Genomic DNA, 57671 nt, shown 5'->3' with positions numbered 1-57671 from the left:
CCAGCGCGGGCAGGGCGACGGCGAGCACCAGGTCGGCGTCCGTCTCGCGCGGGTCGTGCCCGGGCCGGGAGGTCACCACCACGTCGGCGCTCCGCTCGACGGCGCCGGGCAGGACCACCCGGGCGCCCGTGGTCCAGGACCCGAGCGCCCACACCAGCGCCCGCCAGTGCACCGGCAGGTCGAGCACCACCGTGGTGCCCGGCTCGGCGTCGGCCTCCTCGGCGAGGAGGTTGGCCGCCTTCGTCACCCAGTTGCCCAGCACCCGCCCCGAGAGCTCGGTGCGCTCGCCGTCGGTGCCGTACCAGGTCAGGCGCGGCGCGGCGCCGTCCTGGAGGAAGCCGTCGAGCAGCCGTCCGGCGAGCGTTCGAGGTGCAGTCATGAGGGCGAGCCTACGGCGCGGCACCGACGGGGCTCGCCGGGTTACCGTGGCACCGCTCGGCGCCGAGCAGGCACCGGGCCTTGTCCCACGAACTCGGCCGACACGCCGCACGACACGCCGAGAAGCACACAAGTTCGGGAACTTCGAGCCGAGCCATAGCACTTCTGGGCTTGACGCCAGGGGATGACACGCGTGTAATTTACGAGATCAAGAACCGCTAGCGAGGAGGGGGAAGAGCCGTGTGGAACATTCTCGGTGAAGGTCCGCTGACCTCGGGCATGGTGGCTGACGAGCAGGTGGACACCGATGTCCTGCACCTGCTGGGCAGCGATGAGGGTGACGACGGTGCCCTGGCATGGCAGGACCGCGCCCTGTGCGCGCAGACCGATCCCGAGGCGTTCTTCCCCGAGAAGGGCGGCTCGACCCGTGAGGCGAAGCGTGTGTGCGGCTCGTGCGAGGTGCGCGCCGAGTGCCTGGAGTACGCGCTCGCCCACGACGAGCGCTTCGGCATCTGGGGCGGTCTCTCCGAGCGCGAGCGTCGCAAGCTCAAGCGCCGCGCCGTCTGACCCGGCCGCCTGATTGATGGCGGCCGCGTCCCCTCAGCCTGTCCGACCGTCCACGCTCGCCGTGGTGGTCAGCGCCGGTGTGTCGACCTACCTGCCCCGCACCCTTGCCGCGGTCGCGGGGCAGAGCCATGTGCCCGACGTCGTCCTGGTGGTCGACGTCGGTGCGCCCGGTCGAGACCTCGGTACCGGGATCCCCGTGCACGAGGCCGTCGCCGACGCCGGCCTCGAGGACGTCACCCGGGTACGGGTGGTCCGGGCGTCTGAGGCGACGACGTTCGGCGAGGCGGTCAAGCAGGGCCTCGACGAGTACGCGGCGCTCGTCGAGCGGGCCGTGCGCCGCGCCCGCAAACGAGGCGACGGCGGCACATCGGGCTCGTTCGGCGGTTCCCTGAGCGGCTCGTGGTCCGGGGTGACCGGCGAGCTCAGCCCGGTGACCAGCGGCGAGATCCGCGCCGTCGGTGTCGGCGGGGCGGCGCCCGACCACGCGTCCCGGCCCGAGTGGCTCTGGCTCCTGCACGACGACTCCGCCCCGGCGCCCGAGGCCCTGGACCGGCTGCTGCACGCCGCCGAGTCGGGCCGCTCCGTGGCGATCGCGGGGGCGAAGCAGCGCGACTGGACGGTGCCCGACCGGCTGCTCGAGGTCGGCGTCCGTGCCACCCGCACCGCGCGGCGGGTGGCGGACATCGAGCCCGGCGAGATCGACCAGGGCCAGCACGACCACCGTGAGGACGTGCTCGCCGTCGGGACCGCCGGTGCCCTCGTGCGCCTGGAGATCTGGAACGAGCTCGCCGGCACCGACCCCGCGCTGGGTCCCTACGGCGACGGGCTGGACCTCTCCCGCCGCGCCCGGCTCGCCGGCCACAGGGTCGTCGTGGTCCCGACAGCAGTCGTCCACCACGCCCGCGCCTCCTTCCTCGGGCTCCGCGACGACGGTCGCACGCCGCCGGGGGCGACCCGGGACGCCGCCGCGGACCCGCGCCGGTCCTACCTCGCCCGACGGCGGGCCCAGCTCCACAACTCCCTCGTCGCCGCGCCCGCCGCGCTGGTCCCGCTGCTCCTGGTCGGGCAGGTGCTGCTCGCGCCGCTGCGTGCCCTGTGGCGCTTCGCGACCAAGGAGCTCGCTCTCGCCGGCGCCGAGATCGCCGCCGTGCTCGCTGTCCTCGCCCAGCCGGGCGCTCTGTGGCGCGCCCGCCGGAACGCCTCGCGCACCCGGCGCATCCCGGCGCGGTCCCTCGCCCCGCTGCAGGCGACCGGTTCGGACATCCGGGCGGCCAAGCGGGACGTGCGCCGGCAGGCCTCGGCCGCCCGGCGCGCCGCGGTGGCGCCGAGCGAGCTGGAGATCGCCGAGCGCGCGGCCCTGGCGCGACGCCGGCGGACCACGGCGACTGTCGTCCTGCTGGCGCTGACCGCCGTCGCCCTCGTGGCCTATCTGCCGCTGGCCCTCGCCGGGCCGCTGACCGGCGGGGCGCTGCTCCCGGCGGACGCCGGACTGGCCGACCTGTGGGGTGCGGCCCGCTCCGGCTGGATCGCCGAGGGGGCGGGGCACCGTGGGCCCGCGGACCCGCTCCTGCAGGCGCTGGCCGTACCGATGCTCCTCCTCGCCCCGTTCGGGGCGGCCACCGGCACGCTGATCAGCATCCTGGTCGTCCTCGCCGTGCCGCTGGCCGGCGTGGGCGGGTGGTTCGCGGCCGGCGCCGCCAGCCGGTCGACGGCGCTGCGGGCCTGGGCCGCAGTCGTGTGGGCGCTCGCTCCCGCCCTGCTGCTCGCCACCGGTCAGGGCCGGCTGGGCGCGCTCCTGGCCCACGTCCTGCTTCCGTGGGTCGCGCTCGGCATCGCCCGGCTGGTGGGGGTCGACCGGCGCGACGTCATCCTGTCCGGCCTCGTCGGCGCCCGCCGCACCGCCCGGGCACGGGCCGCCGACGAGGAGCGAGCAGCGGAGAAGGCAGGGGCGACCACGCCGGTCCGGGCAGCTGCTCCTGCCGCTGGCGCGGGCGCTCGGACCAGCACCGGCACCGGCGCTGGCATTGGCGATGGCGCCGGCGCCGGCGCTGGCGCTGGCACTGGCACTGGCGCTGGCACCGGGACTGCCACCGGCACTAAGACTGCCACCGGCACTAGGACTATCGCCGCCACCGGCGCCGCGCCGTCCGGGGACGTCGGCGCCCTCCGTGCCGGTCGGAGCCGTGCCGGCTCCATCGCCGCCGGCGCGGGTGCTGCCCTGGCGCTGGCCGGCGCCGCAGCCGGGGCGCCCGTCCTCCTGCCGGCCGCGATCGTGACCGTGCTGCTGCTCACCGTCGTCGTGCCGCGACGCCGCCTTATGCTGCTGGCCGTCCCCGTGCCGGCCCTGGTCGTCCTCGGCCCGCTCGTCGTCGCGGCCGTCAGCGACCTCGGGGGTGGCAGCTGGCGACTGCTGCTGACCGACCCCGGCGTCGCCTACGCGGCGGACGCGGGACCGTCCTGGCTCAGCGTGCTCGGCTGGCCCGCCGAGCCCCCCGCGTTCCCGGGGCTCGACCCCGCGGACGGGACCGTCGGCGAGGCGTTCGCCCAGTGGGGGATGCTTCTCGGCGGCGGGACGCTCCTGCTGGCCGCCCTCGCCGCCCTTCTGCGCGGCGGCGGCCGACTGTGGGCCGTGCGGGCGGGGTGGCTGAGCGCCGTCGTCGGCATCGTCACGGCGCTGGTCTCCGCACGTACGGACGTCGCCGTGGGTACCTCTCTCGACGGCGGCGCCGAGGTCGTCCGAGGTTGGGCGGGTCCCGGCACCTCCCTGGTCGTGCTTGGCCTCCTGATGGCCGCGGTGAGCGCCGGCGACGGGCTGCGGGGCTCGCTCGGTGAGCGCAGCTTCGGCCTCCGCCAGGTCGGCGTCGGGCTCCTGGCCCTCGTCGTCGTCCTCGGCCCGCTGGCGACCGCCGCGGGATGGCTGGTGGCCGTGCGTGCCGGCCACGACCGCCCGACCCAGCTGCTGGCGGTGCACGGTCGTGCCGGGCAGCCCGTGCCGGCGGTTGCGGCCGAGATGCAGAGCTCGGGCACCCGGGCGCGCGTGCTTGCGCTGATCCCCGAGGGGGAGACCGTGCGCGCTGAGGTGTGGCGCGACGCGGGGCCGCAGCTCACCACCGCAGCGGCGATCGTGTCCTCGCGAGCGCTGACCGCGACGGAGGCCGACCCGGCCGAGACCGAGCTTGCCGCCGTCGTCGCCGCGCTCGCCGTCGGCGCGGGGGAGGATCACGGCGCGGTCCTGGGCCGGCACGCCGTCGGGATCGTGGTCGTCCCGCCGGAGGAGACGTACGTCCCCGAGGGCACCGAGCCCACGACGGCGGAGCGCGCTGACCTGATCGCGCAGCTGGACGCGACGGCCGGGCTGGAACGGGTGACGGAGAACGAGTCCGGGGTGATCTGGCGGGTCTCGCGCAGCGAGGACCAGGTCGGGTCGGCCGTGTCGGTCGCCCGGGCGCGGGTGGTCGACGCCGAGGGTGCCTGGCTGGAGGACGTCGACGCCGGCGTCGTCGACATGCGCGCCGAGCTGCCCTCCGGTCCGCAGGGCCGCACGCTGGTGCTCGCCGAGCGGGCGGACACGGGCTGGCGTGCCTACTACGACGGCCGCCCGCTGCGCGCGACGACCGACGGGTGGCGGCAGGCGTTCGAGCTGCCGGCCCACACCGGGACGCTGACCGTGACCTACGAGGAGCCGCTGGGCACCGCGTGGGCCTGGGTGCAGGGGATCGTGATCGGGCTGACGGTGCTGCTCGCCCTGCCGGTCCGCCGCCGACGGACGGAGCTGGTCTGATGCGTGAGCAGGAAGGGTCTGCGGTGCCCGAGGACAACGCCCCGAGCGAGGAGCGGGCGCACCTCGAGGGCGGGTCCGCCGCGACAGCGCCGGCGCCCGAGGCCGGCACTCGCCCCGAGCCCGAGGCTGCGCGGGAGCCCGACGTGGAAGGGGCGGAGTCCGGGGTAGTGGCTGGTCCGGCCCCGGCGACGGGGCGCGAGCCGAGCGCTGACGCCGGCCCGCAAGGGGACGAGCCTGGAGCCGGAGCCGAGCCGGGGCCAGCGAAGACGCACGAGCCCGCGGCGGTGGCAGATACCGGGGCGGACGCAGAGACCGGCGCCGAGCCCGAGGAAGGCGTTGCGGCCCGCAAGCAGCCCAGGGGCCGCGCAGCCGTGCGCCGTCTCGGCGCCACCGTCTCAGCGCTGGTGATTCTCGCCGCGACGGCTGGAGCCGTGCTTGCGGGCGAGCAGTGGTCGGCACCTGTCGCGGCCGCCACACCCGCCGGCGCCGTCGACGTGCCGGCCGGCCCGGTGACCGCCGTCTGTGCGGGGCCCCCCACCCTGACCACCGGCGAGGGCATGTCCGTCGACCCCGAGATCGACCCGGCCGACGTCGTCCCCAGCACCCTCACCCGGCTGCTCACGGTGCCCCGTCCGGACGCCGCTGCTGCCGAGGCGAGCTACACCCTGCTGGAGGGCGCGACCGAGGAGCTGACGCGCTCCGGCTCGGTCCGCGAGCTCACACTCACCGACCCGGACGGTGCCGGGGTGCTCGAGGCGCAGCCGGTCGACGGCGTCAGCGCCCTGGCAGGCGGGGCGACACTGACCCGCACGAACGCCGGTGACCTGCGCGGGCTGAGCGCCACCGGCTGCCTGGCCCCGTCGACCACCACGTGGCTCGTCGGCGGAGCCACCGAGCTCGGGGAGAGCGCACAGCTCGTGCTGACCAACGCTGGGGACACCACGACGACAGTCACCGCGACGATGTGGACCTCGCTGGGTCTCGCCGACGCGGCCCGGCTCAGCGAGATCGTCGTCGCCCCGCACAGCCAGACCGCGATCCTGCTCGAGGGGGTCGCCACCGGGGACCCCGCGCTCGCGCTGCGGGTCGACGCCGCGGGCGGCGAGGTCACCGCGACCGTGCAGGACCTGCAGCTGAACGGGCTGGTCAGCGCCGGCCTGGACACGGTGAGCCCGGCTGCCGCCCCGGCGCTCAACGTCACGATCCCGGGCGTCGTGCTCGGGGAGTCGACCCCGGAGGACACCGCCACCTCAGCGGTCCGCCTCGTCAACCCGGGCGAGGAGATCGCCACGGCCGAGGTCACGCTCCTCGGCGCGGACGGCGAGACGGAGATACCCGGGGCGCGCGAGGTCGTCCTCGATCCTGGAGCCGTCCTCGACCTCAGCCTCGCCGGCCTCGAGCCGGGCGCCTACGCCGTCGAGGTCGACGCCGACCAGCCCGTCACCGGCGGCGTCGTCCTGGCTCGCACGGGTCTCGCGGGCGAGCTGGACCCCGACGCCGCTCCGGTCGACCGGGCGTGGACCGCGGCCGCGGAGCCCGCGCCGAGGGGGCTGCTCCAGACGCCGGGGCTCGGCGACCTCGTCGACGCCGGAGCCCTCGTGCTGACCAACCCGGCCGAGGAAGACGTGACGGTCGAGCTCGTCCCCGTGACGGCCGGCGGGACGATCGGCGACCCGGTCCCCGTGACGATCCCGGCCCGCAGCACCGTGAGCACCGACGCCGGCGACCTCGCGGAGGATCTGGCCTCCGTCGTCGTGCGTCCGGCCGAGGACGGGGACGACGGCACCGGGGTGCTGGGCGCGGCCGTGCTGACCGCCACGGCCGACGACGGCGAGCTCATCACCGTGCTGCCGCTGAGCGCGGACCCGCAGGCGGCGCGGTCGGTGCTCGTGGACATCGACCAATAGCGAACCCGCTGCCCGCGGCCGCGCTCCGCCCTTCCCGCCCGACCGCGCTACTCCGCCGGACCCGCTGCCCGCCCGACCGTGCTGCTCCGCCGGACCCGCTTCCCGTCCGACCGCGCTACTCCGCCGGACCCGCTTCCCGTCCGACCGTGCTGCTCCGCCGGACCCGCTTCCCGCCGGACCTCGCTACTCCGCCGGACCCGCTTCCCGTCCGACCGTGCTGCTCCGCCGGACCCGCTTCCCGCCGGACCTCGCTACTCCGCCGGGTAGCCCGGGTCGATGTCCTCCGGGGCGCGGCCGAGCATGCTCGCGACCTGCTCCACGAGCACGACCCGCACCAGCATGTCCACGTCCTCGGCGTCCTCGCAGCGAGCCAGCAGCGGTCGGCGGTAGATCACGATCCGGTGGGTCAGCCCGGCGGCCGGGTCGGCCGGGAAGTAGCGTCCGAGCGCCACGGTCCGGTGCTCCCAGGGAGCCGGGTCCGACGGCGGGACCTCCTCGACGGCGAACTCCACGCCCTTGAGCTGCTTGGACCACTGACGGTCGAGCCGCCGCACCCGACGCAGGACGACGTCGTCGAACTTGTCCGCCCTCGTCCGCCAGGCGGGCAGCGTCGGAGGGACGAGCGGGCCGCGCAGCCCACGACCGCGCCGGTCCCGGCGCTTGGCGCCGCGGCGCACCGGCACCGCGGGGACTGGCAGGTCGGACTCGCTCACGACACGAGCGTAACGGGGCTCACGGCGTGGAAACTCCGCGCAAGGCGTCGCAGGAGGTAGCGTCAGCGGTTGTGAGAGCCGTCCGCCAGTGCACCAGGTCCGCCTGCGACCGATCAGCCGTGGCCACCCTCACCTATGTCTACGCCGACTCCACCGCCGTCCTGGGCCCGCTGTCCACCAGCGCCGAGCCGCACAGCTACGACCTGTGCGACGTGCACGCCGAGCGTCTGACGGTGCCGCGCGGGTGGGACGTGGTGCGTCTGGCCACGGACTTCGTGCCGGCTGCCCCGTCGGACGACGACCTCGTGGCGCTGGCCAACGCGGTCCGTGAGGCCTCGCGCTCCACGCCGCAGGCGACCGTGCCGGCCAAGCGCCCCGGCTCGGCCGCACCGGCACCCGTCACGCACCGGCTGCCGGAGCCTGCTGCCGACGGCGAGATCGGCCGCCGCGGCCATCTGCGTGTCCTGCGGGGCGAGGGGGAGTAGCTCCTCGGGGAGGTGCCTGCGCGTGACGGGTCGAGCGGGCTGTTCGCGAGCGATCGCCACGTCGATCGTGGTGGCAGGTTCCGCCGGTAGGCTGGCGGGCAGATCAAGACTCAGGAGGCCTCACGTGAGCCAGTCCCGCCCGGACGCCGGCCGTTCCCTGCTCGGCATCGACCCGTGGGTGCGGCACATCCTGCGCTGCCCGGTGACCGGTGCCGACCTCGTGGACGGAACCGGACCGGACGGTGAGCCAGAGCTCGTCTCGACCAGTGAGGTCAACCCGCTCGCGTACCCGGTGCGCGACGGTGTGCCGATCCTTCTCGAGTCCGAGGCCCGGCACGTCGGCGTCTGACGGTCAGACCTGCCGGGGCTGACCTACGTGGGCTCATCTCGTTGGGCTCATCTGCCTGGGCTGACCCGACTGCCTGCGCTGACCCCGTTGGGCTGACCTGTCCGCCCGAATCGACCTCTCTGGCTGCGCAGACCCACCTGGGCGCGCGTCACAGGCAGCAGCTGCCGCTGCGGCGATGGTGTGCGACCGTTCCGGTCGGCCGGACGTGCGCCCGGGTGTCGGGCCACCACGACGAGTCGGCAGCTGACCGCACGACCGGCGCCCCTGTGCCTGATCGCATAGCCTGTGCGCGGACCTTGAGTCCGACGGATCGAACGTTGGGAAACGACCTATGGCATCGGGCGGCACCAAGGCAGTCATCACCGCACTGTTTGCGAACCTGGGCATCGCCATCGCGAAGTTCGTCGGCTACCTGCTGACCGGATCGAGCTCGATGCTGGCGGAGTCCGTGCACTCGGTGGCCGACACGTCGAACCAGGCGCTGCTCCTCATCGGTGGCAGGCGTGCCCGACGCAAGGCGTCCAGCGAGCACCAGTTCGGCTACGGGCGCGTGCGCTACGTCTACGCCTTCATCGTCTCGATCGTCCTGTTCAGCCTCGGTGGGCTCTTCGCGCTGTACGAGGCGTGGCACAAGTTCTCCGACCCGCACCCGATCGACTCCTGGCAGTGGGTGCCGATCACCGTGCTGCTGCTGGCGATGGTGATGGAGGGCTTCGCCCTGCGCACAGCCGTGATCGAGGCGAACCATGTACGCGGGAAGATGACGCTCTTCCAGTTCGTGAAGGCCTCGCGAGCACCCGAGATCCCGACGATCCTCCTCGAGGACACCGGAGCGCTGCTCGGGCTCGTGTTCGGCCTGTTCGGCGTGGGGATGACGCTCGCCACCGGCGACGGGCGCTGGGACGCCGTCGGCTCGGCCGCGATCGGCGTGCTCCTCGTGGTGATAGCGGTGTTCCTGGCCCGCGAGATGATGTCGATGCTGGTGGGGGAGTCGGCGCTGCCGCACCACCAGCACGCGCTCAGGAACGCCCTGCCGGGTCAGGGGGTGGACCGCGTCATCTACATGCGGACCATGCATCTCGGTCCGGACGACGTGCTCGTGGCCGCGAAGGTCTCCGTGCCGCGCAGCTCGAGCGCCGAGCAGATCGCGGACGCCATCGACGCGGCCGAGGTGCGGCTGCGCGAGGCGGTGCCGCTCAAGCTGCACATCTACCTCGAGCCCGACCTCTACAGCCAGGCGGAGGCGGCCGCCGGCCCGGACCTCGACGCCCCCGCGGGCCCGGACCCCGACGCCCCCGCCGGCCCGGATGCCGACGCCCCCGTGGTCCGGGACGCAGACGCGCCCGTCGGCCGCTCGTCCGACACGGAACCCCACCAGCCGTAGGCAAACCGTCCGCTGGCGGTCGGTGATCTGGCTGGTCCCATCCCGTCGGCCCCGCGGAGGCCGAAGAGTTTGTACCGGATATCGGTACAGATCGTTCGGGCAAATGGCTGGGACTGTCGGCGGACTGGTGAGCGCCAGCTGCGACTGCCGCCTCATTCGGCGGGCGCCAGCTACGACTGTCGGCTCATTCGGCTGGTGCCAGCTGCGACCGCCGGCTCATTCGGCGGGTCACAGGTGCGGCTGCCGCCCGACTCGGCGTCAGCGGCGGCTGCCGGCAGGCGGGTCGGCGAGATCCCCCACCGCGCACCCGGGCGAGCAACGGCGTGGTCGTCCTGTCCATCCACGCGCTATGAGAGCCAGTGCCACCTGTCGCGCCACCTCGCAGGGCGTCACCACAAGGTGGTGCCAGCGGTACCGCAGCGTGATCTCAACGGCGCCGATCAGTGCGGCGTTGTCGCGCCACACGTCGGCATCGGTCCGGCCGTTCGGGTGTGCAAGCTGTCCGTCGAGCTCCACGCGGACGCCGAGCTTGAGGTATCGGCAGTCGGCCCGCAGCCACAGCTCGTCCAGGACCTCGCGGACCTGCAGGGTGGATCGAGGCAGACCGTGCGAGTGCTCCACACGGTGGTACCGGTACTCGAGGGGCGACTCCACGCCGAGCTTTACCGCCGTGACGAGGTCCTTTAGTAGGGCGCGATGTCGCACCCGCTTGCGTGCACGCAGCTCCTTCATGAGTGCACTCAGCGGGATCGATCGCCGGGCGAGGGCGCAGACGAGTCCCACGACGTCGTCCTCGTGGACGGACGGGTCATCAGCGAGGTCCAGGACTGTGGAGACCGGCGATATCGCCCTGAGCCGCCCCCAAGCCGGGGGCATGGCGTCGCGCAGATGGATGACCAGACCGCGCTGGGGTGCCGGGCGACGGTTCGACGGCACGCTGACGTGGATGACGCGGCCCGGCCGGTCGCGAAGGCCGTGATGAAAGGCGGCACTGATGTGGCTCAGTGCCGCTCCCTCGCCCAGGTAGAGCAGGGCGGCACGCGCCCGTGTGCGCCATTGCAGTGGGCCGGTGTGGATGACGTAGACCCCGCGGAAGACTCGTTGCCAGCGCCGGTTACGGACCTGGCGACTGATCCAGTTCGGTGTTGCTCCGTGCTCGAGGAGCTGCTGGCGGGTGATTGCCTGATCCTGGCCGCCCGCGATCCGCTCGATGCCGGGAAGGTTCGCCGTCGCCATGGGTGGTCATCATGCTGATCCCTCCGGCGCCGCCGACGGTTCGCTGTGGACACAGCGGGTCAGGGAGACGTGTGGACTCCGCACCGGCCCGTGATCTGTGTGCACCACCGACTCGATGGCCCCAGCGCGACGCGAGCCACCTCGGCACGGGCAGGCGGGATGGACGGACGCCGCATGACAGACCGAAGGGTTCGTACCGACTATCGGTACGAACCCTTCGGTCTGTTCCTCTCCGGAGGCAGAGGAGTGCGGGTGCCTGGTCAGGCCGCGCCGATGATGCCCTCGACGAAGTCGGGGTTCGTCTCGACCCACTGGTCGATGGCGGCCTCGTGGTCCTCGCCCTCGAACTCGTTGAACATCACGTTCTCGAGCTCGGCGAGCTGGTCCTGGCTCATCGTGAAGTTGCCGATCCACTCGGCGACCTGCGGGTACTCCTCGGAGAAGCCCGCGTGGCCGTAGGTGTGGACGTTGTCGGCCTCGGGGAAGGTGCCCTCCGGGTCCTCGAGGTCCTTGATCGGGTAGGCGTCGTAGGCCCAGTGCGGGGCCCACAGCGTCACCACGATGTTCTCGCCGGCCTCGGTGGCGGCCTGCAGCTCGGCGAGCATGGCCGGCGTCGAGGACGTCACGAACTCCATGCCCTCGAGCCCGTAGCCCGGGATGATCGACTCGTTCGTCATCGCCGTCAGGGCGGCGCCGGCCTCGATGCCCACGATGCGGTTGCCGAACAGGTCGGCGTTCTCGGCGAGCTCGGCCAGGGAGTCGATCGGAGCGTCCTCGTTGACGGCGATGGCCGCCGGGGTCGCTCCCTCCATCCACATGCCGAGGTCCTCCATGTCGTCGCCGAACTCGCCGACATAGTCGGCGTGCATCGCCGGCATCCAGGTATCAAAGTTGACGTCGTACTCGCCCGAGGCGGTGCCGGCGAAGACGACGGCCGGGTCGGCGGTCTCGATGCTCACCTCGTAGCCGGCCTCGGTGAGGATGTGCTCCCAGAGGTAGGAGGCGGCGATTGCCTCGTCCCAGTTGAACATGCCGATGGTGATGGGCTCGGCGTCCTCGGGTGCGGCGCCTTCGGCGGCAGTCTCCGCGCTGTCGGTGCTGTCTCCGGTCGAGTCCCCGCCGCCGGTGCCGCAGGCGGCCAGGGTGAGCGCGAGGGCGGTGGTGGTCGCGATGATCGCTCCGCGACGTGTGCTGCTCTGCATTCGGTGATCCTTCCGGGACGGCCCTCGGGTCTTTCCCGACAGCCAGGCCGAGCCGTGCGAGGTCGTTCTCGTCCGTGGCCCGGCTCGGCCGTGAGCGGCCTGGTGGACGCCTCGCCGTGCTTGGTGACGGCGAGGATCGTGCAGCGGTCAGTTGGTGCGCCGGTGGTCAACGGCCAGGCGCAGCCCGGTGTGTGGTGCGTGCTGTGGACGGCCACACGGCTCGGCGCGGGCGGTCCCGTCGACGGGGGCAGCCCGCACCACACCCGTGGGCGGCAGGCCCAGCCGGGTTGCTCGTGAGCGGCAGACCGAGCCACGTCGCCGATGGGCGGGAGACCGAGCCTGGTTGCCGGTGGGCGGGAGGCCGAGCCTGGTTGCCGGTGGGCGGCAGGCCGAGCCAGGTTGCCCGTGGGCGGGAGGCCGCGCCACACCTGTGGGCGGCAGCCCGGGCCAGGTCAGGTCGCCCGTTGGCGGCAGGCCGCGCCAGGTCCGGGGCCACGCCGGCGCACGTGGCGCCGGCGTGGCACGCCGAGGCGGTCGGATCAGGCGGCGCCGGTGATGCCCTCGACGAACTCGGGGTTCGCCTCGACCCACTGGTCGATGGCGGCCTCGTGGTCCTCGCCCTCGAACTCGTTGAACATGACGTTCTCGAGCTCGGCGATGGTCTCGTGCGTCATCGTGAAGTTGCCGATCCACTCGGCGACCTGCGGGTACTCCTCGGAGAAGCCGGCGGTGCCGTAGGCGTAGATGTCGTCGGCCTCACCCATGGCGCCCTCGGGGTCCTCGAGGTCCTTGATGGGGAACTCGTCGTAGGCCCAGTGCGGACGCCACAGCGTCACGGCGATGTTCTCGCCCGACTCGACGGCGGAGCGCAGCTCGGCGAGCATCGCCGGCGTCGAGGAGGTCACGAAGTCCATGTCCTCCAGCCCGTACGTCGGGATGGCCGAGTCGTTCATCTGGCCCGTCAGGCCGGCGCCCGCCTCGATGCCGACGATGCGGTTGCCGAACTCGTCGGCGTTCTCGGCGAGCTCGGCCAGGGAGTCGATCGGGGCGTCCTCGTTGACCGCGACGGTCAGCGGGGCGTCCTCGAGCCACAGGCCGAGCTCTTCCATGTCGTCGCCGAACTGCTCCTTGTAGTCGCCGTGGGTCAGCGGCAGCCAGGTGTCGAAGTTGACGTCGTACTCACCCGAGGCGGTGCCGGCGAAGACGACGGCCGGGTCGGCGGTCTCGATGCTCACCTCGTAGCCGGCCTCGGTGAGGATGTGCTCCCACAGGTAGGAGGCGGCGATGGCCTCCTCCCAGTTGAACATGCCGATCGTGATGGGCTCGGCGTCCTCGGGTGCGGTGCCGGCAGCGGCCGTCTCCTCCGCGCCCGAGGTCTCTTCCGGCGTCTCCTCCGCGCTCGAGCCGCAGGCGGCGAGCGTGAGGGCGAGCGCGGAGGTGGTCGCGAGGATTGCTCCGCGACGCTTGATGTTCTGCATTCCGTTGTCCTTCCGTGAGCGCGTGGGCGCTCTGGTTGTTAGCCGGTGTGGCAGGTTCTGTGGTGTGGTCGGCTCAGTCGTCGGCCGAGCGGGTCTGCAGCGCCCGCGAGACGGCGGAGCGGTTGCCCAGGGCGGCGGTGACGCGGTCGAGGAACATCGCCAGGATGACGACGGACAGTCCGGCCTCGACGCCCAGCCCGATGTTGAGGCTGGACAGCGCCGAGACGACGTCCTGGCCGAGCCCGGGAGCGCCGACCATGCCGGCGATGACGACCATCGAGAGCGACAGCATGATCACCTGGTTGAGCCCGGCCATGATGGTCGGCATGGCCAGCGGCAGCTGGATCTGGCGCAGGATGCGCCTGGGGGCGGCGCCGAACGCGGCACCGGCCTCGACGACCTCCTGGTCCACCTGGCGGATGCCGAGCTGGGTCATGCGCACGCCGGGCGCCACCGCGAAGACGATGGTCGCGACGATCCCTGGCTCGACGCCGACGCCGATGATGAGCACGGCGGGGATGAGGTAGACGAAGGCGGGCATCGTCTGGAGGAAGTCGAGGATGGGGCGGACGATCGCCGCCACGGTGGAGTTGCGGGCGGCCCAGATCCCCAGCGGCACGCCGACGACGGTCGCGATCACGCTGGCCACGAGGACGAGCGCGAGCGTGGCCATCGCGTTGTCCCACTGGTCCACGCCCACGATCACCGCGAGCCCGACGAGGCTGCCGACCGCCAGCTTCCAGCCCTTCGCCCAGAAGGCCAGGCCGGCCAGGACGATCCCGACGAGCCAGAAGGGCGGTGCGCTGAGGACGAGGTTGACGGCGTCGTAGCTGGACTCGAGGACGGCGCGCAGGACGTCGAAGAAGCCGGCGAAGCTGTCCGTCAGCCAGTCGACGAAGCTCTCGGACCAGTCACCGACGGGGATACGGAAGGTGTCCTCGTTCATCGCGCGCCTCCTTCGGTGGTGGTCGGGGCAGGCGGCTCGGCGGCCGCCGTCGTCTCGTTCTTCGGTTGCGCGGCGGCGACGTGCTCAGCCGTCGGCTCGCTGCCGTGCGGGGTCGCGCGACCGGCGGAGACAGCCACCTCCGGGCTCGCGGCGCTGTCGGCGGTGGAGGTCGGCGCCATGGCCTCGAGCAGCGCGACGCGCGGCACGACGCCGAGGAGGCGGCGCTCGTCGTCGACCACCGCCAGCGGCAGGCGGGCCTCCGCGGCCGGGGCGAACATCTCCGCGAGGGAGGTGTCCGGGCCGACGGCGGAGGTGTCCGGGTGGATCAGCCCGTCGAGCGTCTCGGCGCCCTGACGGTGGGCGGTGAGGAGCTCGTCGTCGTAGACCGACCCGTGCAGCACGCGGCGCTTGTCCACCACGTACGCCGCCGACACCTGCGCCTGGCGAAGCTCGCGCAGCGCGACCTGCGGGCCGCCGGTCTTCGGGATCGTCACGACCGGGCGGCTCATGAACGAGCCGGCGGTCAGCACCCGGGACCGGTCGACGTCGGCGATGAACTTCGCGACGTACTCGTCGGCGGGGTGCGAGAGGATCTTCTCGGCGGTGTCGATCTGCACGATGCGGCCGTCACGCATGACGGCGATCCGGTCGCCGAGGTACATGGCCTCGTTGAGGTCGTGCGTGATGAACACGATGGTCTTGCCGAGGGTGGCCTGGAGCTCGACGAGCTGGTCCTGCATCTCGCGGCGGATCAGCGGGTCGAGGGCGGAGAACGCCTCGTCCATGAGCAGGATGTCGGTGTCCGCGGCCAGTGCCCGGGCCAGGCCCACGCGCTGGCGCATCCCGCCGGAGAGCTGGGACGGCAGGTGGTCCTCCCAGCCGGCCAGGCCGGTCATGCCCAGCGACTCGGCGGCGCGCTTGCGACGCTCCGCCTTGTCCACGCCCTGGATCTCCAGGGGGTAGGCGGCGTTGTCGAGCACCGTGCGGTGGGGGAGCAGCGCGAAGTGCTGGAAGACCATGGAGACCTTCCGACGGCGGATCTCGCGCAGCTGCGCGGCCGAGACGTCGGAGATGTCGGCGCCGTCGACGGCGATGCGGCCGGCGGTGGGCGGCAGCAGCCCGTTGAGCATGCGGATCAGGGTGGACTTGCCCGAGCCGGACAGCCCCATGACGACGAACGTCTCGCCCGGCTGGACCTCGAAGGAGGCGTCGATGACGGCGGCCGTGCCCAGGGGCTTGACCTCGTCGCGGCTCTTGCCGGCCTGGAGCCGGCGGACCGCCTCTTGTGATCTTCTGCCGAAGACCTTGTACACGTTCTGGGCGCTGATGGCGCTCACATTCACCTCGCGGTTCGCGTCGGGTGCGAAGCAGGGCAGCGCCTTCTCGGGCGCGCCGCTCACCTCGCGTGACCGCCGGGGCACGCCTGTGGAGGCCGCCCCGTCAGGCGCAGTCCCGGCTCCCCTCGGAAACTCTGCAGAGGTCTCCGGCCTCGGTCTGCGCATGAAGTCATGGAAAAGTGGACATCCCACCATGGCATCGAAACGAGATGGATGCACGGGGCTCGTCGGCGGTCGCCGACGTCCCGAAGGAGACCGAAACGTTGCGGCGGCGCGGATTCTCGGACATGTCGGACGGTTCCGGATCGTTATGGGGTTGTGACAATTCTTGACCATCGCTTGTCGAAATCGAGAGGCAGGTCACGTTCTCACGCCAGTGAGGGTGCGTATCGGCTCACGGTGAGACGTCCGGCTCGCACGGTGAGGCGGGACTGACCACGGACTTTCGTCCTGGTCAGGCCCCGGTCCAATAAGTACGGTATTGCATGTGAATAAACTTGGTCCGCGTCCTGCTCGCGCCGACGCCCGCAGCCAGCTGTCCGCGCCCCGACGCGCGGTGCTGGACCTGCTCGTCGAGCAGCAGGAACCGATGACCGTGTCGCAGGTCGCGACCACGCTGGCACAGCATCCGAACACCGTCCGCGAGCATCTCGAGGCGCTGGCCCGCGCCGGCCTCGCCCGCCGCGACCAGCTCGCCCCGGTCGGGCGCGGCCGGCCGGCCTCGGTGTACACCTACGCGCCCGAGGCCTCCTTCACCAGCCCCGAGTACGCCGTGCTGGCCAAGGTGATCGTCTCCTACCTCGCCCACACGCTGCCCGACGGCCCGCTGCTGCGCCACCACGCGCGCGAGGCCGGGCGGCACTGGGGCCGGACCATCCTCGAGCGGGCCGAGCCCGCCGGCGGGCGTACCGGCGGCCGCGGGGCGGGTGCCGCCGTCGCCGGTCTGCGCCGGATGCTCGAGAAGGTGGGGTTCGCGCCGGAGACCACGAAGGACCACGGCACGTACACGTTGCGCCTGCCGCGCTGCCCCGTGCTCGAGCTCGCGGCCGAGCGCCCCGACGTCGTGTGCAACGCCCACCTCGGGATGGCCCGGGAGATCCTCGCCGCCGGTGACGTCGATCCCGGGCACGTCACGCTCGAGGCCTTCGCCGAGCCCGGCGGCTGCCTCCTCCACGTGGCCGCCCGGCGCGACGCCGCGACAGTCGGTGACGACGAGGGGCTGCGGATCGGCCCGCGCCCCGGTCTCGGTGCGGGCGCCCCGGCGGGGGGGCCCGTGGACGCCGTCGCACCGGTGACCGCACCTGCTGACGTGGCCGCGCGTCAGGTCGGTGCGGAGGTCGCGTCCAGGGGCGGTGCGCGCGCGGACACCGCGGCGTCGGCCGCCGCGCCCGCGCTGGAACGGCCATGACCTCGCCGGCACCGACCACCGGGACCGGCACGCCGCGGCCGTCGCGCCCGTCGCGCCCGTCAGCGCCCGCCTCGCCGGTGCGCGTGGGCGGCACGCGCGGCGCCACAGGAGCCGCGGGGCTGCCAGGCGCCCGGCCGCTGCGCACCCGCACCGGCTTCCGGCTGGCCTTCCTCCTGCCCGGCGCGATCGCCATGATCCTCGGCCTCGACGCCGCTCTCGGCCTGCTCGGCCTGCCGCAGCTCCTCGGACCGGCGCTCGGCCTCGTCCGGCTGCCCGACGTGCACGGCCCGCTGATGGTGCTCGGCTTCGTCGGCACCGTTATCTCCCTCGAGCGCTCGGTGGCGCTGGGCCTGCCGTGGGGCTACGCGGCTCCGGCAGCATCTGGTCTGGGGGCGCTCGCGCTGGTCTCGCCGCTGCCGATCGCGCTCGGCCAGGGCCTGCTCGTGGTCGCCCAGGTCCTCGCCCTGCTGGTCTACCGCCAGCTCCTCGCGCGCCAGCCGGCCGCCGCCGTGACGATCCAGGTGCTCGGCGCCGTCATGTCGCTCGGCGCAGCCGTGCTGTGGGCCGGCGGGGTGCCGGTGCCCTACCTGACCCCGTGGCTCGCCGGGTACCTGGTGCTGACCATCTTCGGCGAGCGGCTCGAGCTCGCCCGCACGGAGGTCCTCTCGCCCGCGGCCTCGCGCGCCGCCCTCGGCGTGGCGCTGGCGCTGCTCGGCTCCGCCGTCGTCGCGCTCCTCGCCCCGGAGGTCGGGTTCACCCTGACCGGGCTGAGCCTGCTCGCCGTCGCCGGCTGGCTCGCCGCCAAGGACGTCGCCCGCCGCACGGTCCGGGCGACCGGGCTGCCGCGCTTCATCGCCGTCTGCCTCCTGGCCGGTTACGCCTGGCTCGCCGTCGCCGGCGCGATCTGGACGCTGGGCGGCGCGGTGACCGAGGGCCGCGGCTACGACGCCGTGCTGCACGCCGTCATGCTCGGCTTCGTCATCTCGATGATCATGGCGCACGCCCCGGTGATCTTCCCTGCCGTGCTGCGCCGCCCGCTGCCGTACCGGCCCGTCATGTACGTCCCGGCGGCTCTGCTGCACGGCTCGCTGCTGCTGCGCCTCGCGGTCGGCGACGCCCGCGACCTCGAGGCGGTCGTCCAGGTCGCCGGGGTCCTCAACATCATCTCGGTGCTGGCGTTCGTCGCCGTCGCCGCCTGGTCGGTGCTGAGCGCACCGCGTCCCGCTGGAGCCCGCCCGTGACCCTTGGCCCCTCGATCACCACCCGCCCCGACGACGGAGCCGCCCCGACCCGCCCGGCGCCCCCCGGCCGGCCCGGACTCGACCGGCGCACCTGGCACGTGCGCGCCAACGCCGTCGTGGTGGCCTGGTTCCTCGCCGCCTTCGTCGTCGCGATCATCCACCGCTGGCTGCCGGAGTCCACCTGGCTGCTCACCCACCTCATGCTGCTCGGCGCGGTGACCTCGGCGATCCTCATCTGGTCCAGCCACTTCGCCGACACCCTGCTCGGGCGCCCGGCACCGGGTGGGCAGCCGTTCATGGTGGTGCGCCTGGCCGTGCACAACGTCGGTGCGATCGGCGTCATCGCCGGCATCTACACCGCGAACGACGTCGTCACGGCGCTCGGCGGGGGGCTCGTCGCCGCGGTGGCGCTCACCCACGCCGGGGTCGTGCTGCGCCAGCGCCGCGGCGCGATCATGGCCCGGTTCGGCAAGCTCTCCCTCTTCTACGTCGCCGCCGGCCTGGCCCTCGCCGCCGGGGCCGGGTTCGGCGTCCTGCTGGCGCGCCGGACGACCGACGCCGCCGCCCAGGCCGGGCTCTACGTCGGCCACGTGGGCACCATGCTCATGGGCTTCGTCGGCCTGACCGTGCTCGGCACCCTGGTGGTGCTGTGGCCGACCATGCTGCGCACCAAGATGGTGCCCGGCGCCCCGCTCGCCGCCGGCCGGGCGCTGTGGGTGCTCGTGGGCGGCGTCGTGGTCGTCGGCGCCGGCGCGCTCGCCCAGGTCCCGGCCGTGGTCCTGCTCGGCACGCTCGTCTACCTGGTGGGCATAGCCATGCTCGTGCGGCCGATGGTCACCATCGCCCGCGCCAAGCCGCCGCGGTCCTTCGCCACCTTCTCCGCGACCTGCGCGGTCGCCTGGTTCGCCCTGTGCGTGCTGGCCCTCGGCATCGTCGTCGCCACCGCCCCGGACTGGCCGGCCGCCGTCGAGGACCTCGGCATCCTGCGCGCCCCGTTCGCCGCCGGGTTCGCCGGGCAGGTGCTCGTCGGCGCGCTGAGCTACCTCGCCCCGGTGATGCTCGGCGGCGGGCCCTCCGTGGTGCGGGCCGTGAACGAGGAGATGGACCGCGCAGCCCTCGCGCGCGTCGTCACGCTCAACCTGTGCCTCGTCCTCTTCGTCCTCCCGCTGCCCTCGCTGGTGCGGGTCACGACGTCGATGCTCGGCCTCGCCGCACTCGCGTCGTTCATCGTGCTGCTGGCCCGGGCGGTCCTCGCCCGCCGTCGGCTCGTGCGTCGCCGCGACGACGACGTCCTCGCCACCGGCATCCCGACCGGAGCGCCGCCGGTGCGCCGTCGTCTCGGCGCCGCCTGGGGCGTGGGTGCCGTCGCCGTGGCCGTGGTGCTCGGCGTCGCCGGCGACCCGGCCGCCGCCGGTCTCGGCGCCGGGTCCGCCGCTGCGGACGTCGCCGGCACGGGGGAGACGACCACCGTCGAGGTGAGCGTCGAGGGGATGCGCTTCACGCCGTCGGTCATCGAGGTTCCCGCCGGCAACGAGCTCGTCATCGAGCTGACCAACACCGGCACGGACGTGCACGACCTCGTCCTCGAGACCGGGGCCACCACCGGCCGCCTCAGCGTGGGGGAGACCCGCACGCTCGACGCCGGCGTCATCGGCCGCGACGTCGAGGGCTGGTGCTCGGTGGCCGGGCACCGGCAGATGGGTATGACGCTCGACATCGTCGCGGTCGGCGCGACGGGCGCCGCGGCCGGCGTCGACGGGACGGACGGCTCCGACAGCTCCGCCGGCTCCGACGGTTCTGCCGTCGAGGGCGACGGCGGCACGCACGCCGGTCATGACACGTCGGACGGCGCGGGTGCGGCGGGCCCGGACGACGCCGGAGCGGCGGGTCTGCTGGACCTCCAGGCCGAGCCGGGCGAGGACTTCACCGCGCACGACGCGGTCCTGCCGCCCGCGGACGGCGCGGAGGTCCACGAGGTGACGCTGACTGTCAGCGAGGTCGAGGCCGAGGTGGCCCCGGGCGTCGTCCAGGAGCGGTGGACCTTCAACGGCTCGGCGCCCGGGCCGACGCTGCGGGGCACGGTCGGCGACGTCTTCGAGATCACTCTGGTCAACGACGGCACGATCGGGCACTCGATCGACTTCCACGCCGGCGCGCTCGCACCGGACCGGCCGATGCGCACGATCGCGCCGGGGGAGCAGCTGACCTACCGGTTTACCGCCACCCGCAGCGGGATCTGGATGTACCACTGCTCGACCATGCCGATGTCCATGCACATCGCCAACGGCATGTTTGGCGCCGTCATCATCGACCCGCCGAACCTGGAGCCGGTGGACCGCGAGTACGTGCTCGTGCAGTCCGAGGTCTACCTCGGCGACGTCGCCGGGCCGGCCGACGCGGACAAGATCGCCGCGGAGGAGCCCGACCTGGTGGTCTTCAACGGCTACGCCAACCAGTACGACCACGAGAAGCTCGTCGCCCGGGTCGGCGAGCAGGTGCGGGTGTGGGTGCTCGACGCAGGCCCCAGCCGCGGCAGCTCCTTCCACGTGATCGGCGGCCAGTTCGACACGGTCTACTCCGAGGGGGCCTACCTCCTCGGCGGGCCCGAGGACGCCGGCGGCGATCCCACCGGCGGCGCGCAGGTGCTCCCGCTGGTCGCGGCGCAGGGCGGGTTCGTCGAGCTGACGTTCCCCGAGGCGGGCAACTACCCGTTCACCTCGCACGCCATGGTCGACGGCGAGCGCGGCGCGCACGGCATCTTCGCTGTGACGGACTAGCGCTCGCAGCGCGCTCGGCCGCGATCGTCTCCGCCCGGCGTCGCGGCGTGGCCCTCCCGTCGGCGGAGCGGCCGTGCTGGTCGCGGCCCGTCCGCGGAACGGTTCGCGGCTCTCAGACTGAACGGTTTGTACCGATATCCGGTACAAACCCTTCGGCTCGTGAGATGGGCGTCGCGGTAGCGGCGCAGATGCGATGAGGCGGCCTCCGTCGGCGCGGTGAGTTAGGTGCTGTCGTCGTGGTTGCGGCGGGGGCCCTGGGTGACCTGTGGCGCGCGGCGGCGCATAAACTTGCCCGGCCATGCACTGCTCCTACTTCGACGCCGGCCGCTGCCGCTCGTGCACTCTGATGGGCCAGCCGTACGCCGTGCAGCTGACCGCCAAGGACCGCCGCTGCCGCGAGCTGCTCGCCGACCACGACGGCCTGCGGTGGCTGCCGCCGGTGAGCGGGCCGGAGTCCGGCTTCCGCAACAAGGCCAAGATGGTGGTCGCCGGCACGGTGGAGCAGCCGACGCTCGGCATCCTCGACGAGGCCGGTGCGGGTGTCGACCTCCGCGGGTGCGGTCTGTACCCGCTGGACCTGCAGGCCGTCCTCCCGGTCCTGGCGTCGTTCGTCACCCGCGCCGGCCTGACGCCGTACGACGTGTCCCGGCGTCGTGGCGAGCTGAAGCACCTCATCGTCACCCAGTCGCCCGACGGCGAGCTGATGGTGCGCTTCGTGCTGCGCACCGACGAGCCGGTGGTCCGTATCCGCAAGCACCTGCCCGCGCTCAGGCACGAGCTGCCCGCCCTGGCGGTCGCCTCCGTCAACCTCCTCCCCGAGCACAAGGCCGTCCTCGAGGGCGACCGGGAGATCTTGCTCACCGAGGCCAGCGCGCTGCGCATGCACGTCAACGACGTCGACCTGCACCTGCGCCCGCAGGGGTTCTTCCAGACGAACACCGCCGTCGCCGCCGCGCTGTACCGGCAGGGGCGGGCGTGGGTGGACGACGCCGGACCGCGGTCGGTGTGGGACCTGTACTGCGGCGTCGGCGGCTTCGCGCTGCACTGCGCCGCACCCGACCGGGATGTGGTCGGCATCGAGACGAGCGAGCAAGCGGTCGAGGCGGCGAGGCTCAGTGCCGCCGAGGCCCGGCTCGACGGGGTGAGCTTTAGGGCAGGCGACGCCACGGCATTCGCGGTCGGGGCCGGCGCGGCGCCCGACCTGGTGATCGTCAATCCGCCCCGGCGCGGCATCGGTGCAGAACTGGCCGGGTGGCTGGAGTCCTCCGACGTCGCCCACGTGCTCTACTCCAGCTGCAACGCCGAGTCCCTCGCCCGCGACCTCGCGGCCATGCCGTCGCTCGTCCCGCGCCGGGCGCAGCTCTTCGACATGTTCCCGCAGACCGCGCACCACGAGGTGCTGGTCCAGCTCGAGCGCGCGTAAGCGGTCGAGTTGAGCACGCGCAGCCGGTCGGCTGGGCGCGCGGGGTCGGGTGCCCGCGCGACGGCCTCGCCCACGTGCGCGAGCCGCGTCAGTGCCTCGTCGCGACACTTGGTGCCACTGCGTCGTCGCGATGCTTGAGGTCAGTGCGTCGTCGCGACGCTTGATCAGGTCGACACCCAGGCCTGCCCGCTACTGGACCTGCGGCCCCCGCGGGTATGCCGGGCCCGGGTACGCGCCCATGCCCCAGTAGGGCGTCACGCCCCACCAGCCGTAGACGTCGCCGTAGTAACTGCCGACGTCGTCGGTGAGGTCGGGGTCGTACGTGGGCACCTCACGCAGAGCCGTGCGCCCGCGGTCGACGCGGACACGTTCGGCCTCGGTGGCTGTGATCGCCTCGACGGGAACGAGGAAGTGCTGCTCTCCGATACCGAGGAACCCACCGGCCCCGACGCGCAAGAAGCGCACCTGATCGGTCTCGTCGACGAAGAGGTCGTCGACCGTGCCGATCTCCTCGCCGTCGGCGTCGAAGACCTTTCGTCCGCGCACGTCCTCCGTGGGGTCGGCAACCGTCTTGCCGGTGTCGCTGAGCATCTCCAAGCGTCCCGGATCCTGTGCCATGGCGTTCCTCCATCCTCCCGCGGCCAGATGCCGTCGGGGTCGGGGTCTCCACTACCAGGCTCACCCGCCCACGGCGCCCGTGCATCTCGGGTGGCCAAGGATCCGGCCGGCGGTCCTGCGGCAGTCTCCCCGACTGTCGGGCCCCGACCCGGCAGCCTCCCCGACTGTCAGGCCCCGACCTGGCAGCCTCCCCGACTGTCAGGTCCCGACCGGCAGCCCAGGCGATTCCCTCGTAGGTGCCGTCGTCGTCCGGCAGTCTCCTCGGCGGTCAGGTCCCGACCCGGCCGGTGTCGGCGGCCACCACCGGTTCGGCGATCCCGTGCCGGTCGAGGAACTCATACACCTCCGTGTCGTCCACGCCCGGGAACGTCCCGGGCGGGATCGCCGCGAGCAGGTGCGAGTGCGCCCGGGCGCTGGGCCACGCCTGGGTGGACCACCGCGCGGCCAGCTCAGCCGGCGGCCGGCGGCAGCAGGACGGGTCCGGGCAGGACGAGCGCGCCCGCACCGGCGTCTCGCGGCCCTGGAACCACTTGACGTGCGCGAACGGCACCCCGACGTCGATCGCGAAGTCGCCGTCGCCGGTGCGCTCGACGTGGGTGGTGCACCAGTAGGTGCCGCGCCCCATGTCCGTGTACTGGTAGTGCGTCGCGTACCGGTCGGCATTGCCGAACACCGCGCGCGAGGCCCAGTACCGGCACACGATCTGCCCCTCGATGGCCCCGGTGACGTCGGTGGGGAAGGTGACGGCGTCGTTCTCGTACGCCTTGTAGATCACCCCGTCCTCGCCGACCCGCAGGAAGTGCACGGGCAGGTCGAGGTGCTCGGTCGCGAGGTTGGTGAACCGGTGCGCCGCCGTCTCGTAGGACACGGCGAAGACGTCGCGAAGGTCGTCGATCGCCAGCGAACGGGCCGCCTTGGCCTCGGCGAGGAACGCCACGGCCGGCTTCTCCGGCATGAGCAGCGCCGCGGCGAAGTAGTTCGACTCCACGCGCTGGCGCAGGAAGTCGGCGTAGCCGGTGGGGTCGGAGTGCTCCAGCGCGAAGTGCCCGAGGGTCTGCAGCACGATCGTGCGGGGGTCGTGCCCGCCGCGTCCGGCCACCGGCAGGTAGATCCGCCTGTTGCGCAGGTCCGAGACGGACCGGGTGGCCCGGGGCAGGTCCGGCACGCGGTGCAGGGTGAAGCCGAGGTGCGCCGTCACCGCCCCGACCCCGCGCTCGGTCAGCGGCCCGCCCCGGTGGCCGATCGCCGTCGAGATCCGTGCGGCGAGCGCCTCGATCTCGGCGAAGTAGTTGTTGCGGGCGCGCATCTTGCCGCGCAGCTCCGCGTTCGCGCGCCGCGCCTCCTCCGGGGTCGCCGCCCGGATCGTCGCCCGCCGGGCCAGCTCCTCGTGCAGGCCGACCAGGGACTCCAGCACCTCGGTGGGGAGGCGTGCGCCGGGACGCACCGTGGGCAGGCCGAGGGTCGTGTACTGCTGACTCGACTGGGCCTGCTCGAGGGCGATCTCCAGCGCCGCGCGGTGCGAGGGCGGCTCGTCCTTCATCAGCTCCGCCACGCTGACACCGAGCTCCCGCGCCATCGCGCTGAGCAGCGCCAGCCGCGGCTCGCGGCGCCCGTTCTCGATCTGCGAGAGCAGCGACGGCGCCCGCTCCACCCGGGAGGCGAGCTCGGCGAGCGTGAGCCCGCGAGCCTGCCGGGCGTGCCGGATACGCCGACCGAGGGTGGCGAGGTCGACCGCGGGCTCTGTCGATGTCACTTCTTCTCCTGGTGTGAAGATCGCAAGAACTTCACACAGGTTAGCAGTAGATGTGAGGCGGACCACGTCGCCAGTGTTGCGGTACACGGAAAGTTCACCGGGCGGCCGACCGCCCCGACCGAGGAGAGAGCGACATGACCGCGACGATCGAGAACCGCACGACGACCCCCACCGGCGTGGCCGAGCGCATCCGCGCCGAGGCCGCCGAGCTCGAGCGCGAGTGGGCCACCGACCCGCGCTGGGCCGGCGTCGAGCGCACCTACTCCGCGGAGGACGTCGTCCGGCTGCGCGGCACCGTCCGCGAAGAGCACACGCTCGCCCGCCGCGGCGCGGAGCGGCTCTGGGACCTGCTCCACGGCAGCGACTACGTCCACGCCCTCGGCGCCATCACCGGCGGCCAGGCGGTGCAGATGGTCCGCGCGGGGCTCAAGGCGATCTACCTCTCCGGGTGGCAGGTGGCCGCCGACGGCAACACCTCCGGCAACACCTACCCGGACCAGAGCCTGTACCCGGTCAACTCCGTCCCCACTGTGGTGCGCCGCATCAACAACGCCCTGCTCCGCGCGGACGAGATCACCTTCTCCGAGGGCGTCGACCCCGGCGTCGACTGGCTCGCCCCGATCGTGGCCGACGCCGAGGCTGGCTTCGGCGGCCCGCTCAACGCCTTCGAGCTGGCGAAGTCGCTCATCGCCGCCGGCGCCGCGGGCGTGCACTACGAGGACCAGCTGGCGTCGGAGAAGAAGTGCGGCCACCTCGGCGGCAAGGTCCTCGTCCCCACCCAGCAGCACGTGCGCACCCTCAACGCCGCCCGCCTCGCCGCCGACGTCATGGGCACCCCGACGATCATCGTCGCCCGCACCGACGCCCTCGGCGCCAACCTCATCACCTCCGACGTCGACCCGCGCGACAGGGAGTTCACCACCGGTGAGCGCACCCCCGAGGGCTTCTACCGCACCGAGCCCGGGCCGGAGCCCGTGATCGCCCGCGCCCTGGCCTACGCCCCCTACGCCGACCTGATCTGGGTCGAGACCTCGACGCCGGACATCGGGCTGGCCCGCCGGGTCGCGGAGGCCGTCCACGAGCAGTTCCCGGACAAGATGCTCGCCTACAACTGCTCGCCGTCGTTCAACTGGAAGAAGCACCTCACCGACGACGAGATCGCCCGGTTCCAGCGCGAGCTCGGCGAGCTGGGCTACACCTTCCAGTTCATCACCCTCGCCGGGTTCCACCAGCTGAACCACGGCATGTTCTCCCTCGCCCGCGGCTACGCCGAGCGCGGGATGAGCGCCTACGTCGAGCTCCAGGAGAAGGAGTTCGCCGACGAGATCCACGGCTACACCGCCACCCGGCACCAGCGCGAGGTCGGCACCGGCTACTTCGACCTGGTCTCCACGGCGCTCAACCCCGAGTCCGACACCCTCGCCCTGCGCGGGTCCACCGAGGAGCAGCAGTTCTAGGCACGACCACTGCAGAAGGGACGATCGTCATGACCAGCAACGCCAGCCCGTTCGTCGTCGCACCGCCCCGCCGCAGCGTCGGCGCCGCCCTCCGCGTGCTCGCGCCCAGCGCCCCCAGCGCGGGCAGCCCGGGCGGCGTCGGGGCGGACGCCCCAGCCGGTACGGGCGCCGTCGCCCCGGCCAGTTTGGGCGCCGTCGTCGCCTCGGCCGGTACCGCTGCCGTCGCCCCGGCCGGTACCGGTGCCGACACCTCGGCGCGTACCGCCGTCGCCCCGGCCGGCCCCAGCGACGCCATCCCGGGCGCCGGCAACGGCGAGGCCGGCACGACGGCGGAGGTGGTCACGCCCGCCGGCACGGCCGAGATCCGGGTCACCGGTCCGGCCGTGCCGCGGGCCGCGGAGATCCTCAGCCCCGATGCGCTCGCGTTCCTCGCCGACCTGCACCACCACTTCGCCCCGCGCCGGGCCGAGCTGCTCGCAGAGCGTCAGGAGCGTCGTCGTCGGATCGCCAACGGCGAGCACCCCGACTTCCTGGCCGAGACCGCGCACATCCGCGCCGACCGCACGTGGCGCGTCGCCCCCGCGGCGCCGGGACTGGTCGACCGGCGGGTGGAGATCACCGGCCCGACCGACAAGAAGATGACCATCAACGCGCTCAACTCCGGGGCGAAGGTCTGGCTCGCCGACCTCGAGGACGCCAACACCCCGCACCTGCACAACGTCGTCGACGGTCAGGTGAACCTCCGCGACGCCATCCGGCGCGAGATCGACTTCACCACCGCCGAGGGTCGGCGCTACGAGCTCGGCCCAGAGACCGCCACCATCGTGGTCCGCCCGCGTGGCTGGCACCTGCTGGAGAAGCACGTCCGCGTCGACGGCGAGCCGATGGTCGGTGCGCTGGTCGACTTCGGGCTGTACCTGTTCCACAACGCCCACGAGCTCCTCGCCCGCGGGACCGGCCCGTACTTCTACCTGCCCAAGCTCGAGAACCACCACGAGGCGCGGCTGTGGCACGACGTCTTCGCCCGGGCCGAGGAGCTGCTCGGCCTGGGCCACGGCACCATCCGCGCCACCGTCCTCATCGAGACCGTCACCGCGGCCTTCGAGATGGAGGAGATCCTCTACGAGCTGCGCGACTACTCGGCCGGCCTGAACGCCGGCCGGTGGGACTACATCTTCAGCATCGTCAAGAACTTCCGGGCCTCCGGGAAGGCGTTCGTGCTGCCCGACCGGGCCGCGGTCACGATGACCGTGCCGTTCATGCGCGCGTACACCGAGCTGCTCGTGCGCACGTGCCACAAGCGCGGCGCCCACGCCATCGGCGGCATGTCCGCCTTCATCCCCGCCCGGGACGAGGCGCGCAACCGCGAGGTCGAGGCGATCGTGCGCCAGGACAAGCAGCGTGAGGCCGACGACGGCTTCGACGGGTCCTGGGTCGCGCACCCCGGCATGGTCGGCTACGTCAAGGAGGTGTTCGACGGCGTCCTCGGCCCTCGCCCGAACCAGGTCTGGCGCACCCGCGAGGACGTCCACGTCACCGCTGCGGACCTCCTCGACGTCGCCTCGGCCGGCGGCCGGGTCACGGCGGCGGGCCTGCGCACCAACGTCGCGGTGGCCGTGCGCTACCTCGAGGCATGGCTCGGCGGGCGGGGCGCCGTCGCGATCTTCGGCCTGATGGAGGACGCGGCGACGGCGGAGATCTCCCGCTCGCAGGTGTGGCAGTGGATCCACAACGCCACGGTCCTCGACGACGGCCGTACCGTGACCGTCGAGCTCGTGGGCGAGATCCTCGACGACGAGCGGGCCGCGCTGACCCGGGAGGCAGCCGACGACCCGGCACGGCAGGCGCGCATCACCGCCGCGGCGGAGCTGTTCGCCGAGGTCGCGCTCGGCGAGAGCTACCCCACGTTCCTGACCGTCCCGGCCTACGCCTGCCGGGTGGAGTAGGTCCGGCCAGACCACGCCCGCGCGAACCAGCGCCTCTGCACCATCAGACCGACGGCGCGCTACCGATCAGACCGAAGGGTTCGTACCGATATCCGGTACGAACCCTTCGGTCAGTCTGGCGGTCTTCGGTCAGTCTGGCTGAGCCTGGCAGGTCTTCGGTTTCTGCCTGGCAGGTCTCCGGTGAGTCTGGCGGTCGTCGGTCACCAGGCGGGGACGAGCGAGATGCCCTCGCGGCGGATCGTGCGCAGGAAGAGCGGGTCGCGCAGCAGCCGCAGCTCCCACACCCGCTTGCGGCCCTCGGCGCGGTCCAGGCTGTGCACCGACGCCGCGGGGGCGGGGTGCAGGATCAGCTCGGACACGCCGTCGGGGAGGTCGCGCAGCTTGCGCAGGACGTTCGCCCGCAGGTGAGCGTAGCCGGCGATCAGCCGCCCCGGCAGCCAGCAGCCGATCATCGTCTGCGGCAGCGGCACGCCGTGGGCGTCCGCCGCGGCCAGGCCCGCGTCGTAGCGGCGGCGGAGACGGCCGCGGATGCCGAGGTCCAGCACGCGCGGCAGGCGGCGGGGGAGCCGGAAACCGAGCCCGTTCTCGGCGCAGAAGGTCATGGCGGTATTCATCATCGACTCCCCGCGCGAGCCGTACAGGCTTCCGGAGTGAGAGTCGAGCGCACCTGGCCGGAGCCCGGTGGCATGCATCCACGCCAGCTGTGCCGTCATCTCGCGCGCGACCTCGGCGACCGAGGCACGCCCCGCGAGGCGCCCCGGGTCCACGTGGAAGCGGCCACGGGCGTCGGTGAGCGTGGGGACGTCCGCGGCGAGGGGGCGCCAGGGCCCCAGCTCGCGGGCGCTGGTGAGTGTGACGTGCAGGCGAGGCGCAGCGAGCCCGGCGGCGCGGACGCGCGCGGCGGCGTCGGCTGCCCCGGGCGCCACCGTCATCAGGGTGGTCGACGTCAGGACGCCGCGACCCAGAAGGTCGACGATCTCCTCGTTGGCGTGAGCGTCCATGCCGAGGTCGTCGGCGGTCACGACCAGTCGTCGGCTCATGCGGCGGGGCTCCGGACTCTCGGGAGAAGATCTGTCGACGGTAACCCGAGCGAGGTGGCGCGCGATACGGCGGCGGCACGTGAGCGTCACCACGCTCGGCGATACCGCTGGTACGCAACGGTTCCGCCGGCTGCGGGTCAGGGGCTGATCGCCAGCAGCGTTCCGTCGGCCGCCTCCAGGCGGTACGGCCCCTGTCCGGCGCCGCCCGGCCCGGCGCCCGCGGCGAAGGTCTGCCGGTCGCCGAGGACGGTTCGCCGCCGACCCTCGATGTCCACCAGCACGGTGCCGTCGGCCTCGAAGGCGACCAGGTCCGCGCCCAGCCGGAGCAGCGCCGGCTCGCCCGGGCCGGGGAACCGGGTGATGGCCGTGCGGCCCGCCGCGGCGGCCGCGAGAATCGCCTCGGGGGAGCGGTCCTCGGCGGCCACCCAGGTGGTCGGCGTCCCCGGCGGGTACCCGAGCGAGGCGTTGTGGAAGTCGCTGCCCCCGAGGAGCACGGCATCCTGGCGCCAGAGCTGCCACAGCGCCCACGCGCCGGTGGCCCGCAGGTCGCGGAACCACCCGATGTGCCACAGCTCCAGGGCAGGGGGCAGCTCGGGGAGCGGGTGCAGCCACGCGCAGTCGGTCTCGATCGGGTGGTTCAGCGAGAGCAGCCCGCCCCGGTCCGCCACCTCGGTAACCCACGTGTGCGCCGGCCGACGGAAGTCGACGAACCCGATGTCGCCGAAGGCGTTCGCGTGCCCGCGGTGGGTCGTGACCTCCTGGCCGGGCAGCAGTGCGAGGTCGTAGGCGGCGCCGACGGCGGGCAGGTGCGGGTGGTGGGAGGTGGTGTTGTGGTCGGTGACCGCGAGGAAGTCCAGGCCCCGGGCCGTCGCCCTGGCCGCGAGCTCGGCGATGCTCTGGTCGCCGTCGGAGTGGACCGTGTGGGCGTGGAAGTCACCGGCGAACCAGGTCAGCCCGGCAGGTGCGGGCAGCCGCCTGCCGCTGCCGCGCGGCCCGGTCGGCGGCGCGGGGTCGGGCGGGCCCGGCTCGACGCCGGCGGACGCGGGAATGGTGACGGTGACCGTGACGTCCACGCCGTCGGCGGGGATGCGGTGCAGCCCGAGCACGACCGCCCAGCGTCCGTCCGGCAGCTCGCCGGGGAGGTAGCCCGGCGTCGCCTCGGTGGGCCCGATGACGAAGCGGGACCGGGCGCCGCCGGACCAGCCGCGCCAGCGGTGCGGGTCCTGGCAGCCGAGGTCGACGACCGTGGCACCTGTGTCGTACGTCAGGGTGACCTCGATCGACTCGGCCCCGTCGACCTCGAACGGCAGCTCCAGGTACCGGTCGGTGCTCTGGACCTCGAGCGTCAGGTGACGGCGGTGGACGGTCGTCGTCATGGTGCTCTCCGGTGAGTCACCACGTCGGGACCACCTCGATGCCCTCGCGACCGAGCGCGTCGGTGAACGTCGGGTCCCGGAGCAGACGCAGCTCCCACGACCGCTTGCGGGCCTCGGCCGGCGGCAGCCCGGTCGTCGCCTCCTCCGGTGCGGGGTGGCAGAACACCTCGGACGTGCCCTCCGGCAGCGCGACGAGGGCGTCGAGGTACGTGGCGCGCAGCTGCTCGTAGCTCTCGAGGGCCGCGCCCGGCAGCCAGGCGGTGGCGATCGTCTCGGGCAGGCGGACCCCCAGCTCGTCGGCGAGAGCCAGTGCCTCGACGTGTCCGGTACGGGCCGCCGGCGACAGGCTCGCCCCGAGCGTCGAGCCGAGGCTGCGCGGCAGCCGGAAGGCGAGCCCGTGCTCCGCGCAGAACCTCAGCGCCGCCTCGAGCAGACCGTGCTGGCCGTAGAGGACCCCGGAGTGGGAGTCGAGCCCCGTCGGCCGCAGCCCCGCGGCCCGCATCCAGGCCAGCTGGGCGGCCAGCTCCGCCGTGACGTCGGCCGCGGAGCCGTGGGCGACGACGGTTGCGGGGTCCACCGGGAACGCCCCGGTCGCGTCGGTGAGGGTGCCGGTGCCCCGGCCGAGCGGGCGCCACGGGAGCGCTCCGGCCGGGGTGCGGCCGGCGTCGAAGGGCTCGCGCGGCCTGGTCAGGGCGACGTGGAGCCGCGGCTCCACGCCACCTCCAGTAGCCCGCAGCAGCCGCGCGGTCTCGGCCGACGCCGGGGCGACGACGATCATGGTCGTCGCGCTGATCGCCCCCTCGGCGAGGAGGGCGAGGATCTCCCGGTCGGCCGCGGGATGGACGCCGAGGTCGTCGGCCGTCAGCACGAGCCGCCGCGTCATCGAGGCTCCGCCGTCGCCGGCTCGGCCGCGTCCTCCTCGCCGGGCACCGTGATGACCCGCGCGATGACCGCCCCGACGCCGGCCAGGAGGAAGGGATACACGCACAGGTAGAACCGGAACGCCTGGTCCGGCCTCGCGCCGGGATCGTCTCCCGAGGTGTAGCCGAAGAAGGTCGCCAGCGACGCCAGTGCGACGCCGACGGCGACGCCGTTGAGCCGGCCGAAGAACCCGAACGCGGAGAGGAACAGGCCCTCGCGGTGCACCCCGTGGAGCTCGGCGTCCTCGTCGAGCACGCGGGCCACGATGAGGTCGTTGGTCGCGAGCATCCCCGACCAGCCGGCGCCGACGAGCACCCCGGCACCGATCGCGGTGATCAGGGAGGTCGCGAAGTACAGCGGCACGAAGCTGAGAGCGAGGACGACGAAGGCGGCCCGCCAGGCCCACGGCGCGCCCTTGGCGCGGACCACCCGGGTCCATGCCCACAGCCCGCCGACCGAGATGACGATGACGATGCCCTGCAGGTACAGCGCGTTGGCCACCGGCAGCCCCAGGGAGTAGCGCACGTACAGCTGCAGGCCGGCGAGCACCAGCGCCATCGCGCTGCCGTAGCACGCCGAGGCGATGCCGATCTGCCAGAACCGGCGGTTGGTGACGATGGTGCGCCAGGTGCTGAAGAAGCGCGGCCGCTCGGTCGCGTCGTAGCGCGGGTTCTCCTTCATCCCGAGCGCCATGAACACGATGACGCCCGCCGCCAGCACGCCGTAGATGATGGCGGTGCGCGTGAACCCCTCGGTCGTATCCTCCGTGCCGAGGACCGAGGTGGTCAGCAGCGGCGTCAGCGCCAGGGAGATCACGAGCGCCGCGAGCTGGCAGCCCTGGCGCAACGAGTTGGCCGTGGCGCGGCGCGACTCGACCGGGAAGAGCTCGGGAAGCAGCGCCCCGTAGTTGGCGTTCAGCAACGAGTCCAGCGCCTCGCACAGGATCGCGAAGACCGCGAACCAGATCACCAGGCCGAGACCGTCCAGCGAGGTCGGGGCGGAGAAGAACCCGATCAGCGCGGCGGCAAGGAGCGGGGCACCGATCACGAGCCAGGGGCGACGGCGGCCCCAGCGGGTGCGGGTCCGGTCCGAGAGGTAACCGAGCACCGGGTTGTCGACCGCGTCGACGATCGCGTAGACGACCATGACCGCGCCGTACACGCGGGCGTCCAGACCGAGGATGTCGACGTAGTACAGGATCATCGAGCCCTTGATCAGGTTGATCGGGATCGACGTTCCGAACATGCCGACGGCGTAGCGCCAGGGTGCGGTCTCGCCGACGCCACGGCGGTCGTCGGCGGTGCGTGCTTCATCGACGGTCGGGCCGGACACTGGAGCCTCCAGGTGATCGCACGGGCGTGTGGTGCACGGGCGGCGCGACCGGACGGACCTCGCCTGCCCGTGCACACCCTCGTGCCGTCGCGCCGAGCGTACCGGCGGACAGTCACGAGCGTGCCCGCTCCGTGGCCTCGGACGGTCAGTTGCATGCCAGGTGACCCGCGGGACCCGACCGCACCCATCGATCGCGCTGGGGGTGTCGGGATGTGAGCAGCGATGGGTGACCACGACCCTGTTCACAATGTAGTCGAAGCGACTACGATTGTTCCTGTGACCGGTGAGCGGTTCGACCCCGACCTGCTCGACGATGACCCCGTTCGAGGTAGGCGGCGATCGGCTGCTACGTCGCCGCGAAACACCTCGCAAGCCGGTATCTGGAGGACCGATGAGCACGGGGATGACACCACAGCAGGAGTACGACTTTTACGCAGACCCAGCGAACCAGGAGCCAGAAGGTCCCCCAGTCCGCCGACGTGCGCGGATGGGTGCGCCGATCCCGGTGCGCCTGCCTGAAGACATAAGGGAGCAGGTGAAAGCACGAGCCGAGGCCGACCACCGCACGGTGTCGAACTGGATCCGCCTCGTGATCGAGCGTGAGCTGGCAACCGGGGACGACGCGGTGGTCGGAGGAACCTCAGTCCGCTAAGACCGGATCAGATCACCCGGAAATGGCGCAAGGCGCCCACGGCCAGCGCGTGGCGGCGGATCGTGGACGCTCAGCGAGGACCAGCCGGTTGGGAATCGTGCACGCCGTAGGGCAGCCGCGCGATCCGCGCGGCCTCGGTCTCCTCACGCTCGCGGGCGCGCAGGCCGACGGCGTACTCGCGGTCCCGCCGCGAGACGAGGACGGCGGCGAGGAACCGCTCTGGGTCCGTGCCCCACGGGGGCGGCGGGGCGACGAACGGCTCGACCTGCGCGGCGAGCCGGGTGCCCATCTCGGTGCGTGCCTGCGGGGTCATCGACCCGGTCCGGCCGAGGAACCGGCGGGCAGCCAGCCCGAGACCGTCGGGCAGCGCCCGGATGTCGGCGGCGCCGGCCCAGCCGGCCAGCTCCGGCGGCATGACGAGCGGCCGCTCGCGGCGCTCGCCGCCGCGCACCCGGACCGCGTAGGTGCCGGCGAGCAGGTCCCCGAGCCGCTTTCCGCGGCGGTTGACCGCCGCGGAGACGATGGCCAGCGAGCCGACCGTGAGCCACAGCTCGCCGATGCCGGTCAGTGCGCGGACCAGCGCGTGGCGCAGGCGCACCGGGCCGCCGTCGTCCCGGACCACCCGCAGCCCGGTGGCGAGCTTGCCGAGCGAGCGCCCCCGGGTGAGGGTCTCGACCGCCGTGGGGGCGATGACCTGCACCACGGCGAAGGTGCTCACCTGCACGACGCCGATCTGGGCGGCGTTGAAGGTCTCCAGCAGCCGCGCCCCGCCGATGATCAGGAGGAACGCCCCGAGGGCGTAGACAGCGGCGTCGATCAGCGCACCGAGGATGCGAACGCCGACGGAGGCGGGACGGATCTCGAGCGCCACCGCCTCGCCGGTGATGATCAGGTCCTCCTGCAGGCGCGCACGCGCCAGGGCCGCCTCCGGGCCGGACCATCGGGCGGTGGTGCTCACGTGTGGCAGGGTACCGGTGTGGACACCGACGCCTTCGCCGCGGTGCACGAGCCGCAGTGGCAGCGCCTCGACGAGCTGAGCCGCAGGCGCCGGCTGACCGGGCCGGAGGCCGACGAGCTCGTGCGTCTCTACCAGGCGACCGCCGGCCATCTCTCCGCCGTGCGCACCCATGCCCCGGACCCGCACCTCGTCGGGCGGCTGTCGGCCCTGCTGGGCCAGGCGCGCGGGCGCGTCGCCGGTGCCCACGAGCTGCGGCTGTCGGACGTGAGCCGGTTCTTCGTCCGCACGCTTCCGGCAGCGTTCTACCGGGTGCGCTGGTGGACGGTCGCGGTGATGGTCGGGTGGGTCGCGCTCGCCGTCGTGGTCGGCTGGTACATCGCGACGACGCCGGCCGCGCTGGCCCAGCTCGGCCCGCCCAGCCAGCTGGAGAGCTACGCCGAGGAGGCGTTCGCGGCGTACTACTCCGACTACCCGGCGCCCGACTTCGCCGCGCAGGTGTGGACCAACAACGCGTGGATCGCCGCCCAGTGCATCGGTCTCGGCATCACCGGCGTCTTCCCGCTGTACGTGCTGTTCGTCAACGCCGTCGGGGTCGGCGAGGCCGGCGCCATCATGGCCACCTACGGTGACCTGCGGGTGTTCTTCGGCCTGATCCTGCCGCACGGGCTCATGGAGCTCACCGCCATCTTCATCGCCGGCGGTACCGGACTGAAGCTCTTCTGGACCGCTGTCGCCCCCGGCCGGCGCACCCGCTCCCGCGCCCTGGCCGAGGAGGGTCGCTCGCTGGTCACCGTCGCCGTCGGGCTCGTGCTCGTCCTGGCGGTCTCCGGCCTCGTCGAAGGGTTCGTGACGCCGTCGGGACTGCCGACGGCGCTCAAGCTGACGATCGGGGCCATCGTGCTCGCCGGCTACTGGACCTACACGATCGTCCTCGGCCGTCGCGCGGTCGCCGAGGGCGAGACCGGCGACCTCGAGCACGACCTGGCCGGCCACACGCTCGCCCAGGCCGGCTGAGTCCGCCTCACCGGTTGACGAGTCTGCTCACGGCCCGAAGACCGCGCCTCACCGGCCGACGAGCTCGTCGAGAGCGACGAAGCCGTAGCCCTGGGCGCGGAGCTCCGTGATGACACCGGGGAGGGCGTCCGCGTCGAGGGTCGAGGCGTCGGTCGGGTGTGCCCCGAGGTGCATGAGCACGATCTGCCCGGGTCGAGCCGACTCGAGGACCCGCTGGGTCACCTCCGCCGCGCTGCGCCCGCCGGAGGTGCCCTGCCAGCCGAGGGAGTCGACGGTCCACCGGAAGGGGATGTAGCCGGCGTCGTTGACCACCTCGATGTCCAGGGCGGTGCGGTCGCCGTAGGGGAACCGGAAGAGCGGCATGGCCGGTCGGCCGGTGGCGGCGGAGATCGCGGCCTCCGCCGCCGCGAGGTCGTCGCGGATCTCGGCGTTGCGCAGCTGCGGGTAGTGGGCGTGCGTGTCGGAGTGGTTGCCCACCGGGTGACCCGCGGCGTCGATGCTCCTCAGCGTCTGCGGGTACCGTCGGGCGAACTCGCCGGTGACGAAGAACGTGGCCGGCACGCCGTGGCGCTCCAGGGTCGCCAGGATCGATGCGGCGCCGACGTCGGAGGACCCGCCGTCGAAGGTCAGTGCGACGACCCGCTCGGTGGTGGGCAGCACCTCCACGTCCAGCCCGAGCCACGACGCGGGGATGCCTTCACCCGGCCGGGGAGTGGCGCGCGACGGAGATGGGGCGGCCGTCCCAGGCGTGGCCGACGGCGGTGCTGTCGAGGGTGGTGCGGGCGACGGCGGTGAAGCCGACGGCGGTGCGGTAGGTGCCGTGGATGCCGTGGATGCCGTGGATGGCGCGGCGCTCGGTACCGGATCCCGCGACGGCGCCGGGTTCGCCGAGACGTCCGTACCGGGCCCGGTGGGCGGATCGGCGGACGTCGAGGTCTCGCTCGGAGCGACGCCGGTGCGTTCCTCCGGGATGCTCAGCCCGCCCGAGCCGAGGATCCCGCACGCGGTGAGGGCAACGGCGACGAGGGCGGCGAGCACTGCTCGCCGTAGCTGCTCCGCGGCGCGCCGCGTCGCGCCTGGTCCCATGACCTGATTGTCCTCGCAGCGCACCCGTCTGCACCCTGATCGGCGGCGATCTTCCGCTGCCGTACGTGCGATCCTGCCGTGCCTGCCGTGCCTGCCGTGCCTGCCGTGCCTGCCGTGCCTGCCGTGCCTGCCGTGCCTGCCGTGCCTGCCGTGCCTGCCGTGCCTGCCGTGCCCGCCGTGCTGCCAGGCTTGCCGGGCCTGCGGTGCCCTGCTGACCTGCCGCCGCCGCAACGGCACGAGCTGCCTGCCTGGCCAGCTGTGCGGGCCGGCAGCCGCGACGGCGTCAGTAGCCGCGGAGCCGCTCGATCTCGCGCCGGTCGCGCTTGGTAGGCCGGCCGGCCCCACGGTCGCGCCGGGGGACGGCGTAGACCTCACGCGGCAGGGGTGCCGGGCTGCGGTCCACCATGGCGGCCGCGGCCACCGGGGCGCCGACGCGCTTGACGAGGATCTTGGCCACCTCGACGATCCGCTCGCGCTCACCGCCGCGCACGCGCACCTCGTCGCCGACGGTGACCGTCGTGGCAGCCTTCACCCGTTCGCCGTTGACCCGCACGTGGCCCGCCCGGCACGCGGCGGTGGCCTGCGAGCGCGTCTTGAACAGACGCACCGCCCACAGCCAGCTGTCCACCCGCGCGGACGTCGGGCCACCGGTCACCACGGGCACGAGCCTACGTCCCGCCGTGTCACAGCCGCCCGGCCGCCTTGAGCGCCAGGTACGTGTCCGCAAGTGCCGGGGCGAGCTCGTCGGGGGTGGCCTCGACGACCTCCACCCCCCGGCGGCGCAGCCGCCGCGCGACGGCGTCCCGCTCGATCTCGCCGCGCTCCGCGGCGGCGGCGTCGAACACCGCGTCGGTGCCGGAGCGGTCCGCGCGGATGGCGGCCACCTCCGGGTCCGACGCGGACGCGAGGACCACCGTGTGGTCCGCCGTCAGGGCCTGGGCGACGGGGAGGAGCCCGGACGTCACGGCCGAGGGCTCGAGCGCGGTCAGCAGCACCACCAGCGCCCGCTGGGAGAGCGTGTCCCGCACCACCTGGGTGACGTCGGTCCAGCTGATCTCCACCAGCGACGGCTCCAGCGGGGCCATCGCCGCGGCCAGCGCGTTCATCAGGCGTGCCCCCTGCTCACCGGCCACCCGAGCACGCACCTGGTTGTCGACGGCGACCAGGTCCACGCGGTCCCCGGCGCGGGAGGCGAGGGCGGCCAGCAGCAGGGCGGCCTCGATCTGGGCGTCCAGGCGCGGCGCGTCGCCGAGCCGGGCGGCCGAGAGCCGTGCGACGTCCAGGACGATGAGCACGCGACGGTCCCGCTCGGGGCGCCAGGTGCGCACCACCACGTCGCCGCCGCGGGCGGTGGCCCGCCAGTCGATGGCGCGCACGTCGTCGCCGATGACGTACTCGCGCAGCGAGTCGAACTCGGTGCCCTGCCCGCGCACCAGCACCGCGGTGCGCCCGTCCATCTCCCGCAGCCGGGCGAGCCGCGAGGGCAGGTGGCGACGGGAGGCGAAGGCCGGCAGCACCCGCAGGGTCGCCGACGCCGACAGCGACGCCTGCCGGGCCGCGAGCCCGAGCGGGCCGACGGAGCGGACGGTGACGAGGTCCGCCGTCCGGTCGCCGCGACGGGTCGCGAGCAGCGCGGTGCGCACCCGCCGCCGTTCACCCGCCGGGATCGTCACCCGGTGCCGATCGGCGGTCGCCCCCGCCGACGGCGGCCAGGCGTCGCGCACCAGGGCGCGCAGCGTCCGCGGGCCCGCGTGGGTCAGGGTCAGCGTCGACGTCGTCGGCTCGCCCAGGCGCACCGAGGCGGGCACCGTGCGGGCGGCCTGCACCCGGCGTGGGGAGGCCGCCAGCACCGTGTCGACCACGCAGCCGAGCACCACCAGCCCCAGCCAGAGCAGTACCGTCTGCGGCCTCGGCCACAGGGCCGCAGGCACGACCCCGAGCGCGGCGACGACCGCCGCTCGGGTGGTGGGGATCATCAGCGGGGCACCGGCACCGAGCCGAGCACCCCGTCCAGGACGGTCTCGGCGGTGACGCCCTCGAGCTCGGCCTCGGCCCGCAGCTGGACGCGGTGGCGCAACGTGGGGTGGGCGAGCGCCTTGACGTCGTCGGGTGTGACGTAGCGGCGCCCGGACAGCCACGCCCACGCCCGGGCGGTCGCGAGCAGCGCCGTCGCCCCGCGCGGGGAGACGCCCAGCGACAACGACGGCGAGGTCCGGGTGGTCCGGACCAGGTCGACGACGTAGCCGAGCACCTCCGGGGCGACCTGCACCCTGGCCACCTCGGCGCGGGCGGCGGCGACGTCGGCCGGCCCGGCCACGGCCCGGACACCGGCCGAGGCGAGGTCGCGCGGGTTGAAGTCGTGGGCGTGCCGGCGCAGGACCTCGATCTCGTCGTGGCGCTCCGGCAGGGGCAGGAGGAGCTTGAGCAGGAAGCGGTCGAGCTGCGCCTCCGGCAGCGGGTAGGTGCCCTCGTACTCGACCGGGTTCTGGGTGGCGATCACCATGAACGGGTCGGGCAGCGGGCGGGGCTCGCCGTCGACGGAGACCTGCCGCTCCTCCATCGCCTCCAGCAGGGAGGCCTGCGTCTTCGGCGGCGTCCGGTTGATCTCGTCGGCGAGGAGCAGGTTGGTGAAGACGGGGCCCTCCCGGAAGGAGAACTCCGCGGAGCGCGCGTCGTAGACGAGGGAGCCGGTCACGTCGCCCGGCATGAGGTCGGGGGTGAACTGGACCCGTTTGGTGCCCATGTCCAGGCTGGCGGCGAGGGTGCGCACCAGGAGGGTCTTCGCGACGCCCGGGACGCCCTCGAGCAGCACGTGGCCGCCGCACAGCAGCGCGATCACCAGACCTGTGACGGCCGCGTCCTGACCGACCACCGCCTTGCCGACCTCGCCCCGCAGCGCGCCGAGCTTGGCCCGCGCCTCGGAGTCCGCCACGGACGGGCCGGCCGGGGGGCCGCCGCTCTGCGGGGCGGAGGTGGCCACCGGTGCCGCGTGGCCCGCGGGTGACGTCGCCGGGCCCGGACCGGCGGGGGAGCCGCCACCTTCCGGGTGCGGTGCGAACCGGTCGTGGTCGCCGGACGGCTGCGACGCTGACGGCTGAGCGGCAGACGGCTGCGGGATGGACGGCTGCTGGCCGTACTGGGGGTAGCTCACGTTCGGTGAACCTCGCTTTCCAGGGCGTCGAGCATCGTGGACAGGGCAAGGAGGCCGCCGTCGTCGGTGGGCGGTGGGCCGTAGAGGAGGTCGGCAACCTCCCGCGGGTCCCAGCCGGTGGCCCGGGCGACGGCATCGGTGACGGCCGGTGCCTCGGCCGAGCGGGGCAGGCCGAGGGCGCGGGCGATCCGGGCTGCGCCGCCGGCGCGCAGGGCGGCCGCGGCGTGGTCATGGGCACCGGAGCGCCGGTACAGCCGGCCGCGGCCACGGGTGGTCTCCGCCGAGCGGACCACCACGGGCATGACCTCGGTGACGACGCGGCCGAGGGACCGGGCCTGGCCGAGCGCGAGCACCGCGGCGGCGCCCAGCAGCATCCACAGGACCATCTGCACCTGCGCGGGGACCGTCGGGACGCCGTCGTCGACGCTGCTCGAGGTGTCGAGGACCGACGGGAGGTACCACACCAGGTCCTCGTGGTGGCCGAGCATCCGCAGGGTCAGGGCCGCGTTGCCGTCCTCGGCGAGGTGCTCGTTCGTCATCAGCCGCGGGTCGGCGAGGTAGCGCACGGTCTGCGTCCCGTCGGTCCAGACCGCGTAGGCGCCCGCACCGTCGTCGCCCACGGGGAAGCACACCACGGCGCCGGAGCCCTGCTCCGCGGTGACCGAGCCGGAGGAGAAGGAGATTCGCGCGGCGGCACCCGCGTCCGGGTCCGGGCACTGCGCGTGCACGGGCTCGGCCGACCCGGCACCACCGGGGCTGAACGGCACCCCGAGCCCGTCGAGGGAGGCGAACGGGCTGCCCGCGATGACCAGGTCGGCGCCCGTGCCGACGAGTTCGGCGCGCTGCTCCGTCGAGAGGATCGAGATGTCGGTGACGAGCACCGTCGTGCCCGGCCCGGCGAGCTCGCCCACCTGCGCGAGCCGGCTCGCCTCGTGCACAGCCACCCCCTGCCGGGAGAGGATCTGGGCGGCGGCCCGCGCACCGCCGGCATCCGGGTTGTCCGGCGCGAGCGGGCGGGACGAGGTGCGCGAGCCGAGCACGACGGCGAGCACCGCCAGGGCGACGAAGGCGACCACGACCACGACGACCGTGCGACGACGACGCCACCAGCGTGCGCTCCGGCGCCAGAGCGAGGGTCCCGCGGTGGGGGAACCCGTCGCGTCGTCCGGCCCGGCACCGGCGCCGGACGCTGACGTGTCGTTCGTCGTGGGGGCGTCCGCAGTCGGTGCCGCGGCGGTCTCCGGGGCCCTCACGAGACCCCTGCCCAACCATCCGCGCCCACCCCGGCCGGCGCCGGGCGGGCGCGGTCCACCCGTGCGACGAGCTCGCGCAGGTCCTCGTCCTCCGCCGCGCCTGGGGCGACGTGGCCGTAGCGCACGTCGTCGAAGAGGCGGCCGGCCCAGCGGAGCCCGTCGGCCACCTCGGGCAGGGCCGCCGCGGCGAGACCGGCGGCCTCGTGCGCGGTGAGGCCGGGGCGGTCGTCGAGCACCGCTCGTTCGTCCAGACCCCGGATGAGCGCACGGAAGCGCTCGAGCACGGCGGTGGCCCAGTCACCGCGGCGGGCGGCGTCGTCGGCCGTCCTGGCCAGCTCGGCGCTGGACCGGTCGTCCTCGAACAGCTCGGTCGAGGCAGCGCCGGCCACCGCGCGGTTGCGGCGCACGCGGCCGCCGACGACCAGCGCCAGGACCAGGACGGCCACGAAGGCGAGGACGACCAGGACCGGTACGACGGCGGGCGGTGCCGAGAGACCGATCTCGCCGATGCCCTCGAACAGCCGGAGGAACCACGCGAGCGCACGCTCGAGCAGGCTCGGCTCGTCGGAGTAGACGGCCTTGGCGAGCTCCTCCTCCGCCCAGCGCCGGGCCTCTGCGGCCTCGGGATCCACGGGCACGCCGAGGCGCACCGGGTGGCCCAGCACCTCAGCGGGCCTCTGCGGCGCGGGCCAGCTCCACGTCCAGCCCCTCCTTGCGCATGCGCACGTCGATGTAGGCCAGGGCGAGGACCGCGGCGAGGAACGGCGTGGTCAGGGCGGAGATGAGCACGGACAGCACGGTGGTGATGACCATGGACGCCACCAGCGCGGTGACGTCAGTGCCCAGCAGCGTCGTCGCCAGGCTGATCGGGATCATCAGGGCGTAGGAGATGACGCTGACGATGATCACCGACAGTGCCAGGGCGCCGAAGATGCGCCAGAAGTTGCCCTTGGTGAGCGACCACGAGCGCCGCAGCGACGTCATCACACCCGCCCGTTCGAGCATCATGGCGGGTGCCGCGAGCGTCAGCCGCACGGCGAAGAACGCCATCGCCACCACCGAGCCGACGACGACGAGCAGCACGAGGAGCCCGACGAGCACCGGGGCGGACTCGCCGACCGATGCCAGGGCGGCGGCGATGAGCAGCGCGGCGACGACGGACACGGCGACCACCACGACCACCCAGCCCACCCCGAGGATCAGGGTGAGCCCCAGCAGGCGCCAGATCTGGCCCTTCGCGTGCTGCCAGACCTCGGACACGGTGATGACCCGCCCGATGACCGACTGGCTCACCGAGACGATGAGGACGGCCGTGAGCAGGATGGACGCGATGAACACGCCGACGCCTGCGACGAGCAGCCCGATGAGGCTGGAGGCGCCGACCGCGCCCAGGGTCTCCGCCGTCGCGCCGGACTCGATGAGCGGGATGGTCTGGCCGAGGAACAGGCCCATGAGGACGGCCTCGATCACCGCCATCGCACCGAGGACGATCAGCGAGAGCCCGAACATCACCTTCGGGTTCGCCCGGATCGCCCGGAAGGCGCCGTCGAGGATCTCGCCGATGTTCAGCGGGCGCAGCGGGACGATGCCGGGCTGGGCGGCGCCGCCGAAGCCGCGGGGCATCGCCTGCTGGACGCCCGAGCCGTACTGACCGTACGCGGGCGCGGACTGCCACTGCTGGCTGCCCTGGCCCCACTGCTGGTTGCCCTGGCCCCACTGCTGGTTGCCCTGGCCCCATTGCTGGCCGCCCTGGCCCCATTGCTGGCCGCCCTGGCCCCACTGCTGGCCGCCCTGGTCCCACTGCTGGTTCTGGCCCTGCCAGGGCGCCGGTCCCGCGGCGGGCGCCTGGCCGTACGGCCCGCCGGGCCCACCCGTCCCGGTGCCGGGCACCGGAGGCACCGGGCCGGACTGCGCGCCGTAAGCGCCGTACTGGCCGTACGCGCCGTACTGGTCGTCCTGCTGCCCAGCTGCGCCGTGGTCGTTCCGCTGCTCAGGTGCGCCGTACTGCCCGTACCGGCCGGTCTGCTGGTCTGCCGCGCCGTACCGACCCGGCTCGTCCGGCCCGGTGGCCGGCTCGTCGGGGGAGCGGTTCGCGTCCGGGCCGTCGGGCTGCCGGCCGTACTGGCCGTAGGGCCCGTAGCCGTCTGGCGGCCCGTGCGGGGCGTCGGACCCTCCGCCGGGCACCCCGCGGCCGGTGCCGCTCCAGCCGTCGTCGCTCGACATCTACCGCGTTCCCCTCCGGCGCTCGGTGGCGCCCTCGTCTGCTGGCGCCATCGTCCCACTCCGGGACGCGCGACGGCGCCCTCCCGTGCCGGATGACGACCGTCCGTGTCCGGAGGTGGGACCATGGTGGCATGAACGCCCGTCTTCTTGTGGTCGACGACGACATCGCCCTCGCCGAGATGATCGGCATCGTGCTCGAGGCAGAAGGCTTCGACGCGGTCTTCTGCGCCGACGGCGCCCGCGCCCCGGAGATGTTCCGGGCCGAGCAGCCCGACCTCGTCCTGCTCGACCTGATGCTCCCGGGGCTCGACGGCATCCAGATCTGCCGGATGATCCGGGCCGAGTCCGACGTCCCCATCGTCATGCTCACCGCCAAGTCCGACACGATCGACGTCGTCGCCGGTCTCGAGGCGGGGGCCGACGACTACATCGCCAAGCCCTTCAAGCCCAAGGAGCTCGTCGCCCGGGTGCGTGCCCGGCTGCGCCGCCAGGAGGACGGCGAGGCGGAGAAGCTCCGCATCGGCGACCTCGACATCGACGTGGCCGGCCACGAGGTCACCCGGGGCGACACGGTCATCGCGCTGACCCCGTTGGAGTTCGACCTCATCGTCGCCCTGGCCCGCAAGCCCTGGCAGGTGTTCAGCCGAGAGGTCCTCCTCGAGCAGGTCTGGGGCTACCGGCACGCCGCGGACACCCGCCTGGTCAACGTCCACGTGCAGCGTCTGCGCGCGAAGGTCGAGAAGGATCCCGAGCACCCAGAGGTCGTCGTCACCGTCCGTGGTGTCGGCTACCGGGCAGGAGTTCCCCAAGGGTGAGCCGTGACGTCGACGGAGGCCCGCACGTCGTCGGGGTACCGGCGACCGGGTCCGTCCCTCAGCCGGCCGGGCCGGCGACGACCTACAGGCCGCGGACGCGTCCGGGGCTGCGGGTCCGGCTGCGCCGGAAGGTGCTCTCGCTGGCGGGCCGGTGGCGCTCGTCCCTGAGCGTCCGGGTGGTCACGTTCACGATCGTCGGCGGGCTCGTCGCGCTCGCGCTGCTCGGCGGGGTGATCTCCACCCAGATCCGCGACGGCCTCTACGACGAGCGGGTCGGACAGATGCTCGAGGACGCCGCGCTGCGCACCCAGGACGCCCAGCAGAACTTCGACAACGCCGTCGCGACGACCAGCCAGCAGGTCCAGCAGACCGCCAACGACTGGGTCCGCACGTTGGAGCGGGCCGGCTCGGGCCTCGTCGGCGCCATCCTCATGCGCTCGCCCCAGGCGACCTCCTCGGTGACCATCGCCGAACCCACCACCAACACCCCGATCCCGCTGCGCGAGCTGGTGAGGGACGAGCTCCGGGACGCCGTCGGCGCCGAGGGCGGCCAGCACTGGCAGCCCGTCTCCCTGCCCGTCGCGGGCGACGACGAGCCCGGCATCGTGGTGGGGTCCACGGTCACGCTGCCGGCCGCCGGGCCTTACGAGCTGTACCTCGTCTACACGCTCGAGCCGGAGGAGCAGACCATCTCCCTGGTGCTCCGCGTGCTCGCCGTCGGCGCCGTGTCGCTGGTGCTGCTCCTGGGCGCGATGACCTGGCTCATCACCCGGTGGGTCCTCCACCCGGTCCGGCAGGCGGCGTTCACGGCGGAGCGGCTGGCTGACGGCCTGCTCGACGAGCGCATGGAGGTCCGCGGCCGCGACGAGCTCGCGCTGCTGGGGGAGTCGTTCAACGAGATGGCCACGTCCCTGCAGGACCAGATCGAACGGATGGAGGAGCTCTCCCGCCTCCAGCAGCGGTTCGTCTCCGACGTCTCCCACGAGCTGCGCACGCCGCTGACGACCATCCGCATGGCCGGTGAGCTGATCCACGACGCCAAGGACTCCTTCGACCCGGCGGTGCGCCGCTCGGCGGAGCTGCTGCACACCCAGCTGGACCGGTTCGAGTCCATGCTCGCCGACCTTCTCGAGATCTCCCGCTTCGACGCCGGGGCGGCAGTGCTGGACGTCGAGGAGCGGGACATGCGTGAGCTCGTGGCCAGGGTCGTGGACCTCACCGCGATCCTCGCCGACCGCAAGGGCTCCGTGGTCCGGGTGCACGCCCCGGAACGGCCCTGCAGCGCCGACGTCGACCCACGCCGCGTCGAGCGGATCCTGCGCAACCTGGTCAGCAACGCAATCGAGCACGGCGAGGGCCGGCCGATCGACATCACCATCGCGCTCAACGCGACGACCGTCGCCGTGCGGGTGCGCGACCACGGCGTGGGCATGAGCCCGGACGCCGCTGCGCACGTCTTCGACAGGTTCTGGCGCGGTGATCCCGCCCGGGCCCGCACCACCGGCGGCACCGGACTCGGTCTGTCGATCTCGGTGGAGGACGCGCGGCTGCACGGCGGCAGCCTCCAGGCATGGGGGCGGCCCGGCGTCGGCGCCGCCTTCCTGCTGACGCTGCCGCGCCGCGCCGGCGCGCGCCACGGCACCTCGCCGCTGCCGCTCTCGCCCGAGGAGGACCCGCCGACGACGGTGCGCGAGCTGGTCGGTCCCGGGGACCCGACGGCATGGTCCGGCCTGACGGAGGAGGGACGATGACGCCCACGCGCTCCCGGTGCGCCCGGGTGCTGCTGCTCGCCCTGGCCTGCGCGTTGGCCCTGGCCGGCTGCGTCAACCTGCCGCGCTCGGGACCGGTCACGGCGTCCGAGCCGGACCTGCCCGTGCCCCAGGGCATCGGGCTGTTTGCGCGCGGGCCCGAGCCCGGCGCGACCCCGCAGCAGATCGTCGACGGCTTCCTCACCGCCTCCTGGGCCGGGTACTCCGACGAGTTCCTGGTGGCCCGCCAGTTCCTCGCCGGTCCCGCCGTCGAGACGTGGCAGCCGCTGGAGCAGGTGCGGATCTACGCCGACACACCGGCGCCGGAGTACTCGCGCACCGACGACGGCGCGGTACGGCTGAGCGTCATCGGCGAGGGATCGGTGGACTCCGCCGGCCGCTACACCGAGACGGCCGTGCAGACCACCCTCGAGACCGACTTCACCCTCGCCCGCAACCCCGACGGGGAGTGGCGCATCATCGACCTCGACGACGGCGTGCTGCTCCCGGTGGCCAACTTCCGCTCCGTGTACGTGCAGAGCGCCCTGTACTTCCTCACCCCCGAGCTCGACGCCTTCGTCCCGGACGTGCGCTGGTACCCCCAGCACAACCTCGCCACCGCGCTCGTGCGCGGCCTGCTGGCCGGACCGTCGCCTTGGTTGCAGCCAGGGGTGGTCAGCATGGTGCCCGCCGGCACCCGCCTGACCGTGGAGTCGGTGCTCGTCTCCGAGGGGGTCGCCCGGGTGGACCTGTCCGCGGACTCGCTCGCCGCCGGACCCGCCGAGCGGCCGTTGCTCCACGCCCAGCTGGAACGCACCCTGCGGGACGTCCCCGAGGTCCAGGAGCTGGAGATCACCGCGGCGAGCGCACCGTACGAGGTGGCCGAGCCCGTGCCGGAGCTGACGGCCTACCCGTACACGGCACGCCCGGTGGTGGTCGTCGACGACGGCGTCCTCGCCGAGGTCACCGGCACCACCGCCGAGGCGCTGCCCGGGGCCGGCCTGATGGAAGGGCTGGACCCGCACCACCCGGCGCTCGGCTACGAGACCGACTCGCCCCTCACGGTGCTGCTCGACGGCACCGACCGGCTGGTGACCGCCCCCGCCGCGGAGAGCCAGTCCTTCCTGCTCGCCCAGGGCTCCGACCTGGTCGCCCCCTCGGTGGACCGGCGGGGCTGGGTCTGGACCACACCGGCGGAGAGCACGGGCAACCTGATCGCGGTGCGCCCCTCCGGAGACCTCGTCGAGGTCAACGCGCCCTGGCTCGAGGGGGGAACCGTCCGGGCCCTGCGCATCTCGCGCGAGGGAGCGCGTGTGGTGGTGCTGTGGGAGAGCGCCGGCACCACGGTCATCGACGTGGCCTCCGTGGTGCGCGGCCTCGACGGCGTCCCGCGCGGTCTCGGCGACCCTGTGCGGATCGGGGACCGGCTCAGCACCGCCACCGACGCGGCCTGGATCGACGAGTACACAGTCGCGGTGCTCGGCACCTCCGCCGCCGCGCCCAGCCCGTCCGTGCACCTCCTGCCGATCGGCGGCCCCAGCACGCGGCTGCCCGCCGTCGAGGGTGCGGTCTCGATCACCGCCGGCCGGGGCGACCGGTCGCTGGTGCTCGCGACCGAGGAGGGGCGGCTGTACGAACGCAACGGCGCCTCGTGGCGCGCGACCCTCGAGGGCGTCGCCGACCCCGCGCTGCCGGGCTGACCGCTTCGTCCCGGTGCCCTGCTGACCGGTTTCGACCCGGTGTGCTGCTGACCGGGTTGGGTCTCGTCGCCCGGTTCGCCGGCCTGGCCGTTCTCGTCTCACCGCTGCCGGGCCGACCCGCTTCGTCCACAGGGCGGCGGTCGCGGCTTCCGCCGGGGCGTGGCTGCGCGGGACGCTGTGGCGATGGAGTGGCGTCCCGCGCTGGCCGAGGCCGGCGCCCTCGTGCTCCCGGTGGAGTGTGCGGGCTGCGGCCGGTGGGACGTGGCGCTGTGCCGGGACTGCGAGCAGCTCCTGCGGGCGGCACCGGTGCGGTGCGACGAGGACGCGCCGCTGCTCGCGGCCGACGGCGCGGCGCCGCTGGTGCCCACCTGGTCGCTCGGGCCGTACCGCGGTGCGTTGCGCTCGGTGGTCCTGGCGTGGAAGAACCACCGGCGTCAGGACATCGCCCCGGCGATGCTGGCCGCCGCCCAGGACGCGGCCGAGGTGTGGGCGCACGAGCCGGACCTGCAGCGCCGGCTGGTCGGCGGTGCCGCCGGTGTCGACGTCGTGGTGGTGCCGGCGCCCTCGGGCTGGCGCCGCAGGGTGAGCCGACGTCTCGTGGTCGCCGACCTGGCCGACGCGGTAGCCCGCGGTCTCGCCGCCGGCCTGCGGGACGCCGCTGGCCTGCGGGACGCCGTCGGCCTGCGGGACGCCGTCGGCCTGCGGGATGCCGCCGGCCTGGGGGACGCCGTCGGGGCCGATGCGCCCCGGGTCGCCCGGGTGCTCGTCGTCGACCTGCTGCGCCGGCGCGGCGGCCGGGCGCACCAGTCCGGCATGGGCGCACGCGGCCGCTCTGCGAACAGGCACGGAACGGTGGTGGCCCTGACGCGGCTGCCGCCGGACGCCGTCGTGCTCCTCGTCGACGACGTCGTGACGACGGGTGCCACCCTGGCAGCGTGCGTCGCGGCGGTCGGGGGCGCCGGCGGCCGGGTGGCCGGGGCGTTCGCGCTGGCCTCCACCCCGTCGCCCGGTCGTGGCGGTGCGCGGCTGCCGATGTAGGACGTTCGACGTGTTCCCCGACCGGGATCTGGTCTAACGTGTGGTGATGGAGGACAGGTCGAGGCCGAGGCGGCCGCGCGAGGGTGCGCGGACCGGGCCCGACCGGGGGGAGGTGGTCCACTTCCCGACCGCCCGCCGATGAACCCGCGGGCACACCAACTTGTCTCAGGGGGCCTTGTCACCCCCTGCTTCCACACCAACGGAGGTCACCATGGAGATCGTCGTCAAGGGCCGCAACACCGAGATCGCCGACCGGTTCCGCACGCACGTCGAGGAGAAGCTCGCCAAGATCGAGCAGTTCGCCCCCCGTGCGCAGCGCGTGGACGTCGAGCTCACCCACGAGCGCAACCCGCGCCAGGCCGACCAGGCCGAGCGGGTGGAGATCACCGTGCGTGACAAGGGGCCGGTGATCCGCGCCGAGGCGAAGGCCTCGGACCGTTACGGGGCCCTCGACATCGCCTCCGGAAAGCTCCTCGAACGGCTGCGCCGATCGCGCGACCGCCGCAAGGACCACCACCGCTACGCCGTGCCCGAGCCGGGTGAGGCGACCCTCGCGGCGGCCGAGCCCGCGCCGGCGGAGGAGGCGCCCGAGCGCCCGGTGCCGCCCACCGAGCCCGGGCAGGCGGTGGAGGCCCAGCTGGGCGACTCGCCCGTCATCGTGCGCCAGAAGCTCCACGAGGCCCGTCCCATGTCGGTGGACCAGGCCCTGTACGAGATGGAGCTCGTGGGCCACCCGTTCTACCTGTTCATCGACGACGAGACCGGCCAGCCCTGCGCCGTGTACCACCGGCACGGCTGGACGTACGGCGTGATCCGCCTCGACACGGTCGTCGCCGGGGACTCGACCAACCACGTGCACGAGTCGGCGGGCGCGAACATCAACGCCTGACCGAGCCCGACCCACCCCGGGGCCCATCACCGCGACGGTGGTGGGCCCCGGGACCGTCTTCGCGCGCCGAGGAGCGGCCGCGCTCATAGACTCCGGCAGATGGCCAGCGTCCACGTCGGTATCTCGGGGTGGCGGTACAAGCCGTGGCGCGGCACCTTCTACCCGAAGGGACTGCCCCAGCGCCGCGAGCTGGAGTACGTGTCCGGGCGGCTCGGCACGGTGGAGATCAACGGGTCCTTCTACTCCCTGCAGCGCCCGGCCAGCTACCGGTCCTGGTCGGCCGCCACGCCGCCGGGCTTCCTGTTCTCGGTCAAGGGCGGCCGCTTCATCACCCACATGAAGAAGCTCGCCGACGTCCGTACCCCGCTCGCCAACTTCTTCGCGTCCGGTGTCCTGGCGCTGGAGGACAAGCTCGGGCCGCTCCTGTGGCAGCTGCCGCCGACCCTTGGCCTGGACCTCGGCCGTCTCACCGCGTTCTTCGAGCTGCTGCCGAGGACCACGAGCGCAGCCGCCCGCCTCGCCGAGGACCACGACGAGCGGCTCGACGGACGTGCCTGGACCGCCGTCGAGCAGGACCGCCCCCTCCGTCACGCCCTCGAGGTCCGGCACGACTCCTTCCACGACCCGTCCTTCCTGGACCTGCTGCGCGCCCACGACGTCGCGGTCGTCGTGGCCGACACCGCAGGGAAGTGGCCGCTGATCCAGGAGGCCACCGCCGCGCACGTCTACGTGCGGCTGCACGGCGACAGCGAGCTGTACGTCAGCGGCTACGACGACGCCGCCCTGGACCTCTGGGCCGGCCGGGTCCGGCGCTGGCACGATGACGGGCACGACGTCTTCGTGTACTTCGACAACGACGCCAAGGTGCGGGCACCGCACGACGCGATCGGGCTGACCGAGCGGCTGGCCGACATCGTGGTCCGCCCGACGACGGAGGAGGACTGATGGCCACCCGCGAACGCCCCGGCGCCGAGAGATGGGTGCCGCCGGACGCCGACGTCGGGTCGCTGCGCGAGGCCGCGCCCGGCTGTCGCGGGTGCGAGCTGTGGGCCGACGCCACCCAGGTGGTGTTCTCCGCCGGCACGGACCGGGCGCGGGTGGTGCTCGTCGGTGAGCAGCCCGGCGACAAGGAGGACCGCGCGGGCGAGCCGTTCGTCGGCCCCGCCGGGGGCGAGCTCGACGCCGCCCTCGCCGCCGCCGGTCTCGACAAGGACGAGGTGTACCTGACGAACGCCGTCAAGCACTTCCGCTTCGAGGAGCGCGGCAAGCGGCGCATCCACAAGAAGCCGGGTGTCGCGCACCTCGAGGCCTGCCACCCGTGGCTCGAGGCGGAGCTCGCGGCCGTCGCGCCGTCCGTCGTCGTCTGCCTCGGGGCGACGGCGGCCCGGGCCGTGCTCGGCAGACCCGTGCGGATCGGCGAGGTCCGCGGCGAGCTGCTCGAGACCGAGGGGCCGGCCGGGCCGGTGCGCGTGCTCGTCACCACCCACCCCTCCGCCGTCGTGCGGCTGCGCGGCCGGCCCGAGTGGCAGGAGGCCTTCGACGGGCTCGTGGCGGACCTGCGGCTCGCGGCGGGCTGATCGCTCCCGTGTCGGTGGGACGAGGCAGGATCGTCGCCGTGAGCATCGAGAGGACCGCATGACGACGACGACGGAGCCCACGCCGACCCGGAGCCTCACCCTCGGCCAGGCGCGCCGTGCGGCGGTCGCCGCCCAGGGGCTCGACCGCCCGCGCCCCGCCCCCGGCACCGTGACGATGGCGCACCTGCAGCGGCTGATCGACCGCGTCGGGCTGCTGCAGATCGACTCCGTCAACGTCGTCGCCCGGGCGCACCTGCTGCCGGTGTTCTCCCGCCTCGGTCCCTACGACGTCGCCCTCCTCGACCGGGCGAGCGGCCGCGCCCCCCGCCGGCTCGTCGAGTTCTGGGCGCACGAGGCCTCCTACGTGCCGCCGCGCACCTACCAGCTGCTCCGGTGGCGCATGGCCGCCTACCGGGTGCGCAACCACTGGGGACGGGAGCTGTCCCACCACCCCGGCCTGGTCGAGGCGGTCCGCGACCACGTCGCCGAGCACGGCCCGATCACCGCCGGCCGGCTGCACACGGTGCTCGGTCATGAGCGAGGCGCCAAGGACAATTGGGGCTGGAACTGGACGCCGGCCAAGCACGCCCTCGAGCACCTCTTCGAGGTCGGGGAGATCGCCGCCGCGCACCGCACCCCTCAGTTCGAGCGTGCCTACGACCTCACCGAGCGGGTGCTGCCGCCCGCCGTGCTCGCCGAGCCGGTGCCGGGACGGGCCGACGCCGTCCGCGAGCTCGTGGCCATCGGCGCCCGCGCCCACGGCGTGGCGTCGATCCGCTGCCTGGCCGACTACTTCCGCCTCGGCACCGCGGACGCCCGGCAGGCCGCGGCCGAGCTCGTCGAGGAAGGGGTGCTCGAGCCCGTGCGGGTCTCCGGCTGGCAGCGCCCGGCCTACCTGCACACCGCCGCCCGCCTGCCCTGGCGGACCTCCGCACGCGCCCTGCTCGCGCCGTTCGACCCGCTCGTCTTCGAGCGCAGGCGGCTGCTCGAGCTGTTCGGCATGCACTACCGCATCGGCATCTACACCCCGGCCGCGGACCGCACCCACGGCTACTACGCGCTGCCGTTCCTCCTCGGCGAGCACCTCGTGGCCCGGGTCGACGTCAAGGCCGACCGGGCCGCCGGGCTGCTGCGGGTGCGGGCCGCCCTGGCGGAGGACGCCGGCGCCGTACCGGGGCTGGTGCGGGCGGGCGGGGGAGCGTGGCCGGCGAGGGGCGTCGTCGTGGAGAACCTGGCGGCCGAGCTGGCCGACCTGGGCGCCTGGCTTGGCCTGGGCGCCGTCGTGATCGATCCCGACGCCCACGGCGACCTGCTGCCGGAGCTGGGGCGGCAGCTGGGGTGAGGTTGCACGCCACGCGGGCCGCTGCGCCTACCATGGAGGCGGGTGCGTCCGGCCGAGGGCGCCCGCACCGGGGCCGACCGTCCCGGTGGAAGTAGACGATCAGGAGTTCTGCGTGCCTGCGATCCTCGACAAGATCCTCCGGATGGGCGAGGGCCGCGTCCTCAAGAAGCTCACCGCCATGGCGGCCCAGGTGGACGCCCTGGAGGACTCCTTCTCCTCGCTCAGCGACGCCGAGCTGCGGGAGGAGACGGACCGCTTCAAGGAGCGCCACGCCGACGGCGAGAGCCTGGACGACATGCTCCCCGAGGCGTTCGCGACCGTGCGCGAGGCGTCCTCCCGGACCCTGGGGCAGCGCCACTACACCGTGCAGATCATGGGCGGCGCGGCCCTGCACCTGGGCAACATCGCCGAGATGAAGACCGGTGAGGGCAAGACGCTGGTGGCGACGCTGCCCAGCTACCTCAACGCGATCACCGGCAAGGGCGTGCACGTCGTCACCGTCAACGACTACCTCGCCAGCTACCAGAGCGAGCTCATGGGGCGCGTCTACCGCTTCCTCGGGATGACCACCGGCACCGTCGTGTCCGGCCAGAAGCCCGACGAGCGGCGCGCCCAGTACGCCGCGGACATCACCTACGGCACGAACAACGAGTTCGGCTTCGACTACCTGCGCGACAACATGGCGTGGACGACGGCGGAGCTGGTCCAGCGCGGCCACCACTTCGCCATCGTCGACGAGGTGGACTCGATCCTCATCGACGAGGCCCGCACCCCGCTGATCATCTCCGGGCCCGCGTCGGGCGACGTCAACAAGTGGTACTCGGAGTTCGCGCGGATCGCCACGCGGCTGACCCGTGAGGACGACTACGAGGTCGACGAGAAGAAGCGCAACGTCGGCGTCCTCGAGCCCGGCATCGAGAAGGTGGAGGACCACCTCGGCATCGAGAACCTCTACGAGTCCCTCAACACCCCGCTCATCGGCTTCCTCAACAACGCCATCAAGGCCAAGGAGCTGTTCAAGCGGGACAAGGACTACATCGTCAAGAACGGCGAGGTGCTCATCGTCGACGAGCACACCGGCCGTGTGCTGGCCGGGCGCCGCTACAACGAGGGCATGCACCAGGCGATCGAGGCCAAGGAGGGGGTGGCCATCAAGGCCGAGAACCAGACCCTGGCCACGATCACCCTGCAGAACTACTTCCGCCTCTACGGCAAGCTCTCCGGGATGACCGGTACCGCCGAGACCGAGGCGGCGGAGTTCTCCGGCACCTACAAGATCGGCGTGGTGCCGATCCCGACGAACCGGCCGATGCAGCGCGCCGACCAGTCCGACCTGATCTACAAGGGCGTCAAGCAGAAGTACGACGCCATCGTCGACGACATCGCCGAGCGGAACGAGAAGGGACAGCCCGTCCTGGTGGGCACCACCAGCGTGGAGAAGTCCGAGGCGCTCTCGGCGCAGCTCAAGAAGCGCGGCATCCGTCACGAGGTCCTCAACGCCAAGCAGCACGAGCGGGAGGCGGCCGTCGTCGCGATGGCCGGCCGCAAGGGCGCCGTCACCGTCGCGACGAACATGGCCGGTCGTGGTACCGACATCATGCTCGGCGGCAACGCCGAGCACATCGCCATCGCCTCGCTGAAGGACAAGGGGCTCGACCCCACCGAGACGCCCGAGGAGTACGAGGCGGCCTGGCCCGGGGCGCTCGAGGCCGCGCAGGAGGCGGTGGCCGCCGAGCACAACGAGGTCGTCGACCTCGGCGGGCTCTACGTGCTGGGCACCGAGCGGCACGAGTCGCGCCGGATCGACAACCAGCTGCGCGGCCGCTCCGGCCGTCAGGGCGACCCGGGCGAGTCGCGGTTCTACCTCTCGCTCGAGGACGACCTGATGCGGCTGTTCAACTCGGGCATGGCGATGCGGGTGATGGACTCCGCGTCCTACCCCGACGACATGCCGCTGGAGCACAAGTTCGTCTCCAAGGGGATCCAGAGCGCGCAGGGGCAGATCGAGGCGCGCAACTTCGAGATCCGCAAGAACGTCCTCAAGTACGACGACGTCCTGTCCCGCCAGCGCACCGTCATCTACGACGAGCGGCGCCGCGTCCTCGAGGGCGAGGACCTCGAGGTCCAGATCATGGGCTTCCTCGACGACGTCGTGGCGGGCCTGGTGGCCGAGTTCACCGCCGAGGGGACCCCGGAGACCTGGGACCTGGACGCCCTGTGGACCGAGCTGCGCAACACCTACCCGGTGACGATCACCCCGGAGGACATCGTCGAGGAGGCTGGGAACGCCACCCGGATCTCCGCCGAAATGCTCGTCGAGGAGCTGCAGTCCGACATCCACCTGGCCTACGAGGCCCGGGAGTCCGAGCTGGGCGAGGAGATCATGCGCCAGCTCGAGCGGCGCGTGGTGCTGTCGGTGCTGGACCGTAAGTGGCGCGAGCACCTGTACGAGATGGACTACCTCAAGGAGGGCATCGGGCTGCGGGCGATGGCCCAGCGCGATCCTCTGGTGGAGTACCAGCGCGAGGGCTTCCAGCTCTTCCAGGCCATGAACGAGGCCATCAAGGAGGAGTCGGTCAGGTACCTGTTCAACCTCGAGGTCAAGCGGCCCGAGGAGCAGCAGGCCGCCGCCGGCGGACCGGTGATCACCGCGGCCTCCGCAGCGGCCACCGCCGCGCACGCGCCCGCCGCCGCGCAGCCTGCCGGTGTGGCCGCCGGCGCCCAGTCCGTCGGGGTGGCCGCCGCCGCTGCGAACGCCGCGCCGACCGGTCTCGCGGACGAGGGTGACCTCCTCGGCCTCGAGCCGCCCGAGCGCCCGACCGCGCTCAGCTACTCGGCCTCCGCGCTGGACGGCAACCCCCAGTCCGGCACGATGACCACGTCGGCCGGAGGTGCCACCGACGGTGGCGCCGCTCAGGGGCAGAACCGCGAGGCGCGCCGGGCGGCCGCGAAGGCGGCGAAGAAGCGCTCCTGAGCCGCCGGCCGGTTCTCGCCCAGAGCACGCGGCCGACGGCCCACCAGGACCTCGGGGTCCGCACCCGAGGAGGGTGCGGACCCCGTCGCTGTCTGGGACCGTGGTGAGCGTCACCTCGAGCGGAGGTGAGGGCGGAATACAGACCAAGGTCCTACTGTTGGCCTCGATGTACATGCAAAAGCATCGATCTCGCGAGGGGCGCATCATGCAGTTCGGAATCTTCACGGTCAGTGATGTCACGACCGACCCGACCACCGGCAAGACGCCGGACGACACCGAGCGCGTGCGCGCCATCCTGAAGATCGCACAGCACGCCGACCAGGCAGGCCTGGACGTGTTCGCCACCGGTGAGCACCACAACCCGCCGTTCGTCGCGTCGTCGCCGACGACGATGCTCGGCTACCTCGCCGGGACGACCGAGAACATCATCCTGTCCACCGCGACGACGCTCATCACCACGAACGACCCGGTGAAGATCGCAGAGGACTACGCGATGCTCCAGGTCATCTCGGACGGGCGCATGGACCTGATGATGGGGCGCGGCAACACCGGACCGGTCTACCCGTGGTTCGGCAAGGACATCCGCCAGGGCATCAACCTGGCGATCGAGAACTACGCCCTCCTGCGTCGGCTGTGGGAGGAAGAGGTGGTGGACTGGCAGGGCAAGTTCCGCACGCCGCTGCAGGGCTTCACCGCCACCCCCCGGCCGCTCGACGGCGTGCCGCCGTTCGTGTGGCACGGCTCGATCCGATCGCCCGAGATCGCCGAGCAGGCGGCGTACTACGGCGACGGGTTCTTCCACAACAACATCTTCTGGCCGATGCAGCACACCAAGCGGATGGTGCAGTACTACCGCCAGCGCTTCGAGCACTACGGCCACGGCTCCGCCGACCAGGCGATCGTCGGGCTGGGCGGTCAGTTCTTCGCCCGCAAGAACTCCCAGGACGCCAAGAGCGAGTTCCGGCCGTACTTCGACAACGCTCCCGTCTACGGCCACGGCCCGACGATGGAGGAGTTCACCGCCGAGACCCCGCTGACCGTCGGCTCCCCGCAGGAGATCATCGACCGCTACGCCAAGATGCGCGAGGACGTCGGCGACTACCAGCGCCAGCTGTTCCTCATCGACCACGCCGGCCTGCCGCTGAAGACCGTGCTGGAGCAGATCGACATCCTCGGCGAGGAGATCGTCCCGGCCCTGCGCAAGGAGAACGAGTCCAAGCGCCCGGCGCACGTCCCGTCCGGCCCGCCCAGCCACGCCGACCGCGTCGCGCAGGCCCGGGCCGCGGGCAAGGAGGGCGGCGGTCACGTCGCGGGCGAGGACAAGTGGACCGGCAAGACCGCCGAGGACGACACCGCGGCCGCCGACGAGACTGCCAAGCGCGGTTCGGCCTTCGGGCTCTGAGCCGGACCGACCAAGAAGGAGAGCACATGAACGAGCGCACCATCGTCGCGGTCTCGGCCGGCCTGGGCCAGCCGTCCTCCACCCGGCTGCTCGCCGACCGGCTCGCCGAGGCGACAGTCACCGAGCTCGCGGAGCGGGGGGTGAGCGCCACGGTCGAGACGGTCGAGCTGCGCGACGTCGCCCACGAGATCATCAACACGATGCTCACGGGCTTCGCCACGGGCGAGCTGGCGAAGGTGATGGAGAAGGTCACCGGCGCCGACGGCATCATCGCCGTCTCGCCGCTGTTCACCACCACCTACTCGGGCCTGTTCAAGTCCTTCGTCGACATCATCGACAAGGACGCGCTGACCGGCGTGCCGGTCCTGCTCGGCGCGACCGGCGGGACCCCGCGGCACTCGCTCGCGCTGGAGTACTCGATGAGGCCGCTGTTCACCTACCTCCGCGCCGACGTCGCCACGACGTCCGTGTTCGCGGCCACCGACGACTGGGCCGGCGAGGGCGACACCGTCAACCCGCTGCCCGCCCGCATCAGGCGCGCCGGGCGCGAGCTCGCCGAGATGGTGGCCGCCCACGAGGGCGGGGGAGTCGCCGACCTCTACGCGGACGTGCCCTCGTTCGGTCAGATGCTCGGGAGCATGTGACCCCACCGGGCGGTGCCCTTGCGTTCCCCCTCGCGAAGCCGGCCCGCCCGCGCGACGGCCACGTCCTCGGACGTGGCCGTTCGTCGTCCCGGCGGGCGGTCAGCCGATCTCGAGCGCGGTGGCCCGCCAGCGTCCTCGGTGCACCTCCAG

General features: G+C 73.3%; 48 protein-coding genes (2 of these 48 running past the window's edge). 25 read left to right on the top strand and 23 right to left on the bottom strand.

All coding sequences use genetic code 11. From position 1 onward, the window contains the following. Positions 1-379, bottom strand: the beginning of a protein-coding gene (locus GD748_RS16965) for a TIGR03089 family protein (protein WP_152196407.1). 383 nt of this gene lie to the left of the window's left edge; the window shows 379 of its 762 coding nt (coding positions 1-379); its start codon is at positions 377-379; its stop codon lies off the left edge, out of view. A 239-nt stretch (positions 380-618) separates the two neighbouring features. Between GD748_RS16965 and GD748_RS16960 the strand changes: the two genes are divergently transcribed. The 3 genes from GD748_RS16960 (at position 619) to GD748_RS16950 (ending at position 6633) form a co-directional block, all read left to right on the top strand. Then, on the top strand, positions 619-945 hold the full coding sequence (locus GD748_RS16960; protein ID WP_152196406.1) for a WhiB family transcriptional regulator: 327 nt from the start codon (positions 619-621) through the stop codon (positions 943-945). A gap of 64 nt (positions 946-1009) precedes the next feature. Continuing rightward, positions 1010-4726 carry a glycosyltransferase gene (locus GD748_RS16955; protein ID WP_193312994.1) on the top strand — a complete coding sequence of 1239 codons (3717 nt, stop codon included), beginning with the start codon at positions 1010-1012 and terminating at the stop codon, positions 4724-4726. Next, the gene (locus GD748_RS16950) at positions 4726-6633 is read left to right on the top strand and encodes a DUF5719 family protein (RefSeq protein ID WP_152196404.1); all 1908 of its coding nucleotides are present in this window, start codon (positions 4726-4728) and stop codon (positions 6631-6633) included. The genes GD748_RS16955 and GD748_RS16950 overlap by 1 nt, the downstream gene beginning before the upstream one ends. Positions 6634-6884: 251 nt before the next feature. Here the strand turns inward: GD748_RS16950 and GD748_RS16945 are convergent, their stop codons facing one another. Continuing rightward, positions 6885-7346: a metallopeptidase family protein gene (locus tag GD748_RS16945; protein ID WP_152196403.1), complete on the bottom strand. Its 462-nt coding sequence runs from the start codon at positions 7344-7346 to the stop codon at positions 6885-6887. A 71-nt stretch (positions 7347-7417) separates the two neighbouring features. On the opposite strand from GD748_RS16945, the gene GD748_RS16940 reads away from it, so the two are divergent. The 3 genes from GD748_RS16940 (at position 7418) to GD748_RS16930 (ending at position 9564) form a co-directional block, all read left to right on the top strand. Beyond that, on the top strand, positions 7418-7831 hold the full coding sequence (locus GD748_RS16940; protein WP_152196402.1) for a DUF3499 domain-containing protein: 414 nt from the start codon (positions 7418-7420) through the stop codon (positions 7829-7831). A 124-nt stretch (positions 7832-7955) separates the two neighbouring features. Beyond that, entirely contained in the window at positions 7956-8180 is a 225-nt protein-coding gene (locus tag GD748_RS16935; RefSeq protein WP_226921519.1) for a Trm112 family protein, read from the top strand. A 331-nt stretch (positions 8181-8511) separates the two neighbouring features. Continuing rightward, positions 8512-9564, top strand: a complete 1053-nt coding sequence (locus tag GD748_RS16930; RefSeq protein WP_152196401.1) for a cation diffusion facilitator family transporter — start codon at positions 8512-8514, stop codon at positions 9562-9564. Between the two features lie 258 nt (positions 9565-9822). Here GD748_RS16930 and GD748_RS16925 read toward each other — a convergent pair whose 3' ends face one another. The 5 genes from GD748_RS16925 to GD748_RS16905 all read right to left on the bottom strand — a co-directional run bounded on the left by GD748_RS16925 (position 9823) and on the right by GD748_RS16905 (position 15763). Continuing rightward, entirely contained in the window at positions 9823-10800 is a 978-nt protein-coding gene (locus tag GD748_RS16925) for a type IV toxin-antitoxin system AbiEi family antitoxin domain-containing protein (protein WP_152196400.1), read from the bottom strand. 260 nt (positions 10801-11060) lie between these two features. Beyond that, positions 11061-12002, bottom strand: a complete 942-nt coding sequence (locus GD748_RS16920; protein ID WP_152196399.1) for a glycine betaine ABC transporter substrate-binding protein — start codon at positions 12000-12002, stop codon at positions 11061-11063. A 539-nt stretch (positions 12003-12541) separates the two neighbouring features. Then, complete coding sequence (locus GD748_RS16915; RefSeq protein ID WP_152196398.1) at positions 12542-13480, bottom strand: glycine betaine ABC transporter substrate-binding protein; 939 nt, start codon at positions 13478-13480, stop codon at positions 12542-12544. A 73-nt stretch (positions 13481-13553) separates the two neighbouring features. After that, a complete protein-coding gene (locus GD748_RS16910; RefSeq protein ID WP_152196397.1) occupies positions 13554-14426 on the bottom strand; it encodes an ABC transporter permease in 873 nt (290 codons plus the stop codon). Further along, positions 14423-15763, bottom strand: coding sequence for a quaternary amine ABC transporter ATP-binding protein (locus GD748_RS16905; protein WP_226921560.1), 1341 nt, complete (start codon positions 15761-15763; stop codon positions 14423-14425). Before GD748_RS16905 ends, GD748_RS16910 begins: the two co-directional genes overlap by 4 nt. A gap of 487 nt (positions 15764-16250) precedes the next feature. Between GD748_RS16905 and GD748_RS16900 the strand changes: the two genes are divergently transcribed. The 4 genes from GD748_RS16900 (at position 16251) to rlmC (ending at position 22612) form a co-directional block, all read left to right on the top strand. Further along, complete coding sequence (locus GD748_RS16900; RefSeq protein ID WP_152196396.1) at positions 16251-17171, top strand: helix-turn-helix transcriptional regulator; 921 nt, start codon at positions 16251-16253, stop codon at positions 17169-17171. Beyond that, entirely contained in the window at positions 17168-18412 is a 1245-nt protein-coding gene (locus GD748_RS16895; RefSeq protein WP_226921516.1) for a hypothetical protein, read from the top strand. The genes GD748_RS16900 and GD748_RS16895 overlap by 4 nt, the downstream gene beginning before the upstream one ends. Beyond that, positions 18409-21189: a multicopper oxidase domain-containing protein gene (locus GD748_RS16890; protein ID WP_226921514.1), complete on the top strand. Its 2781-nt coding sequence runs from the start codon at positions 18409-18411 to the stop codon at positions 21187-21189. Before GD748_RS16895 ends, GD748_RS16890 begins: the two co-directional genes overlap by 4 nt. Positions 21190-21487: 298 nt before the next feature. Next, positions 21488-22612 carry a 23S rRNA (uracil(747)-C(5))-methyltransferase RlmC gene (gene rlmC, locus GD748_RS16885; protein WP_152196395.1) on the top strand — a complete coding sequence of 375 codons (1125 nt, stop codon included), beginning with the start codon at positions 21488-21490 and terminating at the stop codon, positions 22610-22612. Between the two features lie 189 nt (positions 22613-22801). Here rlmC and GD748_RS16880 read toward each other — a convergent pair whose 3' ends face one another. Both GD748_RS16880 and GD748_RS16875 read right to left on the bottom strand, forming a co-directional pair. Next, positions 22802-23230 (bottom strand): PRC-barrel domain-containing protein, encoded by a 429-nt coding sequence (locus tag GD748_RS16880; protein ID WP_152196394.1) that lies wholly within the window; start codon positions 23228-23230, stop codon positions 22802-22804. A gap of 268 nt (positions 23231-23498) precedes the next feature. Then, entirely contained in the window at positions 23499-24983 is a 1485-nt protein-coding gene (locus GD748_RS16875; RefSeq protein ID WP_152196393.1) for a helix-turn-helix domain-containing protein, read from the bottom strand. Between the two features lie 134 nt (positions 24984-25117). Between GD748_RS16875 and aceA the strand changes: the two genes are divergently transcribed. Together aceA and aceB are read left to right on the top strand one after the other, a co-directional pair. Next, on the top strand, positions 25118-26440 hold the full coding sequence (gene aceA / locus GD748_RS16870) for an isocitrate lyase (protein ID WP_152196392.1): 1323 nt from the start codon (positions 25118-25120) through the stop codon (positions 26438-26440). 29 nt (positions 26441-26469) lie between these two features. Then, entirely contained in the window at positions 26470-28386 is a 1917-nt protein-coding gene (gene aceB, locus GD748_RS16865; RefSeq protein ID WP_193312993.1) for a malate synthase A, read from the top strand. Between the two features lie 200 nt (positions 28387-28586). On the opposite strand, the gene GD748_RS16860 is transcribed toward aceB, so the two are convergent. The 4 genes from GD748_RS16860 to GD748_RS16845 all read right to left on the bottom strand — a co-directional run bounded on the left by GD748_RS16860 (position 28587) and on the right by GD748_RS16845 (position 33055). Then, positions 28587-29426 (bottom strand): ChbG/HpnK family deacetylase, encoded by an 840-nt coding sequence (locus GD748_RS16860; RefSeq protein ID WP_152196391.1) that lies wholly within the window; start codon positions 29424-29426, stop codon positions 28587-28589. A gap of 137 nt (positions 29427-29563) precedes the next feature. Further along, complete coding sequence (locus GD748_RS16855) at positions 29564-30802, bottom strand: CehA/McbA family metallohydrolase (RefSeq protein WP_152196390.1); 1239 nt, start codon at positions 30800-30802, stop codon at positions 29564-29566. 16 nt (positions 30803-30818) lie between these two features. Next, positions 30819-31685, bottom strand: a complete 867-nt coding sequence (locus GD748_RS16850) for a carbohydrate deacetylase (RefSeq protein ID WP_152196389.1) — start codon at positions 31683-31685, stop codon at positions 30819-30821. Then, the gene (locus tag GD748_RS16845; protein WP_226921512.1) at positions 31682-33055 is read right to left on the bottom strand and encodes an MFS transporter; all 1374 of its coding nucleotides are present in this window, start codon (positions 33053-33055) and stop codon (positions 31682-31684) included. The genes GD748_RS16850 and GD748_RS16845 overlap by 4 nt, the downstream gene beginning before the upstream one ends. A 487-nt stretch (positions 33056-33542) precedes the next feature. Here GD748_RS16845 and GD748_RS20055 point away from each other — a divergent pair, with 487 nt between their 5' ends. Continuing rightward, on the top strand, positions 33543-33707 hold the full coding sequence (locus GD748_RS20055; RefSeq protein WP_226921510.1) for an Arc family DNA-binding protein: 165 nt from the start codon (positions 33543-33545) through the stop codon (positions 33705-33707). 70 nt (positions 33708-33777) lie between these two features. On the opposite strand, the gene GD748_RS16835 is transcribed toward GD748_RS20055, so the two are convergent. After that, the gene (locus tag GD748_RS16835) at positions 33778-34665 is read right to left on the bottom strand and encodes an RDD family protein (protein WP_226921508.1); all 888 of its coding nucleotides are present in this window, start codon (positions 34663-34665) and stop codon (positions 33778-33780) included. 18 nt (positions 34666-34683) lie between these two features. On the opposite strand from GD748_RS16835, the gene GD748_RS16830 reads away from it, so the two are divergent. Continuing rightward, entirely contained in the window at positions 34684-35679 is a 996-nt protein-coding gene (locus tag GD748_RS16830; RefSeq protein WP_152196387.1) for a stage II sporulation protein M, read from the top strand. Positions 35680-35727: 48 nt separating this feature from the next. Here GD748_RS16830 and GD748_RS20050 read toward each other — a convergent pair whose 3' ends face one another. From GD748_RS20050 to GD748_RS20155, 8 genes are all read right to left on the bottom strand, one after another. Then, positions 35728-36339, bottom strand: a complete 612-nt coding sequence (locus tag GD748_RS20050) for a polysaccharide deacetylase family protein (protein ID WP_226921505.1) — start codon at positions 36337-36339, stop codon at positions 35728-35730. 37 nt (positions 36340-36376) lie between these two features. After that, positions 36377-36682, bottom strand: coding sequence for a hypothetical protein (locus GD748_RS20045; protein ID WP_226921503.1), 306 nt, complete (start codon positions 36680-36682; stop codon positions 36377-36379). A gap of 366 nt (positions 36683-37048) precedes the next feature. Next, positions 37049-37423, bottom strand: a complete 375-nt coding sequence (locus GD748_RS16815; protein ID WP_452176695.1) for an RNA-binding S4 domain-containing protein — start codon at positions 37421-37423, stop codon at positions 37049-37051. Positions 37424-37448: 25 nt separating this feature from the next. Continuing rightward, positions 37449-38741 carry a DUF58 domain-containing protein gene (locus GD748_RS16810; protein ID WP_152196385.1) on the bottom strand — a complete coding sequence of 431 codons (1293 nt, stop codon included), beginning with the start codon at positions 38739-38741 and terminating at the stop codon, positions 37449-37451. Further along, complete coding sequence (locus GD748_RS16805; RefSeq protein ID WP_152196482.1) at positions 38741-39883, bottom strand: AAA family ATPase; 1143 nt, start codon at positions 39881-39883, stop codon at positions 38741-38743. The genes GD748_RS16810 and GD748_RS16805 overlap by 1 nt, the downstream gene beginning before the upstream one ends. A gap of 29 nt (positions 39884-39912) precedes the next feature. Then, complete coding sequence (locus GD748_RS16800; RefSeq protein ID WP_152196384.1) at positions 39913-41169, bottom strand: DUF4350 domain-containing protein; 1257 nt, start codon at positions 41167-41169, stop codon at positions 39913-39915. Beyond that, the gene (locus tag GD748_RS16795; protein ID WP_152196383.1) at positions 41166-41834 is read right to left on the bottom strand and encodes a DUF4129 domain-containing protein; all 669 of its coding nucleotides are present in this window, start codon (positions 41832-41834) and stop codon (positions 41166-41168) included. Before GD748_RS16795 ends, GD748_RS16800 begins: the two co-directional genes overlap by 4 nt. Position 41835: 1 nt before the next feature. Continuing rightward, positions 41836-43392: a glycerophosphoryl diester phosphodiesterase membrane domain-containing protein gene (locus GD748_RS20155; RefSeq protein ID WP_152196382.1), complete on the bottom strand. Its 1557-nt coding sequence runs from the start codon at positions 43390-43392 to the stop codon at positions 41836-41838. A gap of 131 nt (positions 43393-43523) precedes the next feature. Here GD748_RS20155 and mtrA point away from each other — a divergent pair, with 131 nt between their 5' ends. The 11 genes from mtrA (at position 43524) to GD748_RS16735 (ending at position 57521) form a co-directional block, all read left to right on the top strand. Next, positions 43524-44207 carry an MtrAB system response regulator MtrA gene (gene mtrA / locus GD748_RS16785; RefSeq protein WP_152196381.1) on the top strand — a complete coding sequence of 228 codons (684 nt, stop codon included), beginning with the start codon at positions 43524-43526 and terminating at the stop codon, positions 44205-44207. After that, a complete protein-coding gene (gene mtrB / locus GD748_RS16780) occupies positions 44204-45958 on the top strand; it encodes an MtrAB system histidine kinase MtrB (protein ID WP_152196380.1) in 1755 nt (584 codons plus the stop codon). Before mtrA ends, mtrB begins: the two co-directional genes overlap by 4 nt. Then, positions 45955-47655, top strand: coding sequence for an LpqB family beta-propeller domain-containing protein (locus GD748_RS16775; protein ID WP_193312992.1), 1701 nt, complete (start codon positions 45955-45957; stop codon positions 47653-47655). Before mtrB ends, GD748_RS16775 begins: the two co-directional genes overlap by 4 nt. A gap of 183 nt (positions 47656-47838) precedes the next feature. Next, positions 47839-48693 (top strand): ComF family protein, encoded by an 855-nt coding sequence (locus GD748_RS16770; RefSeq protein WP_152196378.1) that lies wholly within the window; start codon positions 47839-47841, stop codon positions 48691-48693. Positions 48694-48904: 211 nt separating this feature from the next. After that, positions 48905-49582, top strand: a complete 678-nt coding sequence (gene hpf / locus GD748_RS16765; protein ID WP_152196377.1) for a ribosome hibernation-promoting factor, HPF/YfiA family — start codon at positions 48905-48907, stop codon at positions 49580-49582. A 99-nt stretch (positions 49583-49681) separates the two neighbouring features. Continuing rightward, positions 49682-50527 carry a DUF72 domain-containing protein gene (locus GD748_RS16760; RefSeq protein WP_152196376.1) on the top strand — a complete coding sequence of 282 codons (846 nt, stop codon included), beginning with the start codon at positions 49682-49684 and terminating at the stop codon, positions 50525-50527. Continuing rightward, positions 50527-51159: a UdgX family uracil-DNA binding protein gene (locus GD748_RS16755; protein WP_152196375.1), complete on the top strand. Its 633-nt coding sequence runs from the start codon at positions 50527-50529 to the stop codon at positions 51157-51159. Before GD748_RS16760 ends, GD748_RS16755 begins: the two co-directional genes overlap by 1 nt. A 58-nt stretch (positions 51160-51217) precedes the next feature. After that, positions 51218-52501 carry a winged helix-turn-helix domain-containing protein gene (locus GD748_RS16750; RefSeq protein WP_152196374.1) on the top strand — a complete coding sequence of 428 codons (1284 nt, stop codon included), beginning with the start codon at positions 51218-51220 and terminating at the stop codon, positions 52499-52501. A gap of 112 nt (positions 52502-52613) precedes the next feature. Then, a complete protein-coding gene (secA, locus tag GD748_RS16745) occupies positions 52614-55475 on the top strand; it encodes a preprotein translocase subunit SecA (protein ID WP_152196373.1) in 2862 nt (953 codons plus the stop codon). A 205-nt stretch (positions 55476-55680) separates the two neighbouring features. After that, a complete protein-coding gene (locus tag GD748_RS16740) occupies positions 55681-56877 on the top strand; it encodes an LLM class flavin-dependent oxidoreductase (RefSeq protein WP_152196372.1) in 1197 nt (398 codons plus the stop codon). A gap of 26 nt (positions 56878-56903) precedes the next feature. Beyond that, complete coding sequence (locus GD748_RS16735; protein WP_152196371.1) at positions 56904-57521, top strand: FMN reductase; 618 nt, start codon at positions 56904-56906, stop codon at positions 57519-57521. A 99-nt stretch (positions 57522-57620) separates the two neighbouring features. Here GD748_RS16735 and GD748_RS16730 read toward each other — a convergent pair whose 3' ends face one another. After that, positions 57621-57671 carry the end of an Rv3235 family protein gene (locus GD748_RS16730; RefSeq protein WP_152196370.1) on the bottom strand. 483 nt of this gene lie beyond the right edge of the window, so 51 of the gene's 534 nt are visible here — the last part of the coding sequence; the start codon falls outside the window, past its right edge — the gene reads right to left on this strand; it ends in the stop codon at positions 57621-57623.

Origin of the sequence: Georgenia subflava (assembly GCF_009193155.1) — a bacterium.
Taxonomy (GTDB): domain Bacteria; phylum Actinomycetota; class Actinomycetes; order Actinomycetales; family Actinomycetaceae; genus Georgenia; species Georgenia subflava.
The sequence above is the reverse complement of the archived record's forward strand: the minus strand, read 5'-3'. Positions and strand labels throughout refer to the sequence as shown.

Bases quoted from the DNA above. Each gene is read 5' to 3' on its own strand.
- GD748_RS16950 (WP_152196404.1), top strand. From the start codon at position 4,726: ATGCGTGAGCAGGAAGGGTCTGCGGTGCCCGAGGACAACGCCCCGAGC.
- GD748_RS16930 (WP_152196401.1), top strand. From the start codon at position 8,512: ATGGCATCGGGCGGCACCAAGGCAGTCATCACCGCACTGTTTGCGAAC.
- GD748_RS16925 (WP_152196400.1), bottom strand. From the start codon at position 10,800: ATGGCGACGGCGAACCTTCCCGGCATCGAGCGGATCGCGGGCGGCCAG.
- GD748_RS16920 (WP_152196399.1), bottom strand. From the start codon at position 12,002: ATGCAGAGCAGCACACGTCGCGGAGCGATCATCGCGACCACCACCGCC.
- GD748_RS16915 (WP_152196398.1), bottom strand. From the start codon at position 13,480: ATGCAGAACATCAAGCGTCGCGGAGCAATCCTCGCGACCACCTCCGCG.
- GD748_RS16910 (WP_152196397.1), bottom strand. From the start codon at position 14,426: ATGAACGAGGACACCTTCCGTATCCCCGTCGGTGACTGGTCCGAGAGC.
- GD748_RS16895 (WP_226921516.1), top strand. From the start codon at position 17,168: ATGACCTCGCCGGCACCGACCACCGGGACCGGCACGCCGCGGCCGTCG.
- rlmC (WP_152196395.1), top strand. From the start codon at position 21,488: ATGCACTGCTCCTACTTCGACGCCGGCCGCTGCCGCTCGTGCACTCTG.
- GD748_RS16880 (WP_152196394.1), bottom strand. From the start codon at position 23,230: ATGGCACAGGATCCGGGACGCTTGGAGATGCTCAGCGACACCGGCAAG.
- aceA (WP_152196392.1), top strand. From the start codon at position 25,118: ATGACCGCGACGATCGAGAACCGCACGACGACCCCCACCGGCGTGGCC.
- aceB (WP_193312993.1), top strand. From the start codon at position 26,470: ATGACCAGCAACGCCAGCCCGTTCGTCGTCGCACCGCCCCGCCGCAGC.
- GD748_RS16860 (WP_152196391.1), bottom strand. From the start codon at position 29,426: ATGAGCCGACGACTGGTCGTGACCGCCGACGACCTCGGCATGGACGCT.
- GD748_RS16855 (WP_152196390.1), bottom strand. From the start codon at position 30,802: ATGACGACGACCGTCCACCGCCGTCACCTGACGCTCGAGGTCCAGAGC.
- GD748_RS16850 (WP_152196389.1), bottom strand. From the start codon at position 31,685: ATGACGCGGCGGCTCGTGCTGACGGCCGACGACCTCGGCGTCCATCCC.
- GD748_RS20055 (WP_226921510.1), top strand. From the start codon at position 33,543: ATGGGTGCGCCGATCCCGGTGCGCCTGCCTGAAGACATAAGGGAGCAG.
- GD748_RS16810 (WP_152196385.1), bottom strand. From the start codon at position 38,741: ATGATCCCCACCACCCGAGCGGCGGTCGTCGCCGCGCTCGGGGTCGTG.
- GD748_RS20155 (WP_152196382.1), bottom strand. From the start codon at position 43,392: ATGTCGAGCGACGACGGCTGGAGCGGCACCGGCCGCGGGGTGCCCGGC.
- mtrA (WP_152196381.1), top strand. From the start codon at position 43,524: ATGAACGCCCGTCTTCTTGTGGTCGACGACGACATCGCCCTCGCCGAG.
- GD748_RS16775 (WP_193312992.1), top strand. From the start codon at position 45,955: ATGACGCCCACGCGCTCCCGGTGCGCCCGGGTGCTGCTGCTCGCCCTG.
- GD748_RS16770 (WP_152196378.1), top strand. From the start codon at position 47,839: ATGGAGTGGCGTCCCGCGCTGGCCGAGGCCGGCGCCCTCGTGCTCCCG.
- hpf (WP_152196377.1), top strand. From the start codon at position 48,905: ATGGAGATCGTCGTCAAGGGCCGCAACACCGAGATCGCCGACCGGTTC.
- GD748_RS16760 (WP_152196376.1), top strand. From the start codon at position 49,682: ATGGCCAGCGTCCACGTCGGTATCTCGGGGTGGCGGTACAAGCCGTGG.
- GD748_RS16755 (WP_152196375.1), top strand. From the start codon at position 50,527: ATGGCCACCCGCGAACGCCCCGGCGCCGAGAGATGGGTGCCGCCGGAC.
- GD748_RS16750 (WP_152196374.1), top strand. From the start codon at position 51,218: ATGACGACGACGACGGAGCCCACGCCGACCCGGAGCCTCACCCTCGGC.
- GD748_RS16740 (WP_152196372.1), top strand. From the start codon at position 55,681: ATGCAGTTCGGAATCTTCACGGTCAGTGATGTCACGACCGACCCGACC.
- GD748_RS16735 (WP_152196371.1), top strand. From the start codon at position 56,904: ATGAACGAGCGCACCATCGTCGCGGTCTCGGCCGGCCTGGGCCAGCCG.